This window comes from Halobacteriovorax sp. RT-2-3 (assembly GCF_047085075.1).
Taxonomy (GTDB): Bacteria; Bdellovibrionota; Bacteriovoracia; order Bacteriovoracales; family Bacteriovoracaceae; genus Halobacteriovorax_A.
On sequence record NZ_JBKIYF010000002.1, the window covers coordinates 123110 to 180780 of the forward strand.

Annotated in this window: 55 protein-coding genes (1 of these 55 cut by a window edge); 20 read left to right on the plus strand and 35 right to left on the minus strand. The window is 37.0% G+C overall.

Going from position 1 to position 57671, the window contains the following annotated elements; all coding sequences use genetic code 11:
• Positions 1-240 precede the first annotated feature (240 nt).
• Positions 241-783, minus strand: a complete 543-nt coding sequence (locus ACMAYX_RS06420; RefSeq protein WP_392992500.1) for a hypothetical protein — start codon at positions 781-783, stop codon at positions 241-243.
• Positions 784-1008: 225 nt separating this feature from the next.
• Between ACMAYX_RS06420 and ACMAYX_RS06425 the strand changes: the two genes are divergently transcribed.
• Both ACMAYX_RS06425 and ACMAYX_RS06430 read left to right on the plus strand, forming a co-directional pair.
• Positions 1009-2208, plus strand: a complete 1200-nt coding sequence (locus ACMAYX_RS06425; RefSeq protein WP_412471897.1) for a lytic murein transglycosylase — start codon at positions 1009-1011, stop codon at positions 2206-2208.
• An 84-nt stretch (positions 2209-2292) separates the two neighbouring features.
• Positions 2293-3060 carry an STAS/SEC14 domain-containing protein gene (locus tag ACMAYX_RS06430; RefSeq protein WP_103218050.1) on the plus strand — a complete coding sequence of 256 codons (768 nt, stop codon included), beginning with the start codon at positions 2293-2295 and terminating at the stop codon, positions 3058-3060.
• Between the two features lie 47 nt (positions 3061-3107).
• Here ACMAYX_RS06430 and ACMAYX_RS06435 read toward each other — a convergent pair whose 3' ends face one another.
• Positions 3108-5333: an NADP-dependent isocitrate dehydrogenase gene (locus tag ACMAYX_RS06435; RefSeq protein WP_412470120.1), complete on the minus strand. Its 2226-nt coding sequence runs from the start codon at positions 5331-5333 to the stop codon at positions 3108-3110.
• A 195-nt stretch (positions 5334-5528) separates the two neighbouring features.
• Here ACMAYX_RS06435 and ACMAYX_RS06440 point away from each other — a divergent pair, with 195 nt between their 5' ends.
• Together ACMAYX_RS06440 and ACMAYX_RS06445 are read left to right on the plus strand one after the other, a co-directional pair.
• Entirely contained in the window at positions 5529-6434 is a 906-nt protein-coding gene (locus tag ACMAYX_RS06440) for a DUF6607 family protein (RefSeq protein ID WP_412471896.1), read from the plus strand.
• Between the two features lie 94 nt (positions 6435-6528).
• Positions 6529-7650, plus strand: a complete 1122-nt coding sequence (locus ACMAYX_RS06445) for a hypothetical protein (RefSeq protein WP_412463167.1) — start codon at positions 6529-6531, stop codon at positions 7648-7650.
• Here ACMAYX_RS06445 and ACMAYX_RS06450 read toward each other — a convergent pair.
• The 4 genes from ACMAYX_RS06450 to msrA form a co-directional block, all read right to left on the minus strand.
• Positions 7647-8747, minus strand: coding sequence for a hypothetical protein (locus ACMAYX_RS06450; RefSeq protein WP_103218054.1), 1101 nt, complete (start codon positions 8745-8747; stop codon positions 7647-7649). The two genes, ACMAYX_RS06445 and ACMAYX_RS06450, sit on opposite strands and share 4 nt — an antisense overlap.
• Positions 8740-9087, minus strand: coding sequence for a hypothetical protein (locus ACMAYX_RS06455; RefSeq protein WP_412470122.1), 348 nt, complete (start codon positions 9085-9087; stop codon positions 8740-8742). The genes ACMAYX_RS06450 and ACMAYX_RS06455 overlap by 8 nt, the downstream gene beginning before the upstream one ends.
• A 2-nt stretch (positions 9088-9089) precedes the next feature.
• On the minus strand, positions 9090-10592 hold the full coding sequence (locus tag ACMAYX_RS06460; RefSeq protein WP_412471895.1) for a hypothetical protein: 1503 nt from the start codon (positions 10590-10592) through the stop codon (positions 9090-9092).
• 74 nt (positions 10593-10666) lie between these two features.
• Positions 10667-11734 (minus strand): peptide-methionine (S)-S-oxide reductase MsrA, encoded by a 1068-nt coding sequence (gene msrA / locus ACMAYX_RS06465; RefSeq protein ID WP_412463170.1) that lies wholly within the window; start codon positions 11732-11734, stop codon positions 10667-10669.
• Between the two features lie 145 nt (positions 11735-11879).
• On the opposite strand from msrA, the gene ACMAYX_RS06470 reads away from it, so the two are divergent.
• The 4 genes from ACMAYX_RS06470 (at position 11880) to ACMAYX_RS06485 (ending at position 20999) form a co-directional block, all read left to right on the plus strand.
• A complete protein-coding gene (locus ACMAYX_RS06470) occupies positions 11880-15002 on the plus strand; it encodes an efflux RND transporter permease subunit (RefSeq protein ID WP_412471894.1) in 3123 nt (1040 codons plus the stop codon).
• 143 nt (positions 15003-15145) lie between these two features.
• Complete coding sequence (locus tag ACMAYX_RS06475) at positions 15146-17434, plus strand: outer membrane protein assembly factor (protein ID WP_412471893.1); 2289 nt, start codon at positions 15146-15148, stop codon at positions 17432-17434.
• Positions 17435-17445: 11 nt separating this feature from the next.
• Positions 17446-19188: a phosphatase PAP2 family protein gene (locus ACMAYX_RS06480; protein ID WP_412471892.1), complete on the plus strand. Its 1743-nt coding sequence runs from the start codon at positions 17446-17448 to the stop codon at positions 19186-19188.
• Between the two features lie 8 nt (positions 19189-19196).
• Positions 19197-20999: a hypothetical protein gene (locus tag ACMAYX_RS06485; protein ID WP_412470127.1), complete on the plus strand. Its 1803-nt coding sequence runs from the start codon at positions 19197-19199 to the stop codon at positions 20997-20999.
• Between the two features lie 5 nt (positions 21000-21004).
• Here ACMAYX_RS06485 and ACMAYX_RS06490 read toward each other — a convergent pair whose 3' ends face one another.
• On the minus strand, positions 21005-21583 hold the full coding sequence (locus ACMAYX_RS06490) for a DNA-3-methyladenine glycosylase I (protein WP_412471891.1): 579 nt from the start codon (positions 21581-21583) through the stop codon (positions 21005-21007).
• 78 nt (positions 21584-21661) lie between these two features.
• On the opposite strand from ACMAYX_RS06490, the gene ACMAYX_RS06495 reads away from it, so the two are divergent.
• Entirely contained in the window at positions 21662-22933 is a 1272-nt protein-coding gene (locus tag ACMAYX_RS06495) for a dicarboxylate/amino acid:cation symporter (RefSeq protein WP_103218062.1), read from the plus strand.
• 55 nt (positions 22934-22988) lie between these two features.
• On the opposite strand, the gene ACMAYX_RS06500 is transcribed toward ACMAYX_RS06495, so the two are convergent.
• A complete protein-coding gene (locus ACMAYX_RS06500; RefSeq protein WP_103218063.1) occupies positions 22989-23528 on the minus strand; it encodes a YceI family protein in 540 nt (179 codons plus the stop codon).
• 104 nt (positions 23529-23632) lie between these two features.
• On the opposite strand from ACMAYX_RS06500, the gene ACMAYX_RS06505 reads away from it, so the two are divergent.
• From ACMAYX_RS06505 to ACMAYX_RS06520, 4 genes are all read left to right on the plus strand, one after another.
• Complete coding sequence (locus ACMAYX_RS06505) at positions 23633-24499, plus strand: LysR family transcriptional regulator (protein ID WP_412471890.1); 867 nt, start codon at positions 23633-23635, stop codon at positions 24497-24499.
• 99 nt (positions 24500-24598) lie between these two features.
• On the plus strand, positions 24599-24982 hold the full coding sequence (locus tag ACMAYX_RS06510) for an RNA recognition motif domain-containing protein (protein WP_412471889.1): 384 nt from the start codon (positions 24599-24601) through the stop codon (positions 24980-24982).
• A complete protein-coding gene (locus ACMAYX_RS06515) occupies positions 24982-25335 on the plus strand; it encodes a DUF1456 family protein (RefSeq protein ID WP_103218066.1) in 354 nt (117 codons plus the stop codon). The genes ACMAYX_RS06510 and ACMAYX_RS06515 overlap by 1 nt, the downstream gene beginning before the upstream one ends.
• Positions 25283-26119, plus strand: a complete 837-nt coding sequence (locus ACMAYX_RS06520; protein ID WP_103218067.1) for a S1 RNA-binding domain-containing protein — start codon at positions 25283-25285, stop codon at positions 26117-26119. Before ACMAYX_RS06515 ends, ACMAYX_RS06520 begins: the two co-directional genes overlap by 53 nt.
• A gap of 64 nt (positions 26120-26183) precedes the next feature.
• On the opposite strand, the gene ACMAYX_RS06525 is transcribed toward ACMAYX_RS06520, so the two are convergent.
• The 5 genes from ACMAYX_RS06525 to ACMAYX_RS06545 all read right to left on the minus strand — a co-directional run bounded on the left by ACMAYX_RS06525 (position 26184) and on the right by ACMAYX_RS06545 (position 29663).
• Positions 26184-26381 (minus strand): cold-shock protein, encoded by a 198-nt coding sequence (locus ACMAYX_RS06525; protein WP_021267754.1) that lies wholly within the window; start codon positions 26379-26381, stop codon positions 26184-26186.
• A gap of 103 nt (positions 26382-26484) precedes the next feature.
• A complete protein-coding gene (locus ACMAYX_RS06530; RefSeq protein WP_392992520.1) occupies positions 26485-26898 on the minus strand; it encodes an HIT domain-containing protein in 414 nt (137 codons plus the stop codon).
• Positions 26891-28123, minus strand: a complete 1233-nt coding sequence (locus ACMAYX_RS06535) for a TIGR03862 family flavoprotein (protein ID WP_412471888.1) — start codon at positions 28121-28123, stop codon at positions 26891-26893. The genes ACMAYX_RS06530 and ACMAYX_RS06535 overlap by 8 nt, the downstream gene beginning before the upstream one ends.
• Before the next feature lie 37 nt (positions 28124-28160).
• Entirely contained in the window at positions 28161-28622 is a 462-nt protein-coding gene (locus tag ACMAYX_RS06540; RefSeq protein ID WP_158246872.1) for a BLUF domain-containing protein, read from the minus strand.
• A gap of 96 nt (positions 28623-28718) precedes the next feature.
• Complete coding sequence (locus tag ACMAYX_RS06545; protein WP_412463175.1) at positions 28719-29663, minus strand: alpha/beta hydrolase family esterase; 945 nt, start codon at positions 29661-29663, stop codon at positions 28719-28721.
• Positions 29664-29842: 179 nt separating this feature from the next.
• Between ACMAYX_RS06545 and ACMAYX_RS06550 the strand changes: the two genes are divergently transcribed.
• Positions 29843-31438: an ABC-F family ATP-binding cassette domain-containing protein gene (locus ACMAYX_RS06550; protein ID WP_103218072.1), complete on the plus strand. Its 1596-nt coding sequence runs from the start codon at positions 29843-29845 to the stop codon at positions 31436-31438.
• Between the two features lie 219 nt (positions 31439-31657).
• Positions 31658-32305: a hypothetical protein gene (locus ACMAYX_RS06555; RefSeq protein WP_412470131.1), complete on the plus strand. Its 648-nt coding sequence runs from the start codon at positions 31658-31660 to the stop codon at positions 32303-32305.
• A gap of 39 nt (positions 32306-32344) precedes the next feature.
• Here ACMAYX_RS06555 and ACMAYX_RS06560 read toward each other — a convergent pair whose 3' ends face one another.
• From ACMAYX_RS06560 to ACMAYX_RS06570, 3 genes are read right to left on the minus strand one after another with little or no spacing between them, the layout of a single operon-like run.
• Positions 32345-34834 (minus strand): ABC transporter permease, encoded by a 2490-nt coding sequence (locus ACMAYX_RS06560; RefSeq protein ID WP_412471887.1) that lies wholly within the window; start codon positions 34832-34834, stop codon positions 32345-32347.
• Entirely contained in the window at positions 34824-35501 is a 678-nt protein-coding gene (locus ACMAYX_RS06565) for an ABC transporter ATP-binding protein (RefSeq protein WP_103218076.1), read from the minus strand. The genes ACMAYX_RS06560 and ACMAYX_RS06565 overlap by 11 nt, the downstream gene beginning before the upstream one ends.
• On the minus strand, positions 35501-36091 hold the full coding sequence (locus ACMAYX_RS06570) for an arylesterase (RefSeq protein ID WP_412471886.1): 591 nt from the start codon (positions 36089-36091) through the stop codon (positions 35501-35503). Before ACMAYX_RS06570 ends, ACMAYX_RS06565 begins: the two co-directional genes overlap by 1 nt.
• A 130-nt stretch (positions 36092-36221) precedes the next feature.
• Between ACMAYX_RS06570 and recQ the strand changes: the two genes are divergently transcribed.
• Positions 36222-38105, plus strand: coding sequence for a DNA helicase RecQ (gene recQ, locus ACMAYX_RS06575; protein ID WP_412471885.1), 1884 nt, complete (start codon positions 36222-36224; stop codon positions 38103-38105).
• A 91-nt stretch (positions 38106-38196) separates the two neighbouring features.
• Positions 38197-38841 carry a hypothetical protein gene (locus ACMAYX_RS06580; RefSeq protein WP_412471884.1) on the plus strand — a complete coding sequence of 215 codons (645 nt, stop codon included), beginning with the start codon at positions 38197-38199 and terminating at the stop codon, positions 38839-38841.
• Between the two features lie 97 nt (positions 38842-38938).
• Here ACMAYX_RS06580 and ACMAYX_RS06585 read toward each other — a convergent pair whose 3' ends face one another.
• The 13 genes from ACMAYX_RS06585 to ACMAYX_RS06645 form a co-directional block, all read right to left on the minus strand.
• Complete coding sequence (locus ACMAYX_RS06585) at positions 38939-39676, minus strand: hypothetical protein (protein WP_412471883.1); 738 nt, start codon at positions 39674-39676, stop codon at positions 38939-38941.
• A gap of 204 nt (positions 39677-39880) precedes the next feature.
• The gene (locus ACMAYX_RS06590) at positions 39881-40600 is read right to left on the minus strand and encodes a transposase (RefSeq protein ID WP_412463182.1); all 720 of its coding nucleotides are present in this window, start codon (positions 40598-40600) and stop codon (positions 39881-39883) included.
• Between the two features lie 157 nt (positions 40601-40757).
• Complete coding sequence (locus ACMAYX_RS06595; RefSeq protein WP_412471882.1) at positions 40758-41084, minus strand: hypothetical protein; 327 nt, start codon at positions 41082-41084, stop codon at positions 40758-40760.
• Entirely contained in the window at positions 41044-41841 is a 798-nt protein-coding gene (locus ACMAYX_RS06600; RefSeq protein ID WP_412463180.1) for a hypothetical protein, read from the minus strand. Before ACMAYX_RS06600 ends, ACMAYX_RS06595 begins: the two co-directional genes overlap by 41 nt.
• A gap of 277 nt (positions 41842-42118) precedes the next feature.
• Positions 42119-42634 (minus strand): hypothetical protein, encoded by a 516-nt coding sequence (locus ACMAYX_RS06605; RefSeq protein ID WP_412463184.1) that lies wholly within the window; start codon positions 42632-42634, stop codon positions 42119-42121.
• A gap of 33 nt (positions 42635-42667) precedes the next feature.
• Positions 42668-43780 (minus strand): hypothetical protein, encoded by a 1113-nt coding sequence (locus tag ACMAYX_RS06610; RefSeq protein ID WP_412471881.1) that lies wholly within the window; start codon positions 43778-43780, stop codon positions 42668-42670.
• A 120-nt stretch (positions 43781-43900) separates the two neighbouring features.
• Positions 43901-44683, minus strand: coding sequence for a hypothetical protein (locus ACMAYX_RS06615; protein ID WP_392992538.1), 783 nt, complete (start codon positions 44681-44683; stop codon positions 43901-43903).
• Between the two features lie 173 nt (positions 44684-44856).
• The gene (locus ACMAYX_RS06620; RefSeq protein WP_412472271.1) at positions 44857-47976 is read right to left on the minus strand and encodes an efflux RND transporter permease subunit; all 3120 of its coding nucleotides are present in this window, start codon (positions 47974-47976) and stop codon (positions 44857-44859) included.
• Between the two features lie 17 nt (positions 47977-47993).
• A complete protein-coding gene (locus tag ACMAYX_RS06625; RefSeq protein WP_412471879.1) occupies positions 47994-48470 on the minus strand; it encodes a hypothetical protein in 477 nt (158 codons plus the stop codon).
• A complete protein-coding gene (locus ACMAYX_RS06630; protein WP_412471878.1) occupies positions 48467-49690 on the minus strand; it encodes a TolC family protein in 1224 nt (407 codons plus the stop codon). Before ACMAYX_RS06630 ends, ACMAYX_RS06625 begins: the two co-directional genes overlap by 4 nt.
• 49 nt (positions 49691-49739) lie before the next feature.
• Positions 49740-50072 (minus strand): hypothetical protein, encoded by a 333-nt coding sequence (locus tag ACMAYX_RS06635; RefSeq protein ID WP_146037857.1) that lies wholly within the window; start codon positions 50070-50072, stop codon positions 49740-49742.
• A 33-nt stretch (positions 50073-50105) separates the two neighbouring features.
• Positions 50106-50435, minus strand: coding sequence for a hypothetical protein (locus tag ACMAYX_RS06640; protein WP_103218091.1), 330 nt, complete (start codon positions 50433-50435; stop codon positions 50106-50108).
• Between the two features lie 14 nt (positions 50436-50449).
• On the minus strand, positions 50450-50986 hold the full coding sequence (locus ACMAYX_RS06645; RefSeq protein WP_412470141.1) for a DUF924 family protein: 537 nt from the start codon (positions 50984-50986) through the stop codon (positions 50450-50452).
• 70 nt (positions 50987-51056) lie between these two features.
• Here ACMAYX_RS06645 and ACMAYX_RS06650 point away from each other — a divergent pair, with 70 nt between their 5' ends.
• The 3 genes from ACMAYX_RS06650 to ACMAYX_RS06660 all read left to right on the plus strand — a co-directional run bounded on the left by ACMAYX_RS06650 (position 51057) and on the right by ACMAYX_RS06660 (position 53760).
• Positions 51057-51824 carry a hypothetical protein gene (locus ACMAYX_RS06650; RefSeq protein WP_412471877.1) on the plus strand — a complete coding sequence of 256 codons (768 nt, stop codon included), beginning with the start codon at positions 51057-51059 and terminating at the stop codon, positions 51822-51824.
• An 83-nt stretch (positions 51825-51907) separates the two neighbouring features.
• Entirely contained in the window at positions 51908-52513 is a 606-nt protein-coding gene (locus ACMAYX_RS06655; protein WP_412463190.1) for an FKBP-type peptidyl-prolyl cis-trans isomerase, read from the plus strand.
• Positions 52514-52638: 125 nt separating this feature from the next.
• On the plus strand, positions 52639-53760 hold the full coding sequence (locus ACMAYX_RS06660) for a lipocalin family protein (RefSeq protein ID WP_158246875.1): 1122 nt from the start codon (positions 52639-52641) through the stop codon (positions 53758-53760).
• A gap of 30 nt (positions 53761-53790) precedes the next feature.
• Here the strand turns inward: ACMAYX_RS06660 and ACMAYX_RS06665 are convergent, their stop codons facing one another.
• The 6 genes from ACMAYX_RS06665 to acs all read right to left on the minus strand — a co-directional run.
• A complete protein-coding gene (locus ACMAYX_RS06665; protein ID WP_412471876.1) occupies positions 53791-54195 on the minus strand; it encodes a hypothetical protein in 405 nt (134 codons plus the stop codon).
• A 125-nt stretch (positions 54196-54320) separates the two neighbouring features.
• Positions 54321-54500, minus strand: a complete 180-nt coding sequence (locus tag ACMAYX_RS06670) for a hypothetical protein (RefSeq protein WP_103218097.1) — start codon at positions 54498-54500, stop codon at positions 54321-54323.
• Between the two features lie 56 nt (positions 54501-54556).
• Positions 54557-54880, minus strand: a complete 324-nt coding sequence (locus tag ACMAYX_RS06675; RefSeq protein ID WP_146037858.1) for a hypothetical protein — start codon at positions 54878-54880, stop codon at positions 54557-54559.
• Positions 54870-55421 carry a hypothetical protein gene (locus ACMAYX_RS06680; RefSeq protein ID WP_392992550.1) on the minus strand — a complete coding sequence of 184 codons (552 nt, stop codon included), beginning with the start codon at positions 55419-55421 and terminating at the stop codon, positions 54870-54872. Before ACMAYX_RS06680 ends, ACMAYX_RS06675 begins: the two co-directional genes overlap by 11 nt.
• A gap of 25 nt (positions 55422-55446) precedes the next feature.
• The gene (locus tag ACMAYX_RS06685; RefSeq protein ID WP_412471875.1) at positions 55447-56481 is read right to left on the minus strand and encodes a fatty acid desaturase family protein; all 1035 of its coding nucleotides are present in this window, start codon (positions 56479-56481) and stop codon (positions 55447-55449) included.
• Positions 56482-56549: 68 nt separating this feature from the next.
• Positions 56550-57671: the 3' portion of an acetate--CoA ligase gene (gene acs, locus ACMAYX_RS06690; protein ID WP_412470144.1), read on the minus strand. It continues 786 nt past the right edge of the window; 1122 of the gene's 1908 nt are visible here — the last part of the coding sequence; the start codon falls outside the window, past its right edge; the stop codon is at positions 56550-56552.

Genomic DNA, 57671 nt, shown 5'->3' on the forward strand with positions numbered 1-57671 from the left:
AAGGGCAGTTTTGAAGCACAGATGAATGTGACTCAAGGAAGCTAAAACGAGCGTAGCGAGTTTGCGGCTTTCGGTTATTTGGTAAATCTGAAAAGCGGCAAAAGTGCCCCAAAGGGCAGTTTTGAAGCACAGATGAATGTGACTCAAGGAAGCTAAAACGAGCGTAGCGAGTTTGCGGCTTTCGGTTATATGGTAAATCTGAAAAGCGGCAAAAGTGCCCCAAAGGGCAGTTTTGAAGCACTAAAACTTTCGACCAAAATTACACTCAACATAAGTCGAGTCTTCCGGACTATGACTCTCATTACTCCAAGCATGGTGAACACTTTTTGCTACACCACAACCAAAGTACATTGTCTTATCAGAATTATACTTAATAAGTGAAAACATATTTTCTTTTTCAAGAAGGCCATCATCATTACCAAAGTCAGCGACTTCCTCTCTTTGATACTCTAAGTAAAGACTTCGAGAATTATCTAAAGCAACGCGAACTCTTGCCCCATAAGGAATATGTAACGATTTATCATGAGCAGAGATATAACGGATAGCACGTACACCAGCATAGGCTTCAACTTCAATTAACTCATTCTCAGTGCGATACCCTACCGCCCCAGTAATATCACTTGGTATAATAGGAACACTTAATCTTACGTCGTAATATAGTCCCGACTCATCATATCTTTCTTCTACATTTTGAATCGCTTGTGCCTCTAGGTTAAGGTCAAGTTCATTTGCAAATGAAGAAAATGAGCAGATAAGTGCAGTGGCCAACATAAGTTTTTTCATCTTTCGTCTCCCTAGGGTGTCTGTGTTTTTGTCAGATTGAATTACAAATAAGGTAGCACTTATGAGCTTTACTCTAGATTAAATTGAAAATGTTTCTATGAGTTCTAAAGTTTAGACACTTAACTAGAATAAGATTTTAGACACTTAGAATGCTAATTCATAAAAAAACTGACAATAGACTACCTGCGTCTTCAAATAGAGAACCCCAGCGTGTACCTTCATCCAATGAAGAAACTAATCACAATAACGCTTATGGCAATTAATATTTTTGCCACTTCCACTACTCCTACAACTGAGTTCAATGATTGGCTTAATGAGCTTAAGATTGAACTTAACCAAGAGCATGGCTTTTCGTATGCCTTACTAGATGATGCCTTTGATGGTGTTACTTTTAATGAAGATGTTATCAAATATGATCGCAGACAACCTGAGTTTGTCATGAGTGTTGGCCGATACTTAGATATCGTTATTAATGAGACAAGAATCGAGAAAGGCCAAAGATATCAGGCCGAGCTTGAAGATATTTTTATCGATATTGAAAACGATTTTAATTTTCAAGATCGCTTCCTCTTATCATTCTGGGCCCTTGAAACAAACTTTTCTTCGATTACAGGCAAGCTCGATATTATCCGCTCTCTTGCGACTCTTTCATATGATGGTCGCCGCTCAGCATTTTTCAAGAGAGAATTAGTTAATGCTCTTACAATGCTGCAAAAGGGAATTTACTCATACCCTAGTGAACGTATGCAGGGATCATGGGCAGGAGCGATGGGCTCGACTCAATTCATGCCTTCAACAATGCTAGCTTATGCCATTGACTACGATAAAGATGGCCAAATAAATATGTGGGAAAACCAACGTGACTTCTTAGGTTCATCAGCAAACTTCCTATCAAAAGTTGGCTGGAATGGTGATGAAAGCTGGGGACATGAAATTGATCTACCAAGCGACTTTGACTACTTTCATAGTGGATTAAAATATAAAGAAGATCTGCAGTATTGGATAGATCGCGGAATCACATTAAGAGGTGGAACTCAACTGCCTTACACAAGTGGGAAAACTGCAATCTACCTTCCACAAGGAGCAAATGGGCCAGCATTTATTGTTTACCCTAACTTCTTTACTATCTTTAAATGGAATAATTCAGAAAAGTACGCTCTAGGGATTGGAATTCTTTCTGATCTTATTGCAAAACGTGGTGATTATTTTAGTAAGTTTAATTTAGATGAAGAGTCATTTATGTCATTTGAAATGGCAAAGAAAATTCAAGCAAAATTAAACGAGTTAGGTCACGATGCTGGGCCAGTTGATGGGATTCCAGGAAAACAAACGACAGCAGCAATCCAAAGATTTCAAGTATCAGAAGATATCATTCCAGACGGCTATTTAACTAAAGATTTGGCCGATCAAATTCTTGCAAAATAAATAAAATCTTAAGTCAAAACATCAATCCCCTTTCCGATGAAGTAGTCACTATCTAAGTAAACACTTCACCGGAAAGGAGAATATATGTTGAAAGTAATGAAAGGATTACAAAAGGGTATCGTCGGTATCGAGGGATCAGGACGTATTACAAAAGACGACTATATTAATGTGCTTGAACCGATTTTAGATGAGGCCCTAAAAAAAGAAGAAAAAGTTGGTGTACTCTTCTACTTAAATGAAACATACGAAGGATACACTCCAGGGGCAGTATTTGAAGATACGGCCATGGGCCTAAAATATTTTAATGTTATGAAAAGGTGTGCAGTAGTTACAGATAGTGCACTAATAACAGGGGCCGTAAAATTATTTGCTCCAATCATTCCAATTGATTTTAAGTCATATAAAATCAATGAACTCGATGAGGCCAAAGACTGGCTTATGCGTGAAGTAGAGTCCGATATCGAATTTCACTTCGATAAGAATGACAACATTCTTACGCTAACTTCTTACCATCCATTGCGAGTCAATGATTTTGAAAAGATTCAAAACTTACTTAATCAAGTTTATAAAGAAACAAAAGTAATTTCAGGAATTATTCTAAACTCAGAACAATTTCCAGGTTGGGATGACTTAAGATCTCTCCTAAGACACTTTGAGTTTCTTAAAGATAATCGACAGCACATTGAGAAGGTTGGAATTTGCACAAGTAATGAGTTGATTAGAAACTCTGCCTCAGTTGTAAGTGATCATTTAGAAAGTGTTGATGTAGCAGTCTTTGAGTACGGTGCGATTAACGACGCAAGGAATTGGCTGAGAAATATTGAATCGAAAGATACAATGCGTGCCGTATGAAAGAAGGCCCTCTTTTTAGAGGGCCTTTTTATTTGTCACTGTATGAATTAAAGTGAATCAATTACTGAATTGAAAGTAGCTGATGGTCTCATTGCCTTTGCAACAAGCTCTAAATTTGGATGATAGTAACCACCCATATCAACGGCTCCACCTTGTGCGCTATTTAACTCTTCAACAATCTTTGCTTCGTTTTCAACAAGGTTTGAAGCAACAGGAGTAAAGATTTCTTTAAGCTCAGCATCTTCATTTTGATCAGCAAGTGCTTTTGCCCAGTACTGAGCTAAGAAGTAGTGAGAACCTCTATTATCAAGCTCACCTACTTTTCTTGATGGAGACTTATCATTCTTTAGAAATGCAGTATTTGCTTCATCTAGAGTTTTTGCAAGAACAGTTGCCTTTGCATTACCTGTTTTGATTGCAAGATCTTCAAGAGAAACACCTAGTGCTAAGAACTCTCCTAGAGAGTCCCATCTTAAGTGATTTTCACCAGTAAATTGTTGTACGTGCTTAGGAGCTGATCCACCGGCACCAGTTTCAAATAATCCACCACCTGCAAGAAGAGGTACAATTGAAAGCATCTTTGCAGAAGTTCCAAGTTCAAGAATTGGGAAAAGATCTGTTAGGTAGTCACGAAGAACGTTACCTGTCACAGAAATAGTATCTTCACCTTTAATGATTCTCTCCATTGAGTAACGGATTGCTTTAACAGGATCTAGGATTTTAATTTCAAGTCCTGCTGTATCGTGATCTTTTAAGTACTCATTTACTTTCTTAATTAGGTTAGCGTCGTGGCCACGGTTTTCATCAAGCCAGAATACTGCCGGAGTATTAGTAAGACGAGCACGAGTTACACCAAGCTTAACCCAGTCACGTACTGCAACGTCTTTAGTTTGACACATTCTCCAGATATCACCCTCTTCAACAGAGTGAGTAAATACTGTGTTACCTTCTGAATCAGTAACCTCTACAACACCGGCCGCAGGGATTTTAAATGTCTTATCGTGTGAACCATATTCTTCAGCTTTCTTTGCCATAAGACCAACGTTTGGTACTGTTCCCATTGTCTTAGGATCAAATGCTCCGTTCTCTTTACAGAACGAAATTACTTCTTGGTACATTTGAGCGTAGCTTCTATCTGGAATACAGAATTTAGTATCTTCTTGCTTATTATCTTTATTCCACATTTGCCCAGAAGTTCTAATTGCCGCAGGCATTGAAGCATCGATAATAACATCAGATGGAACGTGTAGGTTTGTGATTCCTTTATCAGAATCAACCATTGCTAGACGTGGCCCATTCTCGATTGCTAGATCAAGTGCACCTTCGATCTCAGCTTTCTTTTCAGCAGGAAGGCCAGAAAGCTTAGAGTAAACAGAACCAAGTCCGTTAGCAGAATTTACACCAAGCTCTTTGAACTCAGCTGCATATTTTTCAAATACGTCTTTGAAGTAAACTTCAACACAGTGACCAAACATAATAGGATCACTTACCTTCATCATTGTTGCTTTTAGGTGAACAGAAAAAAGAATATCTTTTTCTTTCGCATCTTGAATATTCTTAGCGAAGAATTCTCTAAGTGCTTTTGCACTCATTACACCTGCATCGATGATTTCGTCTTGAAGAAGAGATACTTTTTCTTTTAGAACTACTTCAGATCCATCATTTTGCTTAAGAGTGATTTTTACATCAGTTGCTTTAGGCATGATTGCTGATTTTTCAGAACCATAAAAGTCATTTGCATCCATGTGTGCAACGTGTGACTTAGAGTCTTTTGACCAAGCTCCCATTCTGTGTGGATTAGCTTTTGCATATTCTTTAACTGGCCCAGCAACACGACGGTCAGAGTTCCCCTCACGAAGAACTGGGTTTACTGCTGAACCAAGAACTTTCGCATAACGAGAAGCAATGTCTTTTTCTTCATCAGTCGATGGTGCATCTGGGTAATTAGGAACTTTAAATCCATGATCTTGAAGTTCTTTAATTGCAGCTGAAAGCTGAGGAATTGATGCAGAAATATTTGGAAGCTTAATGATATTAGCTTCTGCTTGTTTTGCTAACTCACCTAGGTAAGCTAGATCATCTGATTGCTTTTGCTCTTCAGAAAGAAATTCTGGAAAGTGAGCAAGAATTCTTCCTGCAAGAGAGATATCGCGAGTTTCAACATTGATACCTGCATGCTTCGTAAAAGCTTTTACGATTGGAAGAAGTGACTGAGTCGCTAGCGCTGGCGCTTCGTCAGTAATTGTGTAAATGATTTTTGATCCATTAGACATTTTACATCCCGTGTTATTTGTTATGAACTGATAATAAAACGTCTTATCCTATAATAAAACCAACTACTTCGTCCATTGGCTGCGCATCACGGAAAAGTAATCCTTATTATTTACCCCAAATAAGTTTGACAACTCATACACAAGTTTCAATAATCAACCTCGATACCACATGTAACCAATTACGAGGGAGAAAATATGAAATTTCTAGTGCTTCTTGCGCTTGCACTTCCAGCACTTGCAGGACTAACAATTGATAAGAATAAAGACATCCAAGAAATTAAAAAAATGACAGGATGCTATGCCATTAAGTTTCAATCGTCTGAAACTTTCGCCTATAGCAACGATTATGATTTCTACGATCGCTATGCCTCAGGGGCCCTTGAGTGGATCTTTGTCGATTCAGAAAATGAAGACATGGTTAATATTCAACATATTCTAGTTACTCCACATGCCATTGTTAAGCACTGGAGACAGCAATGGGACTGGGAAGCAGCGAATGCTCTCGATTACAGAGGCTTTAGTAATTGGAATAACAAGGCCGTAAAAAACCCACAAGGAAATTGGGTACAAAGAGTCTATCAAGTAGATGACTCTCCAAGATATGAATGTTCTGCACCATGGATTCACACAGATACAAACTCATATTGGGAATGTACAGCTAATGCTCCTCTACCAAGACGTGAATTCTCAATCAGATCTGACTATAACGTTTTAAGAAGAACAAATCGCCATGAACAGACTTCATATGGCCACGTTCACGACCAAGATAATATCAAAGTTAATATGCTTGAAAATGGAATGGAGCTTAAACTTGCAATGGAGAAGAGCTACAATACTTACCAGAAAGTTGATGATAGCCGTTGTCAACCGGCGATTGAATGGTGGAAGACTCATAAGTATTTCTGGCGTGACGTCGTTAATGTATGGAACAAAGAGCTTTACTCTGAAGATTCAGTGAAAATTGATTTTAAGAAAACAGGTGCTCCTCTATGGGCAAGACTATTTGAACTAGATGATCAAATGAGCACAAGACCTGCTTACGACTCAAAAGAATCAACTCATAAAATCAAAACAATTATTCAAAACCATATCCTTAGATAGAAAAAACAGGGCCTCTCCTAGCGGGGCCCTTTTTGGCATTCCAATTGCTTTTAAATAGGTAGATATAATTTGAACTAAACAATTATGGGCACTTATGAAAAAGCATCTGTTCTTTTTATTTACACTTTGTACACTTTCTACACAGGCAAAGCTTTACTACGCACCAGATGGCACTCAATACGAGCTGGGTGAATGTCAAAATGAATGTATGGATAAGCTTGCCCAAGAAACGCCATCACGTGTTCTTCAAATCGTAGAAGGTTCTCGTTACAAAGACTTTCTAATAAGAGAGACCCTGACAAAATACCTTGAAAATGAAAGTATCGAAAATTTTGATAAACTATACAAAGACTCATCATATGATAATTTTTGGATCCTTAATAAGCGACACGCTACAGAAATGAATATCAGCATAAAGAATGTTAGCGACGAACAAAAGCTTACGGCCGCTATCGAGTACATAAAGAATAATCCAGACAAAGTTAAAGAGAACTACCCCCTTATTAACGAATTAGGGCAACTCGTTGCTGCCAAAAATAAATCAGACAATGGTATCTCAAGTGCAGAGAAAGAACTTCTTAATGAACTAGATAGACAGAAGAAGATAAATCTTGGTGATCTTATCCAAGACCTCACTTACTACGACAATACAAAAATGACGGGCCTCTATGACCTACTTGCATTTGATAAAAGGCAAGACATTGTCTGCCAGCATATTGATGAAGAAGTAGCACACTTTGATGAGTACATGACAGAGGATTGTAGAGAATATGAAGATTGTGTCCAGTTAGCAGAATCAACAATTACTTCAATGAAGGATACGTTTAAAGATTACCTAACATACACTTGTAATGGAAGCTCCCTAAGCGACAATATTGATAATATTAGAGAGCATGCAAAAGACACACTTTCTTATATGTTTCCGGATATTGTTGCAAAACTCAACTACAAAACGATGATGGATGAGTGCTATGACTGTGGCGTGACCAAAACTGAAGACTATATTGTCGATACGCGTATTGTTCAAGAAGCAAATAAGTTTTTTAAAGTAACAAAAAAATGGACACAGGGCTGTGACGAATTAGTCATAGAGAGCTCATTTTATAATATGGAAAGAAGAGCTTTAAAGAAATTAAGAAAGTACCCAAATCTTAAAATTAATGACGTTCAAACAAAGAGTTCGACATGTAAAGTAAGACTAGATGCTACTAATTAATCTTCAGTATAAGTAACAAGTTGATTACCTAAGTCTTTATAGGCCTTAAATAAGGAGTCTTCATTTACCCATCCGCTATCATTGAAGACATCAAAGTTCTTTCCCCAGCTATTGTGGACACGGTACTGATTTCGACAATTCTTACCATTGTCACAAATCTGGCGAAAACCACTTAATAAGTAAGCATGTCCTCCACAGTAGCGCTGCCTCTGCTCTTTTGGACACATCTCCATATACTTAACTGAAGGGTCATCACAATAACGAGTCCAAGTACAACTAGAAATTGCAGCGGATTTATCCTTTTCAAAAAGATCGATCATTTTTTCTCTAAACTTATCAACTTCTGTGATTCGCTCTTGCTTAAATCCCATAGGAGCAAGCTTAATCTGAGTCTTATCCTCTTTGCATTTTTGAGGGATTAAAACTTCATTTAAAAATTCCTCGAAGGCATTAATTGAAGTAATCTTTGTTGCCGCACGAGAGAGGCTATCTAACATCTCAGAACTAAAAGGAAAGAAGTCTTTAAAAAAGTCTTCAGTACACTTATTACAAACACCATCCTTTAAAGAGTTATCTTTGACCTGATGGTAGATCTCATTAATAGCGAGAAGCTGAGGATAGTCCACAATACGAAAGTCATTATCTGGGTTGTTGTAATTTTCAATTTGTTGATAAGGAGCACATTCTTCTTTGGCAAATTTTAAGCTAACCTTCTCACCTTTTGTTAAAGCATCAATAACCTGTGTTAGATTACCACCATTAAGCCCTAGAAACTCACTTTGAGTTCCTGATTTTAACTGTGTCTTACCTAGAACATCTAAAACAGAAATTTGATCGTCTTTAGTACAATTGCCACTTTTTAGGCATGATTGATCCATTAGAGAAGTCATGGCAAATAAATAACATGTTCCAAATCCATCCTGATCACGAACGATTGGATTCGTCTTCACATCAATTTGTTTAACAACTTTCTCACTCCCCATTGGAGGAAGATATTGATAGGCAGCATGCTCATACTCTTTCCAGCGCATGTCTTCAGTAATTTCAAATGCAAGAACAGGAAGAGTAAGAAGTAGAATAATAAATTTTCTAATCATGGATTAAGCTCCATGCACTCTTTAAGCTTCCATCAGAAAAAAGGCAAAAGCCGTACTGATTATTATCCTTATCTTTTAAAATTTTATACTGACTATTTCTAAATTCTTTGCAGGCCTTAGAACCTGGGTGGCCAGTGAGACCTGTGCCCTTCTTTGGTGTAGTTTTAGCATTTTGACAAACTTTAGAAGTTTGGCACTCTTTATTCATGAGAGAGTTGTTCTTCCCCTTATAGATTTTGACTTCTCTAAACTGGCCTTTCTTATAAATTTTCATGATTTGAAAATCTTTTTCTACTGCCAAGGAGATAAATGGCAAGAGCATGAGTATTAACAATTTCATGACTAACCTTCTGCTCTAAAGAAGGATTCAATGCGACTAAAGAATCTTTCAATCCAGCTTCTTTCAATTGAAGAAGGATTTCGTTGCGTCTCTTGTACTTCGGCCATAACTTCAGCGACTTCCTCAAGTGCAAGGTCCATCTCATCACCGTGCTCAATTGTAACTTCTGGACTAGATTCTTCAGACTTTGAATCTATTTCCTCACCGTTCTCATCAACTTCAGTAACTGTTGCTCTCTCTTCTAATTTTGACCTCTGATAGAGGTAAATAGGAGTTGAAGCTGGAACAAATTGAATAAGTTGACCAATTAGGCTTCTTTTATGGGTAATACTGATATCACCACGAGCAATTGCCTTCTCTTCCGCGGCCATCATACGCTCATAAAATTTTGGGTCTGCTGTTTTGGCATGTTCTTTTAATATCTTCCACTTCTTAACAGCAAGTGCATCAACCATTCTTGCAAAAGTAACAAGAATTTCATCTTTTGGAACAGATGTATTTACATTCTTTAAATGAGAATAACTCTTTTCCACATCATTCTTAAAACTCTTAACAATACTATTGATTTTTGGAAAATGAATCGTTCTTGCTTGTGCATTATAGAAAGCTTGAAAGATACGAACAGCACGATACTTTCCTATTCTTTTTGATTTATAAACCAGCCCCATAATCGAATCAATGATTTCTGGTTGAAGCATTAAAGAGATAAGCCAGTTTACAACCTCAGCGTTTCTCTCCTTCTTAAGCTTTGTTAATAAGGCAACAGGGTTTTCGTGAACAACCTTATTTAATTCCTCTAAGTCTGGTCTTTCCACCCCTTTAAAAAATACAGGTAAGCTTCGCTGTTCCTTTTCACTCTCTACCCCTAGATTAGCAAGAAGTGTTTTTAGCTGGGCCTCACATTCACTATTACAAAGATCACTCCCGTTTAAATCCCTTAAGTGTTCTCTCACAAGTCTATACTCGTAGTAGTGATTACCAATATGAAGCAGATTACTTTGAATCTCTTTATCTAATTGAATTTTGAATATTTCAGCATTAGGTGAATTTTCAAACTTAGAAAGAATAAAATCTTGAAACTCACTCGCATAACCCTTTGAGACGATGTAGCTTTTTAACTTTGCTTTTGTAATCTCTGTCGACTCAAACTTTTTATTAATATCTGAAAGCCTTTGAAATGAAATGAAATTCATCTCAAAGTCGCGAAAGAAGACTTCCCAGTCTCTTACGTTAACAGAATAGTGTTTTGTAAAAATATTATTATCAAGCCTTTCAATCTTTTTCCAAATGGCCAACGTTGTTGCTGGCTCTTGGTGCTCACTTGAGTTTCTTAAACGATTATTTAAGATCTCAAGCTTATTGATCTTCTGCTTAAGTGCATACTCAGGAGTATCGTAGAAAGAGCTCTTTCTCATTCCAAGAAATGACTTAAGAACACCACCACATGATGCAAATGAATTAAACGTGAAATTGAATACAATTAAATAGGTAAATAATCTTCTCATAGGCCCTCGTCGTCTTATCGGTGACTTGGGCCTAATCTTTAAAGAAATCAGCTTAAATCAGCATGTAATTTCAGTTACTTAAATAATGAAAGGTACTGGCCATAGCCTTCTTTTTCTAGATCGGCCTTTGGGATAAAGCGCATGGCCGCAGAATTTATGCAATAGCGCTTTCCATCTGGGCCTGGGCCATCATCAAAGACATGACCAAGATGAGAGTCCCCACTTGATGAGCGCACCTCAGTTCTTGTCATAAATAGCTTAGTATCTTCTTTCATACTTACCACTTTTTGATCAATAGGCTTTGTGAATGCAGGCCATCCCGAACCAGAGTCATACTTATCAAGAGAGCTAAAAAGGGGCTCACCTGTTGCAACATCAACGTAAATCCCCTCTTCTTTATTGTCCCAGTACTTATTAGCAAAAGGTCTCTCTGTAGCATCATTTTGAGTCACTTCAAATTCAAGAGGCGTTAGTTTTTCTTTTAATTCTTTGAGATCAGGTTTCTTGTACATAACTTTATCCTTATTTTCTTTTGCTTGTTTTATTTCTTTCTTTTCACACTTTAAAGGTCTTGAAGCGACATCGCGAATATAGCCACCACGTCCAGATAATTCTTTATAGGTATTATAGCGTATCGGATTCTTTTTATAATAATCTTGATGATAATCTTCTGCTGGAAAAAATTTATGTGCCATCTCAATAGCAGTCACAATTGGTTTGTCATACTTCTTACAGGCTTCAAGATTATTTTTCGAATTTAGAGCTATTTGCTTTTGTTTCTCATTGGTGACAAAAATCACAGTGCGGTACTGACTACCACGGTCAGCGAATTGACCTCCACTATCAGTCGGATCAATATTTTGCCAATAAATTTCAAGGAGATCTTCATAACTGACAAGTGAGTTGTCGTATGTCACTTGTACAACCTCAACATGTCCACTACTACCACTTGAAACTTCCTGATAACTTGGACTCTCTTTTGTTCCTCCCATATAGCCAGAGACAACGGAGCTTACACCTTTAAGTTTTTCAAATGGAGCTTCCATACACCAGAAGCAGCCTCCGCCAAATACCGCAGTTTCTTTAGCTGCATGAATACAGGTACTTAACGCAATCAATATAGTTAAGAGAACAAACTTCATTTTACCTCCGTGAAACTTTCTTCTACTTCCTTCGTATAAGTATTCGTAGCGCAAAACTAAATTGTTACATCCTAATCTTAACACAAGGAACTATGGCCGACTGAAAGAGTTTGACCTCGTGATTTTGGCTACTTAAAATTAGAATATGAAAAAATTTATACAATACTTTATCGATAATCTTCTAATCTCTAACGTTTTATTCTTCAGTGTCTTTGTCATCGCAATCTTTGCGTGGACTAAAATTCCAAAGGAAGAAATGCCAGACTTTGAATCACCTTATGTTCGAATCATGACTGTTTTTCCAGGGGCAAGTGCAGAGGATGTGGAATTTTTTATTACAAAGCCCATTGAAGAAGAGTTAAAGAACGTTGCAGGTATCGAAGAAGTGCGCTCAGTTTCTTCAACAGGTTCAAGTTCTGTTACAGTTGTGATGCTTGAGAACTACCCGAACCCGAGAGAAGTTTACCTCGACATACAAGATGCGGCACTTCGTGCAGATCTTCCTAATGAAGCCGAACTCCCAACTTTTCATCAATTTAAATCTTCTGAAAAAGCATATATTGATATTGGATTCTATCTTGAGGGTAAAAGAGACCTATCAGTTAAAGACCGTGATCGCCTTCAACAATTAGTTAGAAATTTTGAAACTCAAGTAAAGACACTACCTTCAGTATCAGGTGTTGATCGCAGTGGTTATCTTGATCCAGAAAATCATATCCTACTTAGTCCTACTAAGATAAAGGAAAATAAAATATCAATCCACAAAGTTGTTTCAAGCTTAAGAGAAAGTCACATTCGAGCTCCTATCGGAGTTTTAGAAGATACACAGCAATCTAAAGTAACTTCAATTAATGAACTTATTGATGAAAGTGATTTTAAAGACCTTCTTGTTACAGGTAACTACGATGGTGAAGGTGTTACTCTTGATCAAATAGCAACTTTTAGAAAATCTTTTGAAAAAACTAATAGCATCTATAAAATTAATGGCCATGAAGGAATCATGCTCAACTTAAAGAAGAGTCACAATGTTGATATTCTTGAAGCAAATAAAGCGACCGTTGCCTTCATTGAAAAATACAAGAAAGGACAGCTCGATGATTTGAAAATCGTAACACTTGATGATGAGTCATACGATGTAAAAAATAGACTTGCCATTGTCGCCAGTAACGGACTACTTGGTTTTGCTCTTATTGTTCTCGTTCTCTTTTTATTCCTCGATTTTAAATCAGGAATATGGGTCAGTATGGGGATCCCATTCACACTATGCTTCACCCTTATTTGTATGCTCATTTTTGATTACACAATCAATAATATGACTCTTGCTGCAATCATCATTGTAATGGGAATTGTCGTAGATGATGCCATTATTGTAGCTGAGAATATAGGCCGAATTACAGAAGATCACAAAGGGACTTTAAAAGAGTTAATGGATAAGGTAACAGCAAATGCTGCGAGTCTTCTAATGCCTATCACAAGTGCAATTGCGACAACTTGTGTGGCCTTTCTGCCTCTCTTATTCTTTGGTGGATGGTTTGGAAAATTCGTCTACGTTCTTCCCTTTATTATTACGATGATGCTCGTTGCCTCATTACTTGAATCCTTCACAGTACTTCCAGCACACGTTTTCCAGAGAAAACCTAAGAAGAAACATGAAGTAAGTTGGTTTAGAAAATATGAAGCAATTTATGCAAATACCTTAGAGAAGGCCTTAAATTATCGCGCCCTAATTGTTGTGATCTTCATCGCATCCACTGCCCTTTCGGGATATCTTTTCAAAACAAAACTTAAATTTGTGATGTTTCCAAGAGAAGAAAGTAAGGAATTGAGTTTAAGTGTTTACACTAAAAAAGGAACTTCAAAAGATGAAATGAATGAGTATCTTAAACCAATTGAAGATATTCTACTTGCCTCGACTAAGGAATTAAGTATTGTTGGTTTCCGTTCAAATGTAGGTCAATCAAGACGTGGTGGTGCAGTTAATTACAATCGTGCAAATATCAATGTTGAAATTTTACCTGCAGATGAAAGAGAACTTTCTGCAAATCAAATCATTGATATTTTAAAAGAAAGAATGAAAGACACTCCAAATATTGAAGAAGTGCGCTTCTTTAAATCTCGCTGGGGAAGTGGTTCTGGTTCAACGATTGAAATTCAAATTCAAGAAAATGATGACAAGATTAGAGCTGAGATTGCAAATATACTTGCAGAAAATCAAAAGGCCAATAAAACTCTTAAAAACGTTGAGATTGAAAGACCTATTAATACTAAAGAGTATAACTTTAAAATTAATCAAAATGAAATTTTAAGATTTGGCCTTACTCCAAGTGACGTTACCACTTCCCTACGTACATTTGTCCAAGGAACAGTTCTTTATACTCTTAAAAGTACTGATGAAGAGGTTGAAGTAAGACTTACTGTCGCTAAGAATTACAAAGTTGATATCGAAAGATTAAAGCAACTAAGAATTGATAACGGCACGGGTGGCTATGTTCCTATCTCACGTTTTATAACAATTGAAGAAGTTGTAAAACCTTCTAATATTGAGCGTGTTGACTTTAAAAGAACGACAATGGTCTACTCTGATATTGAAGAAAGCTCAGGTGTTACTCCTTTAGAAGTAGCAGATTACTATGAGAATGAAGTTTTTCCAGAAATTCTTAAAAAGTATCCATCTTCAATTATTAACTTTGTTGGTGAAATTGAGGAAACGAGGGAGTCTACAGGAGACTTTATGATGGCAGGTTTTCTTGTCATTGCTTTAATTTATATGATCTTAACGATACAGTTTAAATCACTCTCGGCCCCACTAATCATTATGACGATTATTCCAATTGGGGTATCCGGAGTTATTTATATTCTTATGGCACACAGTATGGAAATTTTTGGATTCTTTGCGGTCATCGGTGCACTAGGAATGGTTGGGGTTGTAGTCAATGATTCAATTGTCCTCATTGATAAGTTAATCAATGATACTAAGTTTACGACAGATAAGAAGGATCTTTACAAGCAGATTGGTGAGATCTCTTCAACAAGACTTAGAGCAATTATCCTGACAACACTAACTACTGTTATTGGGGTACTTCCTACGGCTTACGGTTTTGCGGGATACGATTCAATGTTATCAGAGATGATGCTTACAATGGGCTGGGGTCTAGCTATCTCGACAGTCATTACATTATTTCTAACACCGGCGATCTTCTCATATTTATCGAGGTTTTTAGTGACTCAAGATATACTAGAAGAAGAAGCCTTTCTAAGCGAGAAATAGATTATTAAGTACCTGATATTATGTCCTAATGGCCGTTAATATCAGGTATCTATTCAATAAAAAATCTTGTCCATTTTATTTACGGCCCTTTTCGTTTTTTCAAAACACTAATTCCTGTGACTAAATAATGATAATTTCTTCATATGAGCAAATTCAATATTTTGAAGAAATTTCTTATCCTGATGCTAGGTACTTACCTTTTATGTACTCCTACGAGCTTTGGCCAGGATACGACGACAGAACTTCAACTTAAAATTGAACAGCTATTAATTCACAATGATCTAGGTGAAGATGTCGCAGAGAAACTAATCTTTGGTATAAATGATATTGAGTCTCGTGAAGGTGAAAATCTTGATATCGAAAAAATCACCAATGATTTGGAAAAACTAAAAGAAGAGAATGATGATCTCTATGAAAATGTAGAGCTAGAAGTTCTTCCTCTTAACGAAGCTAGCGTTTCGATAAAATTTGAAATGCAAAAAAAGAGACTCATAAAAAGAGTTATTATTAGAGTTTTTGATAATCAAAACCTAGAAAATGATATTGAAAGTGATCTTAGATCAAAGCTTGCACTTCGTCGTGGAGCTTTCTTCAAGTCAAAACAAATGCTTGAAGATTTAAATACAATTAGTGAGTTCTATAAGTCAAAAGGCCATGCGCTTACTAAAGTTGATAAGAAGTTAAAGCTTGATAAGGAAGATGAAATTAGTATCTTCTTCGATATTTATCTTAACTCAGAACAAATTAAAATTAACGATATCAAATTCGACGGTAATAATACTTTTACCTCAAGACAATTAAGAGAGTTGATTTCTTCGAAAGAGTCTCACCTCTTTTCTAAAAACCTATTCATTGAAAGCACATTTCTTGAAGACGTCGAAAGAATCAAAAGACATTACATGGAGCAAGGCTTCATCAATATTGAAGTTACACCATCATTTAAAATCGAAAAAACAAAGGCAAATCTACTTTTTACTATTAAAGAAAATGATCAACTAAAATTAGATCAATTATCGATTAGTGGTAATGAAGTATTTTCTAACGAAGAAATTCTAAAAACTTTAAATATTAAATTACCATCAGTTTTTTCTATAAAAAAACAGAGAGAAGCTATTCAAAAGCTAAGAGAAGTCTATGGTGAAAAAGGATATGTATTTGCTCATATCACAATGAATTATGATCAAAATAAAAGAAGCGCATCCGTAAATATAGAAGAAGGTGTTGTCCAAAAAATTATAAAGATGGAAATTATCGGTAATACAAAAACAACGCCAGAAACGATTTACGAGCTGATCTCAATTTATAATGGAGAAATCGTCAATACGAACAAAATCAATGAATCAATACTCGCTCTATATAAAAGTGGTTTCTTTAGAGATGTTAAAATTGACTATACCCCGATGACTAAGAGTGCGGGTAAGATAATAATTCAGGTACAGGAAGAGAGTACTCAAACTATTCAATTCTCTCTTGGATCCGTTTATGGAGGTGCAGGCTTTGGTGTTTCATTAAGTGATGGAAACCTATTTGGGACGGGAAGTTCATTGGCCCTAACGACAATGATTTCAAAAGAGATCAATCGTATTGGGCTGGTTTATAATGACCAACATCTTTTCGGTTCAAATATTAGTTTAAATATAGCGGCCAATCACGACACTGAAAGAAGCTTTCATTATAACGAAAATAAATCAGCTATTCGCATTCTCTTTGAGAAACAGTTAACAAAGAATATTAAAGTTGGCCTAGGTACTAGGCTTGAGTATATTTCTGTTAATAGTATGTCACAACAATATGCTTCTGAAATTGATCTATCTGATACTAAAGACGTTGTTAGTGGTCTTATCGGCTCATTTGCATATCGATTTGAAGATGCAAATGATAAGGGATTAAAAACAAACGGTACTATTTCTATTCACCTACTGCCTTCATTTAATAAGCAAGATTTGTTTTTTAAAAGTATTGTAAATGCTCAGACATCCCGTGAACTCTACCGCAATCAAGATGGAGGAGCTCACCGTATTTCGGGAAGAATCACTCTTGGTTATGCCTCCGAACAAACTCCATTTTACGAGCGTCTTCAAGGTGGAGGAAATGGAACAATACGTGGATTTGAATACGGGTCAATTAGTAAGGATGGGCAGCTAGGATCTAATTCAATGATCTCGGCCAACCTTACATATAGTATGCCTATTTATAAAGATGTCTTTAGTGGAGTTCTATTTCTTGATGCATTCACTCCAGGAGATAGCTCATTAGCAATGGATGACTTTAGACTTGTTGGTGGACTAGGCCTAAGGGCAAAAATGGATGCTGGCTTTGTTTCAGAAACATTTGAAGCAGGACTAACGATACCACTTCTAAGTAAAGATGGAGATATAACAAAACCATTCTACTTTATTATCGGGGAATATGACCCTGCTTATAACTTATAAGGAGATTAAATATGAATTTTAATCGATTACCTCAACTTATTACTGCATTGGCCTTACTAGGTACTGTGGGTGTAAAAGCAAAGAATCTCGAAGTTTGTGATCGTCTTCAAAAAGACATCAAGATCGAGGAAGTAGATTTTCAAACAGCTTTAAATGACGCTCAAGATTTATCTGACTCTGCAAAACACTGTAAAGCGGCCAGAAGTTATCAACTGGCACTCGTAAAAGATCAAAAGCTGGCCTTAGATCAAGGAGTTGATATCAAGTTATTAAACGAGCTATATGAAGGGAATTATTTAAATGACTATGCGAACTTTTCTCTTTCATTAAAGAAGCTAGTTAAAAATCATCCTAGCTCTGAGACAATTCATTACCAACTTGCTGACCTCTATAATCAGAACCTACCTACTGATATTAAAAATATGCCTATTGGTAATTTTGTTAAAGCTGATGGAAGCGCAAATGATATCGTCAATGAGGCCATTATGGTTCAAGAGGATTTTTTGAAAAGCTTTCCTAATTCAATGATGGTAACAGATATTCAAAATAAATTAGGTAGTTCAAAAGCCAAGCGCTTAGAGAAAACTCTTTCTGATTTTAAATATGAAATTTGGCTTAATAAGAAAACAAAAGATAAAGATATTTATGAATATCAAGCGGCTCTACTCATGCAAGAAGTTTCTTCTAATGAAGATAGTCGTATTAAGTCACAGGCCCTTCTTGAGCTCTTTGAATTATATAATGACCATCAATCAAAGCTAAGTGATGCAAAAGAAAGAATGGGACAAGTAGCATTTCTTCTAAGTGAAAGCAGTAATGTTAAGGATCGCGAAGTTAGAAGTGTCTTAAAAGATCTCAAGAAAGCAAAAATTGAAGTCACAGCAACTGATGAAAGTGAGTTAAATCAAGCGATCCAAGATAGTAGTGAGATAAAAAAATCACTTCTTAGTGATGCAGATTTAAAAGAGTTACTAAAAAATAAAAAAGGGCGAGATCGCTCAATCTTTATGCCAATTGAATTCTCTGATTCAGAGAAATCAATAATGCTTAGAACTCTTGGTGTTGTGGGCGTTATGATGGCATTTGATCGCCCTCTCATGGATTTCGTACAGGATAATAAGAACGACACTCTAACGACAATTACTGACTTCACAAATAATTATGGTGAAGCGGCCGGACTTGTGCCACTAGTTGGAGCATCAATGGCCATTGGTCTTGTTTTTAAAAACGATCAATTTAAACGTGCAGCAGTAAGAAGTGTTGGCGCAGTGTTAATTGGGCAATTGGCCACTCAACTACTTAAGTCATTGAGTTCACGTGCAAGACCTCGTGAGGGGAAAGGCCCATATCACTTTGATGGAGTGAACTTTGGTCGAAATAATACGTCTTTCTCTTCAGGTCACTCTGCAGGTGCTTGGTCAGTTATGACAGTTTTCGCCACAGAATTTAAAGACACTAAAATCGTTCCAATAGCAGCTTATTCATTAGCAGCACTAACAAGTTTTGCTCGCGTGTATAAGAATGCTCATTGGTTCTCAGATGTTACTCTAGGGGCGCTTATTGGATGGATTTCCGGTAAGTTAATGTACAAATTATTTGATAAAAAACAAGACGGCCCAGTAACATTTACTCCAGTAACTGGTGACCTAAACGGTGGTGCTGTAACATACAAGGTAGAAGGTCAAAAAGATCTTAGGGCCTGGCCAATTGACTACTACAAATTAGTATTCTCACCTACTGATAACGAGAACTAGGAAGTAAATTGAAGATTGTTTTTACTCTGATATTATCAATAATCATTGCTCTAGGTACTAGCTCTAGTACCTGGGCATTTGATTTTGTGTTAGATGAAAACCATGCTGTTTTAAAAGATATTGAGAAGCTAGTTAATAAGAATTGGAAGAATCTTAAGGAGCTTCAAGAGAATGAAGAGTGGCTTGAAGGACAACTAAAACTTCAATATTTTGGAACAATCTATCAAAAAGGATGGCATGGGCCCAAGGTTCAAAGAAATATCTATCCTGCAATTAATGGTCAATTCCTCGTTGTGGACTCTGTCACACTTAATGCTCCTGTTCTGGAGCAGATGGCATATATCGGTGCGAACTTTCTATTTAAAACGCTTGTTCCCGTTTTACAGGGAGCTCCAATTGAAGAGCGTAAGTTTTCAAAAGTGACGACGGTTGATTCATACGAACAAGCAATAACTCTTAATCATATGAAGGTTAACGAACTTCCAATGACAAGAGCGAAACTTAATCAACTCAAAGATGGAGAACAAGTTAATACTATACTCATGACTGGCTTTGCTTCACGCATGAATTTAATCTGGTTAGAATTCCTTGATGTAGTCATTCCTGTTCTTGATCGCTTCGGCCCAAAAGCTAAGTTTAAAGTAATGAAGGCCTTAGATATTACCATCGAAAAAGCTGCGCAGGATATAGCGCTCATCACAATTAAAAACTTAAATGAGAGATCAAAAGGCCTAGGTTTGGGACTAAGTGTTTTCTTAGATGAAGTAATTGATCTCCCTATATCTATCGGTATCAATGGATCAGCAGGTTACTCTCCTATCGTTTTTAACTACAAGAATAAAGAAAGTAAGATCAACGAACTTGTTTACAAGGTGGATCTTAGTACAAAAGAAGGACTTGATGCTTACCTAAGCTTTCTAGCTCAAGATTTTTCTAAGCTACAAGACCTTGAAGAAAAAAGAAATCAAAGCGTTGATCTCTATATTCAAAAAGAAGGCGATATCAAAAATAGCGAGTTCAATTGGGGTTTAAATCTTCTTCTTTGGAAATCAGGTGCTCGCTATATAAAAGAAGATGGCAAGTATACAACGACATTTAATAATGGCGATGCTTACCATTACGACATTATCGAACATAAGAAAATTACTGATCATAAAGGATTTTCAGGAAAAGAAAATAGAAGCTTTGAAGTAAAAGCGATCGTTCCTACAAATGAAGATGCTATCTCTAGCTTTAGTTTAGAGCTTAGTTACACATATTCTGATGAAATTGCCACAGGCCGTGAACTAAATAATGAGGCGCAATTTCTCTTTGAACGATACCTTGATAATGGAATGAGAATTGATTTCGATAAAAAGAAGAAGTATGGCAAGGTACAAATTCACTCTTCTCTTATGTTTTCAACAAAGGCGATTTCAGAGATTATGAATGTTGATGATTTTGATTTATGGGAATCAATCGCCTTAGCTTTTGATTATACAAATTCTCTTATTTGGATTGATGGAGCTAAAAGACGTCAATTTGAAAGAGAGAATTATGTATACAACGACTCCCATAGTGGACAACAGAATCGCCTCTCACAAAGTGAAAAAAGAAAGCTAAAGCAGCTTGAAAACTTAAAGCTTGCAAAGAAGATTTATAATATTTTACATAAAATGCGTGTTAACGGTCTTACTAAGGAAAAGGCTGCTCTCTTAGTTGAAAGTCTTCGAAAGTCGAAACTAGGACCAAAGCTTCAAAGAGCTATGGTCAATATCATTGGACTTAATGATCTCATGGGACAAGGATATATTAGAGGTAATCTCTACTAATATCTTTAAACCAGTTTTTTTAGCTTCTTTCCATGCAAGTAACAGCTTTGACTATGATCCTGAACAATTCCACAGGCCTGTAAGAAAGCATAAACGATGGTGCTTCCGACAAATCGAAATCCCCTCTTCTTTAAATCTTTTGAAATTTTATCGCTTAACTCAGTCTTAGATGGATAATCCTTAAGACTGGCAAAAGTATTATAGATTGTCTTTCCATTAGTGAATGACCAAATATACTTATCAAAGCTTCCAAACTCCTTTTGAACTTCGATAAAGTACTTAGCATTTGAAACTGTTGACTCAACTTTTAGGCGATTTCTAATAATCCCCGGATCGAGTAAGAGTTTTTCAATCTTTGCTGGAGTGATTTTTGAAACTTTCTTCACATCGAAATTATAGAAAACCTTACGATAATGCTCTCTTTTATTTAATACAGTCTCCCAACTTAGACCGGCCTGAGCACCTTCTAAAATGAGGAATTCGAATAGAGTTCGATCATCGTGAACAGGTCTTCCCCACTCTTTATCGTGATAATCGACATATTGTTTATTTGATAATTTTAACCACGGGCATCTTTCTTTCATAAGAGTCATTATAAACCTTTTTTAAATTATAAATAAGGATTAAAATAAACCTTCATGTACTTTCAGAAAGGATAATAAATGAGTAAAGTAGTCAAAAACTTAAGCTTCTGGGTACTCGTCGCAGGTGTACTTGGATATATTTTAGGATCAATTTTTGGTGATCCACTTTGGGCAACGTCAAAAAACCCTCCCGATATTTATCAAATAATCGTTATGATTAAGGATGTCTTCATCAGCTCACTTAAGATGATGATTGCTCCGATGATTTTCTTCTCACTAATTGGTGGGATAATCAGCATAGGTGAAATCACAAAACTTAAGTCCATGGGAATGGTGACGATCACTTACTATATCTCAACAACAATCATCGCAATCTTTATTGGTCTAACAGCAGTCTTCTTCATTCATCCATGGAAAGACTCTGGAGTAACAATTAAGACTAAGGATTCAATCCAACAGCAAAAGCCTGCTAAGTTCATTGCAGAGGGTTCTAACTCAATACCACTTGTCATTAAGAACGTTTTTACAACTGCGCTTGTAAATCCATTTCATGCCCTTGCAAATAATAATATTCTTGGAATTGTTACGGCAGCTCTTCTTCTAGGCTTATCGTTACTAATAGTTCATCACACCTCGAGCCCCCTTTATCAAATCGTTAAGGATCTCAATATAGTCATTAATCGGGTACTCCACTGGATTATCAATCTGAGTCCAATTGGTATTTTTGCTATCGTTTTTGATTTTAAGGTTAAGGTATCGGGAGATATTTTCTCTGAGCTTCTCTCTTTTGCCCTCTTAGTATTTGGGGCAACAATGGTACACGGGCTTCTCGTTCTTCCATCAATTGCATGGTTCTTTGGAGGACTAAACCCAATCAAACTATTTAAGAAAACGGCAAGGCCTCTACTACTTGCCCTTTCGACTGCCTCAAGTTCAGCAACACTTCCTGTAACAATGCAAACTTGTGAAGAAGAACTAGGCGTTTCTAAAGGTGTTAGTGGTTTTGTCTTTCCACTTGGTGCAACAATGAATATGGATGGGACGGCACTATTTGAAGGGATTGCAGCTATCTTTTTGGCTAACCTTTATGGAATCGAGCTTTCAGGTGTTGCCATGTTCTCTATCTTCTTTATGGCAATGCTCTCTTCAGTAGGAGCACCAGGTATGCCTTCAGGCTCGATGTCAGGGATGCAGATGGTTCTTCTGGCCGCGGGAATTCCACTTGAAGCAATTGGTATTCTTTTAGTAATCGAGAGACCACTTGATACTTTTAGGACGGCCGTAAATGTCGAGGGTGATATTATTGGAGCAGTTGTTACACAAAGATACTTAGATAAGAAATTAACATAAAAAAACAAAAGGCCGCTTTAAGCGGCCTTTTTTATTGGAGTCTAAGAAAGTTTAATTATTTTACAACAACATCAAATGCTAAACTAACTTTATCATCAATCGCTTTGTCACCAAGGCTTTTGAAGAAAGAAGCAGAACCATACTTAAGACCAAAGTCTGTACGATTAAACTCTAGTGAACCAACAAAATTCTTACCATTTTGTGCCGCTAGAAACTTAACTTCTTTTGTCTTTCCTAAAATTGTAAGGTCAGCAGTTACTGTAAAACCTTCAACTTTTTTAATATCTAGAGTAGCTGTTGGGTACTTTGAAACATGAAAGAAGTCTTCATTTTTAAGGTGACCATTTAACTTATCTAACCACTCACCTTGAAGGTCTGTCGCAGTAAAAGAGTTCATATCTACAACAACTTTTCCTGATACTAGTTGACCTTTTTCAAGCTTAACATCACCTGATTTAATTTTAACTGTACCGAAGTGACGACCAGTTACTTTAGTACCTTGCCAGAAAACAGTAGATTTTGAAGTATCAATTTTTTCAGCATAAGTTGCAAATACAGTAAATACCGCAAGGGCCATAACCATAAGTTTATTCATAATATTCCTCCATTTGAATTATGATATAATTTTTAAAATATCTTAACAAAATATAGAAGAAAATAAAGATCATTATTAAGGACATCTTGTGCTATAATTAGTCCATGATTTGGATAACAATTGAACAAATTAAATGCCTACAGGCGTTAGAAAAGGCCGGAAGCTTTACTAAAGCAGCCTCAGAGCTAGCGAAGGCAAAGTCTGCGGTAATTTACTCTATTAACAATCTTGAGGAACAAGTAGGCTTCGAACTCGTCGATCGTTCATCTTATAGGCCACAGATAACAACAAAAGGTCAGGAGTTTCTAATTGAGGCCTCAAAGCTTACAAAGCAATATGATGAATTGATTCACAAGACTCAGCAAATTTCATCAAATGTTGAAACCAGATTATCCATTTCAGTGTCTGGAATTTATGGCCTTGAAAAACTATATCCAATTATCAAGAAGGCCATGGCCCGTTACCCATCCACAGAAATTATTCTTGAGCGTGAAATCCTAAGTGGAGAAAAAATGCTATTGAACGATAGAGTCGATTTAGCAATTTTTGAAGACCTCTCAAGTATCAAGAATTTTGACTATAAAATTATTGGTAAAGTTGATATGTATCTTGTGGTTGCAAAGGATCATCCTTTTCTTGATCTACCTAAATACCAACAAAACTTTAAAGGCCTGGCACAATTTCCACAAATAATTCAACGAAGTACAATTCCAGATGACACAACAAATATTGGCGTGATTGAGGACTCTCTAAAGTGGAGGGTTACAGATACGCCGTCGAAAAAAGAGATTATTCTAAATGGCTTTGGTTGGGGAAGACTTCCCTATCCACTAATTGAGAAAGATCTAAAGGCCGGGCGACTAGTACACTTGAAGCATCTTGAGAGTAAAGTCCCAGTCACCTTTTGCTTAGGACACAAAAAAGAGCACCATTTAGGAGAAGTGGCCCAATATATCTGGGATTCCTTCTAAAATAGCGCAAATAAATTACCTGATTCTAGCATTTTTTCCCATTTCTTAAGCATTTAGTGCTAAGTTGCCCCCATTAACACTATAAACTTAAGGTAAAAAATGAAAACTGTTTATATCGGTAATCTCAACTACAAGATCACTGCTGAGCAATTAAAAGGTATCTTTTCACGCTTTGGCCGTGTTCAAGACGTGAACCTACTAACAATTCCGGGAACTCAAAAGAGTAAAGGTATTGCATTTGTCAAGATGCAAAAAGAGCAAAGCGCACAAGATGCGATCAAGGGCCTTGATGGGACAACTCTAGACGGAAGAACTGTTAAGGTATCGATTGCTAAAGATAATTTTGAAGAGCAGAAGAAGTACAAGAAAGAGACTAAAGCAAAGGTTGAAAAAGAAGAGGCACAAGAGCTAATTATTGAAAAAAAGAAAGCTCGTCGCCGTCGTGGCCTAAATGAATTATTCGATCACCTAGGTAAGAAATAATGACGAATAATGATATTTTAAAAAAGCTTAGAATCGCATTATCTCTTAAGGATTTTGAAATTATCGAAATCTTAAAGCTAGTTGATTTTGAACTTACAAAATCTGAATTATCTGCAATTTTTAGAAAAGATGACCATCCAAATTATAAAGAATGTGGTGATCAACTTCTTAGAAAATTTCTTAATGGCCTAATCATTAAGAATCGCGGAACACGTGAAGAAAGAGAGGCCAAGGCACAAGCTTATAAGTCACAGGCCAAACCAGTAGCAAAAGCACCAATCAAGAAAAAGGCAAAATCTGATGCTCCATATAGGAAAAAACAATACACTAAAAGTTCTAAAAAAACTTCATAATGGATATACGCTAGTAGACGAAGAAAATATCCAGCAGGTATTTCTTCCAGAAAACTTTGCGCCTCTAAAAATAGAAGTGGGCTCAAAAGTTAAGGCCTTTATTTACCCAGATACTCAAGGAGAACTTGTTGCAACAACAGAGCTTCCTCTTGCAGTTGTTGGTGAGTATGCCCTATTAGATGCAATTGAAATCCAAGAATTTGGTGCATTCTTTGACTTGGGAACTTCTAAAGACCTACTTGTTCCAGGTAATGAGCAAAAAATAAAAGTTAGAAAATACGAATCTCATATTGTTCGAATTTGTAAAGAAGAAGGTACTGGTCGAATCTTTGGGACGACAAAACTTGGAAAGTATATTGAGTCTTCAGACTTCGATATTAATGTTGGAGATGAAGTAGATATTTTTATCGCTCAAGAAAGTGATTTAGGTTTCAGAGTTATCGTAAATAAGAAATTCATTGGAATGATTTATAAAAATGAAATCTTTCAACGTGTCTCTTGCGGAAAATACTTTAAAGCATTCGTTAAAAAGCTACGTGAAGATGGGCTTGTCGATGTTGCTCTACAAGAGCAAGGGATTAAAAACCTTGTCGACTCAAAAGACATTATTATCGACTTTCTAGAAAGAAATGGAGGCTCTAGCTTCTTAAATGATAAAAGTTCTCCGGAAGACATTAAGAACTTTCTAAATATGAGTAAGAAGACGTTTAAGAAAACAATTGGAATGCTCTATAAAGACAAGAAAATTACAATCTCAGATAACGGAATAAAATTAAATCAATAACAATAAGAAAGGCCCACAAAATGTGGGCCTTCTTTTTTAAGTACTCAATTTATATAATTAAAAATTAACCTTGAACTACTTTTACATTTACGGCACATGGACCTTTAGGACCTTCACCTAATTCGTATTCTACGCTATCACCGTCATTTGGCTCTCCACCTTGAACTGATGAAATGTGGAAGAAAAGATCTCCACCGTCATCTTTTGTGATAAATCCAAAACCTTTCGCTGAATTGTAGAATTTAACTTTACCTGTACTCATTTAATTAACCTCGTAATAAAATTATTCGTTAGATACGATTTTACCCTACTGTTTGCATAATTCCTAAGAAAAAAGGAAAAAAAATTTATTTTGCTGATCCTTGTCACTTTGACAGACGCGACGCTTCAAAATGTGCTCGAAATGTACTTTCTAAGTCACTGATATTATGGGTTTCTTTAGTTGCCTTCGTTCCCCATATTGCTCCAGGCCAAGAACGATCGTTTTCATAACGACAGATTATATGGACGTGAAGCTGAGAGACCATATTTCCAAGGGCCCCAATATTTAACTTTTTAGGGTGATAGTTATCGCTTAGAAAGCGACTTACTTCATTGATTTCCTCAAGAAGCGTCACCTGATCATCCCACGAGAGTTCATGAATTTCACGAATCTCTTCTCTTTTTGGAACTAAGACTGCCCAAGGATTTTCTTGATCAGGTAAAAGCATAAGCTTTGAAAGTTTCATATCAGTAATTTCTATTAAATCTTTTTTTAAAACTTCATGTAGTTTAAACATTGATACCTTCTTTTTCCTTTATCGATTTCACAACTCGATATGCAGTAGAAAAACATCCCTGTAAGAGATAGCCACCAGTTGGTGCTTCAAAGTCTAGCATCTCTCCTACAAAGTAATATTGATTATTTTTAATTGCTGACAAGTCATCATTCAATGATTCAATACAAACACCACCAGAAGTAGAAATGGCCTCATCCATTGGTCTGGCCCTTAATACTTCTATCTCACAATCCTTAACCATCGCTGCCAAGTAATTAACATCTTCCTGTGCTTTTGAGCGATCAAGAACTTCATAAAGTAATGAAGTTGCAATCTTATCGAAATTTAAGTTCTTTCTTAGACGATTAGTTAATGAGTCCTTATTTCTACGAGACAATTTCTCAATAACATCTTGCCTCTTTAAGTCTGGTTTGAAGTCGATGTGGAGTTTAGTCGATACTGATTTCTCTAATTCATCTCTAAGTCCGTTGGAAATAGCGTAGACAGCTCCCCCCTCAACACCGTAAGGAGTCAACATGATCTCACCTCTGGCATTCTGGGATTCATTAGAAACAACTATATTTTTAACGAAGCCACGATCAACTTTATCCTGAAAGTGTTTAGACCAATTGATTTCAAAACCACAATTCATGGCCTTTAGTGGTGCAGTCTTCACACCGAGAGCTTCAATATACTCCATCCAAACACCGTCACTACCAGTCTTAGACCAGCTTCCTCCACCCATGGCCAAAATATAGTAATCAGCTTTTTGCGTCTTATTGCTATGATCGTGCTTAAAGATTAAATCACCATCAGCTGTTATATTAGTAAGACTATGTTTTAAATGAAGATGAAAATTTTCATGAGACTTTAGTGAATTCATCCATTGATGTAAGATATCTGCGGCCTTCATTTTCTTTGGAAATACTCTGCCACTAGTACCAATAAATGTCTCAGTACCAAGAGTATTTGCCCATTCGATTAAATCATTAGCATTGAAGTCTTTTAATAAAGAACGAAAGCGTGCTTCATCCTTAAAGTATTTTTTAGCAAACTCTTCTTGCTTCTCACTATGAGTGAGATTGAGACCACTATTTCCAGCGACTAAGAATTTCTTCCCGACACCACCAGTCTGTTCATACAGGTGAACCTCAATTCCCTCAATTTTAGAATTCAATAATTCATAAGCACAGAAGAGGCCTGCGGGGCCTCCTCCAACAATGGCAACGACAACTTGATTTGACATGATAGAATACTATCACGCAAGCAAGTTGGAGAAAAGTCTAAGCAGCTTTTGACGAGATTGTATCCATATCAATTTTGTAGCGCAATGCTTCGATCAAGCGATCCACTTTCTCCTGAGATATTGGCTCATTTCGACGGGAATCATTGATTAAATCATTCCAAGCAATCACATGATCAATAACATCTAAGTCCATGTCATTCAGTTTAACAAGGGCCAATGGCCAATTTTCAAAGCTTCTATTTTCGATCTCACGATCAGTCAATAAATTCACATTTTGATGGCGTGGATCCAAAATAATTTTATTATATGTATAAATCACATCATCTTTCTTTCCTTCAATAACCTGAAAAAAGAAGCCACTATTATACATCAGTACACCTGTCACATCTCTTGCATTATTATTTCGAAATGACGAAGAGACAATCTTATCCAAGTCCTGCTCAGGCTTAAAATCGCCTGTTTTTTCGCTGATATAAATGATTTGATATTCTTTGCTCATAGAGACCACCTTGCTGCACATTTGCTTTTATTATAGATGTTTCAAAAGGCAAATGAAGACAAGAATACTTAAATTGCAGCTTAATAATGAATCATTTCATTGCACATCTACATTGCTAAATTTCAGAAAAAACTTAAGCATTTTTCGATAAAAATAGAGTCTTAAAAACTCCTTATGCTGTCCCTTCTTCACCACAGCAAACTTAATTACTGCATCATCTTCACAGTCACCGTATGTTTTAATTGTCGTCTCCTTACCACGAACAAACCATGTTGCATTAGTGCGACTTTCATCAGATTGGTTATTACATCGATTGTGATAGATCCACTTATCAACGGCCTCCTGGGCCCCGATATGCCCAAAAGGATGTTCAGGGTAATAGTCCTTACCCGCAAAAGGAATGGTTTTATCTTTTGTGCCGTGGATATGAAATATTGGCACGGCCTTTACATTAGGGCATGGATCCTGTTCAATGATGACCTCACCATTTTCATCTCTAAGATCAAGGGTTGCACCCAAAACTCCAACTGCTGTCACATAATTAGGATAAGTACAGGCCATCTTGTAAGAAAAGAATCCACCATTAGAATGTCCAAAGAAATAGATTCGACTCATATCAACTCGATTGAATCGAGGATCGTTTGCTATATAGTCGATAAGGTTTTTTATATAGAGAGTGTCATCGACACCGGATTTATAAAAGTCACAACAAAAATTTCCACCGTTCCAATAATGCTCACCTTCAATATCCTTACGCCCTTCTGGAGTGAGAATCATGAAGCCAAGAACGTCCTTGTAGAATGAAAGACGAGTAAACATATACTGCATAAAAATTGAGCTTGTGTAGCCATGAACATTTACGATGAGTGGCCATTTCTCTTTTTGATAATAGCGCCGAGGCAACTCTAATAGTGCCGCAGGATGCCCTTGTTGTGACACATTTAATTTATAAGTTGTTCGAAAATGAGGGTGGCCAGCATAAACAAGAGTGGCCTTAAATAAAAAGAAGATTATCACCACGAGCGTGGCCCAGAATTTCATCACTAGCTCCTTGTAATATCAGTATCATACTGTTCCGCCATGGCCACTTCTAGTAAAAATAGAAGGGCTAAAGCGAAAATAATATTCCTTTAACACTCCCGTAAATCCGTGGACTAATCGCATTAAATAGATTAAGCTATGGGCCGTTAATACATCTAAAATTTAAATAAGGACGATTTATGATTTCCACATCCAATGTCAGCTTAAGCTTTGGTGGCAAGAAGCTATTTGAAGACGTTAATATCAAATTTACTCCGGGTAACTGCTACGGTTTAATTGGTGCCAACGGTGCTGGTAAGTCTACATTCATCAAGGTTCTTTCTGGTGAAGTTGAGCCAAATACTGGTTCAATCAATATCACTCCAGGTGAGCGCCTTTCAATTCTAAAGCAGGATCACTTTGCGTACGAAGAAGAACAAGTTCTTCAAGCAGTTCTTATGGGTAACGAAAAACTTTTCTCAATCATGAAAGAGAAAGACGCAATCTATATGAAAGAAGATTTCAGTGATGAAGATGGAATGAAAGCAGCTGAGCTTGAAAGTGAGTTCGCTGAAATGAATGGTTACGAAGCCGAGTCTGAAGCAGGTATTCTTCTTTCTGGTCTTGGAATTGGAACTGAATACCACTACAAATATATGAAAGAGCTTACAGGGCCCGAGAAAGTTAAGGTTCTTCTTGCTCAAGCACTTTTTGGATCTCCAGATATTCTTCTTCTGGATGAGCCGACAAACAACCTTGATATCAAAGCGATTCAGTGGCTAGAAAACTTTCTTCTTAACTATGAAAAGACTGTAATTGTTGTTTCCCACGACCGTCACTTCCTAAACAAGGTTTGTACACATATTGCAGATATCGACTTTGGTAAGATCACTACTTACGCTGGTAACTACGACTTCTGGAGAAAATCTTCAGAACTTGCTCAGAGACTTCGTGCAGACCAAAATAAGAAAGCTGAAGATAAGGCCAAAGAACTTAAGGCCTTCATCCAAAGATTCTCTGCCAACGCTTCAAAGTCTTCTCAGGCAACTTCAAGACAAAAGCAACTTGAAAAGCTTGAGCTGACAGACCTTCCACAATCGACGAGAAAATACCCATTCGTACAATTCGATCCTAAGCGTGAAGCAGGAAAAGAAATTCTACGAGTAGAAGGAATCTCTAAAACGATTGATGGTGTTAAGCTACTTGATAATGTTACTTTCATGCTTAACAAAGACGATAAGATCGTTCTTCTTGGTGAAAATGACGTTGCAAAATCAACTCTTATGAAAATCCTTATGGGAGAAATGGAGCCAGATGCTGGAACTGTAGAATGGGGTGTAACAATCACGAATTCATACTTTCCAAAAGATAACTCAAGCTATTTCATGGATGGTAAGAACGACCTTGTAAACTGGCTAAGACAATACTCTGAAAACAAAGACGAAACATTTATTCGTGGCTTCCTTGGTAAGATGCTTTTCTCAGGAGAGGAAGCTCTTAAGAAGACAAATGTTCTTTCAGGGGGAGAGAAAGTTCGTTGTATGATGTCAAAGCTTATGCTTTCAGGTGCAAACGTACTTCTAGTTGACGGTCCAACAGACCACCTAGACCTAGAAAGTATTACATCAGTGAACGAAGGTTTCGAAAGATTTAAAGGTAACCTAATCTTTACTTCACATGACCACGAGTTCATTCAAACAGTAGCAAACCGTATTATCGACCTTGACCACACAACTGGAAAAGTTATTGAAGATAAGTACGTTAGTTACGATGATTACTTAGCATCAAAATCATAATTGCTATTATAAATACTAAAGGCCTCTTCTTGAGGCCTTTTTGTCACTTTTACCTTATTACAAGGTGAATTCCTGTAAGAAAGTTCTCTAAGTCTACTAAATCCCGTAAAAAATGATGTAAGAAAGTAAATTTCTTTAGCTAAACAAAATTTTAATTTCAAAAAAGTCATCCCCCACGTTAGAACTGGCCAAATTCAATTAAAACTCAGAGGGAGATTTATGAAAAAATTGGTTCTACTATTAGTGCTTACGGCCCTGACAGCAACGACTTTTGCGGCCCCAGGTAGAGGAAGAAGAAATAACAACGATGACGAATTAAGAAATCGTCGCTCACGTGATGCTAGATATGATAGAGACTCACGTCAAAATAGACAGCGTGACAGAAGATATGATGATCGTCGCAATGACAGACGTTATGATGACAGACGTTATGACGACAGAAGATACGACGACCGTCGTACAACAAGACCTGATCCGACACGTGCTTACCGCCGCTACCGTCACACACCAAACCGTGACTATGTAAGACACGACCGTCGATGGACATCTGCACGAGACTACCACAGAACGATTAGACCTATTTACGTTTATAATAACCGCTGGTTAAGAGTAAGTGTTTCATATGTTGATGGTTACTACTGGGATTACGACTATCCATACTTTATCTACAATGGTTACCGCCATCGCTACAGTGCTTACGATACTTGTAACTATGAACTTGTTGATAGCTGGAGTGATACAGTCGAAAGAACTTTCTACACGTATTCTTGTTCAACTGGATATGACCTTTGTGCAGATTTACGTGATGAATTAAATGACTACGAATACAATTACCGTTATTTCTGTGCCGAAAGATATAACTGGTAGATTCAATACTTATATGGGGCCACATTATGTGGCCCTTTTTTATTTTCGAATGAATCGATTAAATGAAGAAAAAGAAATAAGAATTGAAAGAACAATAATTAAAATGGCAAAGCCAATAATTTCAGTAGAACTAAAAATATAATTTAAATCAAATTGAAATTTAGCAACAGCAAAAGTAACAAGTTGACCTAACGTAATTCCTACTACAACAGCACTTACTGACATAAGCGCCATCTCCTTCATAATTGATTTTCTAATCTCGCTAAAACGAATCCCAATAATATTAATAAGAGAGATATCATCTCTTCGAGACTCTAACTGATGAGCTATCAGAGAATAAATCACAAGCAGCCCCACAAGAAAGACGATGAAGCTCATCGTAACAAGAATCTTTGTGATACTCTCCATAATTGTTGCCACTCTTTTAAGAGAGCTTTGAATATCAATTAAAGACACGTTTTGAAACTTGGCCGCAAAGTCAGATTGAAGCTGATCATTAACATCCCCCTCACCTTTGCCAATGGCCGCAATAAAAGTCTTTGGTGCATCTTCAAGAATACCTGGGCCAAATGAAATAAAGAAATTTGGTAAGAAGCTCGTCCAACGAATCGAGCGAAAGCCTACAACTTTAGCAAGAATCGGCATTCCTAGTATATTATACTCTAGCTCATCTCCAAGATTAATACCTAGTCGACTCGCATAGCGCTGCTCAAGAGATACTTCTGCAACCTCATCTGTTTCAAAATCAAAACGCTTAGGCATACGTCCTTCGACAATCTCCTCACCCCTTACAAGATGATCGCGGTAGCTTAAGTTTGCACTTCGGTTACGACTTCGCTGCTCCCTTTGCTCCTCTCGTGTTAAATCCCCAAGTTTTTCAGGATCGTAACCTTCACCGTTAATTTTTACCAGACGTCCACGTACCATCGGACTAATATTTAGAAGATCTAGCTTTTTATCTGTGACAAAAGTCTTCAACTCTTCAACTTGCTCAGGCTGAATATCAAAGAGGAAATAAACAGGACGCTCCTCTGCAGGCATCGAAAGTTCCGCGCCGATAATATTTTTCACCGAAGGGATAAGTGTCATAAGACTTGTAGAAATGAACAGACATAAGAAGATAAACAAAGTTGAAATCTTATGTCGAGTTACATACTTAAAGGCCATATTAGAAGATAGACTTAGTTTAGGATTAAGTTTTCCAAGCCATGAAAGCACAAGACTTCCTACAGGAAAGAAAACTCCTATAATAACTAAGAAGACTACAATAAAAGCACTTCCAATAATTAAGCTCTCTGACAAGTAAATGGCCATCACCCAATAGAAAAGTACAATTGGGATAAATAGCAGGTAATCGGAAATATTATTAGATAAGCTTGTATCGTGATCAAAGAGTGCTTTTTGATCAACTCTTAAATAAGGAATAATTAAGGCCGGAGCTAATACAATAGTTGAAGCAACCCCAACGGCCATCGTGACAAAGAAAGTCGCTAGACTAAATTGTAACTCAATATCAATTCCTAAATTCTTACTGACCATGGTTTGAATAACTGGACTGAAGGCCGAACCAATAGCAATTCCAAGAAGTGATCCAAATAAACCCAAAAAGAAAAGTTTAAGCGTATAGATCTTAAAGATATCCTTCTTTTTCATCCCAATGAAGCCAAGAATTGCAAGATCCTTTCTTCGCTTTAAAAGAAACCCTCTAAAAAGATAGATAAGGCCAAGCCCCGCAAGAAATAGTCCACATAATGAAACAAGACCTAAGAAATCACTTAGATAATCCATTGAGCGCCCTACTCTTTCAGAGTTAGATTGAGGAGAGCGAATACGAATTGAAGAATCGATTATTTTAGACTTTAGATTTTTCTCTGTTTTAACTAGTTCTTTGTCACTTAGTTCTTTGGCCATCTTAAAATGAAGACCTGTCCAAATTGTACTTCCAGGCTTGATAAGATCAGTTGAATCGAGAACTTCATTTTTCAAATAAAGTCTTGGTGCTAGTTGTCCCATAGAAAAGCCTGCAGAGCCATCTTCTTCGACGATTCCTGCCACTTTAAACGTTTGTGATCCAATCTTTATCTCCTTGCCTACATCAAGTCCAAGTTGACCAACAAGTTCAGGATAAATAAAGACTTCATTCTCTTTTAAATCGCGAAAGCTCTTGCCACTCTTTGATCGGATATCACCATAGAAAGGAAACCCTTGACCAAGTCCTCTTATATTGACCAGTCGACTCTTTTCACCGTTAAAGAGCATCGAATATAAAGAGCGATTGCGAGTCATTTCACTATAATCGAGATTAGACTTTGCAATCTCTAAAGTATCCTTAGTAATGGCAATTCGTGAACTAACCGATATATCAGAGCCTAGAAGTGATTTTGATTTCGCTGTTAGAGCACTATCAAATGAAGACTTAAAAACTTCAATAGTTGAAAGTCCAACCATTCCAATTGAGAGATTTAGAATAAAAATAATAAAGAACATTGGAGAGCTTCTAAGCTCTCGCATAACCATTTTAAGCTTCAAGACTTAGCACTCCATTTTCTAAGTGATAAATCTTCTCACACCTCTTTGCTAAATCCTTATCGTGCGTCACAAGGACAAGGCTCATCTTTTCATCTCGAACAATATCAAAGATTAGATTCATGACTTCATCACCAGTATTCTCATCAAGACTTCCACTTGGCTCATCTGCCAGAAGAACACCTGGGTGAGTAACGAGAGCGCGAGCAATGGCAATTCGCTGCTTCTCTCCACCACTTAATTGATTTGGGAAATGCGTCTTTCGGTGACTCATCCCTACTTTTTCAAGAAAGTAATCCACACGATCTTTCTGATGGCCATTGCCATTTACCTCGAGTGGCAAGAGAACATTCTCATATGCATTTAGATGTTCTAATAAATGAAATTGTTGAAAGACCACACCAATATGCTTTGCTCTAAGATCTGTGATCTCTTCGCTATTTAGATCTTTGAGTGAATTATTGCGATATGAAATATCACCACTGGTGGCATCATCAATTCCACATAAGAGTGATAAGAGAGTTGATTTTCCACTACCAGATTTACCTAGGATTGCGATGGTCTCCCCTTCGCTAACTCCAAGCTCAACACCTTTTAAAACATTGAGGATTTCTTCTCCTTGAGAAAAATCCTTTCTAACTTCTTTGAGTGATAATACTAATTCAGTCATTATAAAGCTTTCCTTATAAACGGTGCTACCGTCTTTGCAATAATCTTGTGTCCTTCCTCATTTGGGTGGATGCCATCGTCAATATTATACTGACGCTGTCCTGCTACATCCTTAAGTAAGAATGGAAGCAGTGTAACTCCCTCTTCTTTCTTTAAATCAGGAAACATTTTTTGAAATTCTTTTGTGTATTCAGGCCCATAATTTGGTGGAATCTGCATTCCTGCCAAAATAACTTTTACACCCTTACTCTTTGCAAGCTTGATAGCATTTTTTAAATTCTCTTTTGTACTCACAAGTTTAATTCCACGAAGTCCATCATTTGCCCCAAGAGCAAGTAGCATAACATCAGGTTTTCCTCTTAAAGACCACTTAAGGCGAGAAACAGCAGAAGCTGAAGTTGAACCGCTAACGCTTGCATTCATGACTTCAATTTCAATGCCTTCTTTTTTTAAGATATCTTTCACAAGATTTGGATAGGCCTTCTCTGGATCAATTCCATAACCGGCAGTAAGAGAGTCTCCGAGAAAAAGAACTTTTGGCGCAGCAAACGTTGAGAGACTAATTAATAGAACTAGTAAAAATTTATTCATAACAACTCCAATCATCTTATTTTAGGGCATCACAGCAAAAATAGCGAAGTTCATTTCGCTTTTTTACAAAGATTTAACAAAGCCTTTATTAATGCTTTGCTGGCCCTCTTTCATCAGTTAAACTAGATAAGTGAGTCAAGGAATCGAGATACTTCAAAAAATATTTGGTTATAGTGCCTTTCGCGGCAATCAAGAAAAGATTGTGGAAAGTGTCATTGCAGGAAATAACGCACTGGTCCTCATGCCAACAGGTGGTGGAAAGTCCTTGTGCTATCAAATTCCAGCACTTGCCCGCTTTGGGACGGCCATTGTTATCTCTCCCCTCATCGCTCTTATGAAAGACCAAGTTGACGCCCTTATTGAAAAAGGCGTCGAAGCGGCTTACTTAAATTCTTCAATTTCTCATAGTGAACAGGATGATATTGTGGGAAATCTTCTCAACGGAAATATTAAGATCCTCTACGTCTCGCCAGAGCGTATGATGAATGAATACTTTCAGAGAATTTTGGAGCGCATTGAGATTTCTCTCTTTGCCATTGATGAGGCCCACTGTGTTTCTCAATGGGGCCATGACTTTAGACCTGAGTATATGCAGCTTGGCATGATCACAAAGAAATTTCCCGACATCCCTCGCATTGCTCTTACCGCAACTGCCGGAGAAGCAACTCGTGGTGAGATCATTCGCTGTCTAAACCTCCATGGCTCAAGTCTCTTTATCAGCTCTTTTGATCGACCAAATATTACATACGAAGTTCAAAAGAAGACAACGAAAGAAAAAGACTTCTATCGTCTCACGCAATTTGTTCAAGATAATCTTGATGGCCAATCAGGAATCGTCTACTGCCTTTCACGCAAGGGTGTTGAAGAATGTGCCGACAAATTAGTTAAAGCGGGCTTTAAGGCCTATGCCTACCACGCGGGAATGAGTGCCAGTTACCGCGAAAAAGTTCAAGAGAAATTTATCACTCAAAAAAACGTCATCGTTGTAGCAACCATTGCATTTGGAATGGGAATTGATAAGGCCGACGTACGCTTTGTTGCCCATATGGATATGCCAAAGTGTCTTGAGTCCTACTATCAAGAAACGGGACGAGCAGGACGAGATGGCCTCCCTTCTCAGGTTCTTATGTTCTATGGACTAAGAGATCTTGTTCTTTTAAAAAGAATTGCTAATAAAGGCGTTGGCGCAGCAGCTCGTCGCCGCGTAAATGAAGAAAAGCTTGATGCCATTCTTGGTTTTTGCGAGGCCACAACTTGTCGCCGTGAAGTTCTTCTTAATTACTTTAATGACCCCTATCAAGGACCATGTGGTAATTGTGATATCTGCTTAAGTGAACAGACTAAGCAAAAGCTTATTAATGCAACTGAAATTGCCAAGGCCGTTCTCACTTGTGTTTATGAAACTGACCAGCGCTACAACGTCCACTATATCGTCGATGTTCTCAAAGGAAATATTTCTGGCGTCATTCAAAAAAATGGCCACCACCATATCACAAGCTTTGGTTATGCAAGTAAAGAAGACGAAGGCTTCCTCTATTCTCTTTGTCGCCAACTAATTGCCCAAGGCCATCTTAAGATGATTATGGATGGAAGCTCAGAGATTAAACTTACTCAATCGGCCATCGATGTTATCGAAGATCGCAAGGAAGTCATGATTCGTGCAGACTTTAAAAAAGGTGCACCTGCTTCGAAGTCGACTGCGACTAAAACAAAAGCGACAAAGAAGAAAGCAGTTCGCAAGAAGGCCACCACAAGAAAAAAAGCTGTCGCCACATATAGGCCAAATGATGGAACTGATAAAACAATGTATGAGAATTTAAAAGTTCTACGATCAAAGCTTGCCAAACAAAAACGCACACAGGCCTTTAAGATTTTTCCAGACAAGACTCTTATGGAGATGGCCGCCCAACGCCCACAAACTCTCGACGATCTCGAAAGCATCTATGGGGTTGGACCTAAGAAGCTTCAGCGCTTTGGGAAGATTTTCCTTGAGGCGTTAAATGGGGATACTTAAGCTACTTCTTACGCGAATATAACGACTATACTCATCTTCGGATTCCTCTAAATTTAATTTATGTGGTAAAATTACATATAGAGGAGACTGAATGAAAAAAATATTACTTCAATGCCTAATTTTACTACTAGTAAGTACAACATTTGCGGAAGACTATGGTATTGCAAGATACAATACTCTAGATAAAGTCACAGGTAGTGGAGGCATACTAATTTTTTTCCCTGACAATGATGATGGAAGAAACCTCCTTAGATATGGACCAGGTACGCTTTTTCATAAGCAAACTAAAGAGTGTGCATCAATCAACTTACTAGATACAGACAAACAACCACTAAAAAAGATAGGCTGTCCAAAGCATGTCTTAGAAAAACTCGAATTAGACAAAAAAGTGCGAAAACATCACGATTGGGCCTCTTTTAAAAATGACTTAAAGAACTGCCTACTAAAAGAAGACCTTGTTTGTCTGCGCGGCTTGATTTCTCCAAATGTTGAAATTTCACCAAATGTACCAGGCTTCTTCTTGAAAAAGGAAAAGTTATTAAGAAATGAGCTTGAGAAAAAAGATTTTAAATTTCTCGCAGAAAGACTAGATAGCATAAGGAAAGTAAATACAAGAATAGGAACTTACTACATTTATAAAGATGAAAACTTTAAGATACTAATCGATGCTCTTGTAACTGAAACACATCAAGAGAGATATTTAATAATAAAAAGTTTTACTACTAGTTCCGATTAAGACTCCTGTCAAAAAAATAGAAAGAACATCCTTCAATGTAACTTGATAAATTCATTGAATTGAATCCGTATAAGTATAATTATCCTTAAACGTTTATTTAATCAGCAGTATCATTTGGAGAAATATTGATACCTTCAATAATCCATTTATTATTATAACTCTTTGACTTAGTAAATCCTACACCATAGTGTTCGTCGTCTACAACAAATCTTAAGTATGCAACTCCTTCATTTTTATCTATTTCTAATTGTCCAAGTCTATCGATAATATTTTTCAAACGTTTCTTAGTTAGAATATATTCTTTCAAATAAAGCCTACTATGAATTACACTAGAAATTTGTCTTTCATATTTATATGAAGGGTTTATAAAATAATGAACACACTCCTTAGCCTTCTCACTTAATGCACATCTTTTAAATTCTTTTAGAATCTCTTCAAGTGAATCATATCCTTTAACATAAAATAGTTCTTTAGAAACCCTTTCCGGGCATGAAACAACATTATAAGACTTTAAAGAAATTCCCTCTTGCTCTACTCTGATACAATCTCCTGTCTTGTATCGATAAAAGTATCCTGATAAATTTAAACTACTTTCACGCCTATGAGCATCAGTAAAGAGCTCCTTTTTAATTTCGGGGAAACTATCAGGAATGAAGGCGTAAGATATTAAAACAGGAACATTCATATTAATGTTCCAAAAAAACGATCTAGTATCTTTTTTATAACTATCGAAGAATTCTGGCTCGAGGCCTTTATCTTTACTAGTGTCAGAGTTACTTCCAAAGACTAACGAAATCCAAAAAATACATAATATAGTTTTTATTAAAATTTTCATATAACCCTCGTTTTATTTAAAACAGTTTTTCAACGTTCGGTTCCAGGTGCTTTTTCATTGACTCTGCGTTGCTCAAATTAAATTCACTCATAAGTACTTATCGATATTTATATGCTTAAATTTAATAGAATCACTAGCTTAAGAATTAAACTAGAATTGAGTTCTATATGGTTAATTTTAATATAAGATATTTGGATACCTTATTTAAAATAAAGATATTTGGTTACTGTCTTTTTCTTCGCTTGGAATTAGCGTTTTCCACATTTGATCGTACTTAGTGTAACGTGGATGAATAACCTCCGGTTCAACAGTTTTATTCCTAGAGTCTTTTCCATACCTAAACTCTGGCCGTAATAGTCCTTGCGAAATACTCTTATCTTCATCAGGAGAGAATTTATTATTTAACCAATCTAGAACATCATCTTTTTTTAAAAGATCAAAAGAAAACAAGTCTACTAATTCAAAAATCGAAAATGGTGAATCACTACTAAAATATGAACTTAAAGAATATGGATAAGCTTCAACTTTAATAACCATATTTGCTTTCACAGGATTTTGAAGAATGTACTTATATGCATTTGCTCTATAATTCGCCTGAGTAAGTAATGATGATTTATAACGGCCGCCATAAATTGAATTAATAACACCTGATTGTTGCTGTACTTCTAATGTTGATAATTTCATAATCCAATACATTACTTCGTCTATATTCGACATAGGTGTATCAATCATTAAGTGAAAATGATTATTCATTAAAGTAAAAGCGTAAACCCTTACTTTATAATCTTTTACAACTTTATCGATTACTTTAAGGTATATTGGCCACATCTCACTTATTGGTAGTGGAAACCAAAGCTTATTATGTGATCTAGCGACAACATGATACGGATACTTATTAGTTCTTAATGTTTTTCTTCTTCCCATACATTCCTCTAAGTAAAATGTGCAAGTTCTAAGAATCAACACTATAAATTAAGTATTGAAAATTTATATTCAATTGAGCATCACGAAGAAGAAAGTTACTTTAGAATGTCTAAATAATTAGAATATGCTACGCACAAAGAAAAAGCACCTGGAACGCCTATATTCTTCCTTCAAATGGCAAATCAAAAAAGAGATCTATCTTTTGCAGCAAAGCCTCCAATAAATCTTTTTCAATTCCCTCTGTCTGATTGAAATATCCACTTTCACCACTGTAAAATATAAAATTGTCATATGGAGGCTTTGTGTTTTTATACTTATCATTAACAACCTTTAATGCAATCCAATTTTTTTTGTATGATTCAATCGTAGTATTTATCCCGTTAACATAGTAAACATGAATATCATTCTTTGGATAACAGGTATATTCAAACTCAGCCCTTACACTACTTAACAGTATTATTAAGATTATTGTAAAAGTCTTCATAAACCTCTCCTCTTGATAGTATCTTATCTTTATAGTAATCAAAATCTATATTATCTTCATAAAGCCTAGGCTTTTCATTAAAGAACTTTGTAGATAAATTTTTCTCAATTCGAATTTCACCATTAACATCAGTCAAACTTCTTTTTTGCAATAGAAACATTTCATTTTTACTAAGACCAAGTTCAACACAAGCGTATTTTAAATTAATGATATCTTGAGTAGATATAGAGAATTGATAAAAAAACCAATTTTCATCCAAAATGCCTTTTCTCTGAGCTGTATTAAAACTTAGCTTAAACACCTGTGCGTGGATCTTTTTTATTGAAGTATCTACAAAACTATTTGTTATTCTTTTATTTTTGTGTAGTAAATACCAACAGGACTGTGTATTTATATAATCAATTTTTTTATCATTATCGATATGCGCTTTATTCTCCATCACAACATATAAGTTTTTGAGCCAATTATAATATGCTTTAAGAACGAGAGGATCCCAATCTTTGTATGCTTCTTCTCCAAAGCGCTCTAGGTCATCCCTCATCCCATTGCCATTTGCATCTATTCCAGCAAGCGTCTCACTTTTGTCTTCATAATCTATGTCATATGTACGTCGATACTCATTAGTAAACCATATTAATGCCATTCCAAAAAGAAACGGTATAGCGGTAATCAATGGGATAAAATACTTAATGTGCGCTAAGATAAATGGTAGCGAAAACCACGCCAACATAGCTTTAACAACTTCTTTAAATTTCAATTTTATACTCCTTCACAATCAAAACTCCCATTTTCATAATCTTCTTGATAGATGTATTTAATTGTATAGTAGAACTCTAGTCTTTTCTTTGCAAAGAAAAAGCACCTGGAACGCCTATATTGGGAGAAGCTGACGAGGGCGGCCAATTTTGCGGGTGGCCTTGAGGCGAACCGCTCGGGCTTGGACCCTCGCTCTCGACACTAATCTCTAGCTGAAGAGTAAGGGGCCTAGCACCGCAAACAATAGCCCGCCTTAGGGCGGCCAATTTTGCGGGTGCTTAATAGCGATCTTTAAAACGTATAATCAAAGATTGATTGATATGAAGGTTGCCGCGACGGTAGTCGATGAATTTTGCACGCATTAAGTTTTTTAATGAGTGAGAGAAGTCCACATCGGCCATGGCAAATTCCTTGTAAGGATAGCCGGCCCAAAGATTTTTAAGTTCAGCATGAAGATCTTTTTCTCTTTTTCTGAATTTACCTTGGTCTTTTAGATGGTAAATGATGAAAAGCTCTTCGTCTTCAAGCTCGATTCCTAGGCCATAGCAGATGGCGCTTAGTGCATGAACTGCAGCAATGTATTTCTTATCCTTACCGAATTCGTTTTGAAAATTAACAAAGCCTTTAAAGAATGCATCTAATTTGAAAACCATATTTTCATAGATTGCATATGTACTTTTTGATGAGTCATTAGAGACGTGGATACATTTATGAAGAAGTTCTTCAAATTGATCCATTTTCTTAAATTCTACTCTTTCTAATATTTCTTCTAATGTTTCTTGTAATTGTTCCATAGTCGTCTTTCTATCACATAATTCCTAAGCTGCCTATTGAGTAATACCGCGAATCTGATACTCTCTTGACGGCTTACGACGGCGATCGTATTCCTTTTGTCCAGGAGAGCGAGAGTCATTATAAATATCCTCCGCTCCATAATAATTACTGATCATACATACATTCAAAGCTGCAATACGATCACATTTTGATTTTACAATTCTCTTATAATTGGCCACGGCCTTTTGGTTGCGGGCTTCTCTTTCTGGTGTTAAGCGGTAGTATTCAACAAAGAGATTTCTATCCGCTGGATTAATTTCATCCTTGTACACATTGTAAACGAGCTTCTCGCAAGAAACATCCTTAAGCTCACCTTCAATAGCAGGAAAGTGATTCTTTAAAGTTGATGCTGATTGAGAACGGAAACCACCTTGATCATCGTCCCCTGCAAAGAATGAAAGGTTTGAATAAATATCTTCAATCTTGGCTGTTTCGTTTTCACAAGAATTAAGCATTTGATCGACTCTTGTTAAAAGTCTCTCTAGATTCTTTTTAGTCACCTCTGCATTTTCATCATCACAAGAAATACACCACTCTCTTTCTGCGAAGTCAGAATTCACATAGAGCATGGTTGCTAAGAGAGTATTTTCAAGTCCACTCATGGCATCAGCATGGGCCGTCGGAATTAATAAATCAAGGACAGTAAACCTACGAGTGGCCTTAACTTTATCCGTTAACTCATTAAACGCCTTATTAAAGTCGAGCTTCTGAAGGTCGATAGGACGCTCATTTAAGAGGAACTGGTTTTTAACTAGGGTTTGAATCGAATATTGTAATTTATAATTTCCAACCCTAATGGTAGCTATACCATTACTAATAGTTGCTGGTGGAAGTTCACCAATTTTGTTCTTCTTTAACCAGCGAAAGTACTTATGCTGTTCTTTGATATTTTTAAAGGATTGCGCATAAGACTCTGGATCCTTGCGCCTCTGATTGTAACTATCTGTGATATTCACAAACCTTCGGTAAAAATTCTTTAAAGCGAAGTCTTCAACGATTGCTTCTCCAGAATATTCTTCTTTCTCCACAATCATTTTTGCATGAGATTGGGACACTGTCGCCAAAAGGCCAACAAGTACCAAGAACTTAATAACTGAATTCCTCATAATTATCTCCCATACGCTTAACGGAGTAATTATATCAATTATTAAATATTTATGTCAGAGATCTAAAGATATCAGTAAGATAGCAAGGCCATCGACATGGCCTCGCCCTAGTTATGCCAATTAAAATTGTGCTGATAATTGAAAGATAAAAGATGAGCCACACTCGAATTCATCGAGCTGATTGACTCCACAATCCATTGCTGAAACAGAGTAGTCCATTGTGAAAGACCCTTTTTCCGTATTCAATTTGAAGCCCTCTGCTAAATCAAGGCCTTGGGCCGTAAGAGCTGGAGCGATTGCTCTTTCTAAGTTCTCTGCACTAATTGAGATTTGTTTTAGCTTACCAAATAAAGTCTTCTTAACCACTGCTGGTACCACAATATCAATTTCATGCTCTTCAAAGATAATTTGAACTGCTTTTTTAGAGACAACGTTTAATTTCATTTTATTAAGTATTTGCTTAGTAGGAACTCCTTGCGAGATTTCATTACGTGAGCCTTCAACACTAATAACCATGTCGAAGTCACCTTCAATTGTCGACTTTGTTCCAGTAAGAGCATCTCCCTTAACCTCATAGAAGTCCTTACCACGAAGCTCGATCGTAATTTCCATTCCATTTTCAAGGTGATTGAAATTTGTGTTAACAGTCTTAGCTAATTCATTATAACTTACACCCTTTGCAAGAGCTTCTGTCATGGCCGTCGAACATGATTCAACCTGACCAAGGTCTCCTCTCTTTAAAAGAGCTGCCGCCTTAGTAGAGCCGTCTAAGGCACGGGCATAATTTATTGCGGCCTCATTATTTGAAAAGCGACAACTTGATAATCCATCATTAACAGATAATGATGCAAATGCTTGAGTGCTTAATAAAGTGATTGCTGTGGCAATAATAAATTTATTCAATTCAGGCTCCCTGCTACCTTCTTAAAAGATTGGCAATAAAATAGCACATCCAGCAAATCTATCGAGTAATTTGAAAATTTACCAATGGATGTCTTAGATTTAGACGCCTATTTTAAACAAGGAAAAATGGTCTTGAAACTTAAGAATATTCTTAAATTTCAAGACCTTAGAGCTTATTCTGTCTTCATTTGCTCAATAAATAATCGATATAATGAAGGTAAAACGACAAGAGTCAGAAGAGTTGCTGAAATAATCCCTCCAACGACTACTGTCGCTAGCGGTTTTTGAACCTCTGCCCCTAGCCCAGTTGAAAAAATCATCGGTAGGAAACCAAAGATATCCGTTAAGGCCGTCATAAGAACTGGACGAAGTCTAACCATTGTCCCCTCCCTCACAACGTCATCTGGTGATTTTCCATCTGCTAAGAGTCGATTAAAGTAAGTCACAAGAACAACACCATTTAGAATACTAATCCCACACAGAGCGATAAATCCAACACCAGCAGAAATACTAAATGGTAATCCTAAAATCTTTAGTGATAGAACTCCACCGATGAGTGCCATTGGTGCGCATAGAAAAATCAATAAGACTTGGGCGTAGTTTTTAAAGGCCGCATAGAGCATCACTAAAATGAGAAGCAGGGCCAATGGAACCAGAATACTTAGTCTTTCTTTAGCAGAAATAAGATTCTTAAAACTTCCACCCCATTCGATATAATAACCTTCAGGAAGAGTTACTTCTTTCTCAACAATCTCTTTTGCTACCTTAACAAAGTTTTCAATATCACGAGTTTGTGGATTAATTAAAATGGCCAATCTTCGAGTTGAATTCTCACGATTAATCGATGAGTATGTCTCAGAAAGTTCAATATCTGCGACATCTTTTATTTTAACAGTGTACCCTTCAGAAATCCCCACCGGAAGATTTGAAATGGTTTCCACATCAGATCTCTCATTAGCAGATAAGCGAGTCATGATTGGATACTTCTTAACACCATCATAAATATCACCAACCTTGCTACCACCAATGGCCGTTGAGATAACATCAAGAACAGGTTTGCTACTAACGCCTAACTTTGCGAGCTCCTCAAGCTTTGGCGTGTATTGAATCATTGGAGAAAGCCCCTTTGATTCAACTTCAACCTCACCTGCTCCAGGTGTTTTTGCAATGGCTTCAGAAACCTTATTGGCAATCTCTTCTATGACTTTTAAATCTTCCCCGAAAACTTTCGCTGAAACAGATGCCCTTGTTCCTTCAAGTAACTCGTTAAAACGTAGTTCTACTGGTTGAGAAAACATTGCCACTTGAGCTGGTATATTTAAAGCGAGGGCCTTCTTCACTTCCTCCATTAGATCATTCTTATTTTGAATAAGATCACTTTTTGGCCATTCATCAACTGGCTTAAGCATGACATATGAATCCGAAATATTAACACCCATAGGGTCAGTACTAATCTCACCTGCTCCAGTTCTCCCAAAAACTGTTTTGACTTGTGGAAATTCTTTGATGACATCTTCACTTAATCTTTGAAGATGGATGGAATTTTCAATGTTGATATTTGCTGGGCGAATAAACTGAACCGCAAAGTCCCCCTCATCTAATTGAGGAATAAACTCAGATCCTAGGCCCATAAAAAGAACTCCCCCCAGAGCAATAGCAGATACGCCAAAGCCAAGGACAATCTTTTTAAACTTAAGGGCCAATTCTAAAATTGGAGCAAAAGCTTGCTTGGCAAGAAGCATGATCTTAGGTTCACGATCTTTAGTATTTGAATTTAAGAATGTTGCGGCCAATGCTGGTACTAAAGTAAAAGATAGAACGAGGGCCGAACCAAGGGCCATAATGAAAGTTGTCGCCATTGGACCAAACATCTTCCCTTCAACTCCAGTTAGGGCAAATAGAGGGATGAAAACAGTAATGACAATGATCTCACCGAAGCCTGCGGCAGAACGAATTTCTATTGCACTTTCTACAACAAGATCTTTGATTTCAGCGCGTGTTAAGGCGCGCCCAATTTCCTTTGTTCTCTTTTGTAAGCGGTGGACACAATTTTCAATAACAATAACGGCACCGTCAACAATGATCCCAAAATCTAGAGCACCAAGACTCATTAAATTTCCTGAAACATTTTGCCAGCGCATTAGAATGAAAGTAATTAAAAGAGATATTGGAATGGTAGCAGCAACAATAATTGCGGCCCTAATATTTCCCACAAGAAGCATGAGAAAAGCCATCACAAGTCCGGCACCTACAATTAAGTTATGCTCAACTGTACTTAAGGTAGCATTAACCATATTCGAACGATTATAAACGATTTCGAGATTTACCCATGAAGGAAGATCCTTTTTAATCTCGTTAATACGCTCTTCAAGCCTAGTTGAGACTGCACGCGAGTTTTCCCCAAGAAGCATGAAGGCCGTGCCTATGACAACTTCTTTTCCATTATGAGTCGCCGCTCCTGTGCGAATCTCTTTATCAAACTTAACAACGGCCACATCCTTTACACGGATGATATCAAGAGAACCAAGTCGTTTGATAACAATATTTTCGATATCAGAGATATTCTTTAAAAGACCAACACCGCGAACAAGTAGCTGCTCTCCTGTTTGAGGAATATAGCCTCCCCCAACATTCTGGTTCGTACTCTCAATGGCGTTTTCAATATCATCAAAGTGAATTCCAAATCGGGCCATTTTATTAATATCTGGTTGGATGAAATATTGCTTCTCATAACCACCAATTGTATTAACTTCTGTCACACCTTTAACAGTTAGAAGTCTTGGCTTGATCAACCAGTCTTGGATTGAGCGAAGCTCCATAAGCTTCAGCATCTCCTCTTCTTCAGTTTTTACCTCTCCCTTAAAACTTAAGGAGTAGTGAAAGATCTCTCCAAGGCCCGTACTGATTGGCCCCATCTCTGGTTTCATTCCTATAGGAAGATCGATATTAACAAGTTTTTCAGAAGTAAGTTGTCTGGCGCGATAGATATCCACATCATCACTAAAGATGACAGTAACCTGAGAGATTCCGTATTTAGAAACTGAGCGGGTTTGCTCAACACCAGGCATTCCCGTTAAAGCTGACTCAATTGGAAACGTTACCATTCTTTCAATTTCTTCAGGAGTTAGCCCTTCAACAGGAGTATTAACCTGCACCTGGGTATTTGTGATATCTGGAACAGCATCAATTGATAATTTATCAAATGAGTAGATACCTCCAATGATTAGAATGGCCGTCGCAATAAAAACAAAGAGACGGTTATGAACACTAAATTCAATTATTTTATTCATCATGATTCTTGCCCCCGTCCTTAATGTGCGTGGCCATATTCAGACTCATCTGTTGAGAAGATATCTGAAACGCGAAGAAGACCAATTCCGCTAACAACAATTTCATCCCCTTTAGTAAATGCTCCAGTCAGCTCATGCTCGTCTATTAACTTAAAGAAGCCAGCTCTTTTACGATAAAGCGCACGCTCTTTACCAACCACAACGTAGGCACTATCTGGGATATTTACAAATCCCTTTGTGTACGTAGTTGTTTTAATAGCAAGTCTCTTCTGCGCTTCATTAGACAACTGAAAACCGTGCCTTTCATCAACTTTCGTGATGGCCTTGCCTTCACCAGTTTTCTCTTCCCCGTGTCCATGATGATCGTCGTGGTCGCCGTGTTCTTCATGGTCATCGTGCTTATCATGATCAGAATGTTCTTCATGCTTATGTTCGTCATGATGAGATTCACAGCCAACTAAACCGATCAGTAATATTAGTAAAAATATATTTTTCATATTTGTTCCTCTAGAATTGTTCCTCTTAGTAAATAGATATTCCATAAAGCTTCGACTGCTCCCATTTCGTAGTCGTTTCGCCTAATGGAAAAGTCCACCATTTGTCTGTGGGCCTCAATAATCAGCGATGTTGAAATCACACCGCGATCAAAGAGCTTTTCTATTCTCTTATGCTTCTTTTCTAAGACGGCCTGAGAAACCATTTTCTTATATACTGATTGATAGCGTTGATATTTTTGAATCCAATTCCTAAGATCGATTTGAAGATCAAGTTCATCGTAGCGAATTTGGTACTCACCCTTTTTAACTGCGGCCATCCCCTTGGCCTTTGCTCCATCATTTGTATTAAATACTGGCAAGTCAAAAGTAAGGCTTAGACCAAAGGCATGCTCTTTCTCATCATCAACTTTGGAGTATTCATACATCGGGCCAATTCTGAGATCACTATAAGCATTAGACTTGGCGACATCGTACTCAGCTTTTGCAACAGCAAGTTGTGCGAGTCCTTTCTTATAGTCAGTGCTATCTTTTAACTCTAATGACTTAAGGTTTATCTTCTTAAATTGGAACAACTCAGGAAGAGCACTTTTTGTGACGACACAATTCTTTCCCGCATTCAATTTCAGATGAACTTGGAGTTTAGACTTTTCAGCATGTAATTCAGATAGCCTGATATAGTAATCATCCATGGCAAAAGAAAGTGTTTCATACTCAACCTCTTGGCTTGGCGAAAGCGCTTTCCTAATCTTGCTCTTCTTATCAAGAACTTTCTTTAGAGAATCGTATGACTCTTGATAGACAGGTATAAGTTCTTGAACTTGTCTAAGGCGATACATATTTAGAATATTTTCTAAAACGGCCTTTTCTTTCTCCCCTTTAAATTCAAGGCTACCAAGCTCTTTCATTCTCTGGGCCCACGTCTTACGCGATCCCCTCTTGCCCCCTAACTCAAAAGTTTGAGTGACTTTAATCATCGAGGAAATCTCATTTTTTCCAGGCGTGACAATTTCTGTTTCAACCTCAGGGTTATAAACCTGATTGGCCGAATTGATTTCACCATCAAGCATCTCCTCATTGGCCTTTGCCAAGAGATTCACTTGATGATTCGATTTAATTTGCTTCAAAAATTCATTGGCATCTGTGATACGACAACTCTGTCCATAGGTATTTATGCCCATGCACAAAGCGAGAATCACGATGCTACTTCGACTAGTATTCATCGCATTAATCCTTTAAAAATAAGAATGTTAAAACTTTAAATTTGTAATGTTACGATAAAGAAGGTGGCTTCTTTGCCGGGTCGAGGTATGGGGATTTGAAGAAATCCAATCTTGGTGTTTGTGTGATATTTATTTCAATTAGAGGTAATTTAATTTCGACAGTATGTTCGAGATTGGCCAAGAAGTGAAGACCTGTACAATGAATATGACAGTGATCAGAACCGCTGTCGTGATCGTCGCAATGATCTGGATGGTCCAATTTAGATTTTTCGACTTTGGTACTCTCCATATTATTTACAGACAATTTAATTTCATGGGCCTCATGAGTGAAGCTCACAAAAATCATAAAGACTGTGAATAGTGAAAGTAGAATTCGCATCATGAGTAAAATACTAACATGCTCAGATATTGGAGTCTAGCCTCCAATCTGTTTCCACTTTAAATTATTTTTATCGAAGTGCGCCTTAACTTGATCAAGCTTTTCACCGTGAACTTCAATATAGTCGTTCTTAAAAGCGCCACCAACCCCTAGAGACTTCTTTAAATCTTTCGCAAGTTTCTGACACCACTTCTTATTTGCTGGAAGATCACTTATTTCAACGATTGCTCTTCCTTTTCCAGAAGTAAGCCTTCTAATTTTAAGAACAAGTTCAGACTCGTTAACTTCTTCATTAGAATTATTTTTACTATTTTTTTTTCTTAAATCACCGGCCTCATCAGACCATACTAACTTTGCATCTTTCATTCTTTAATCATAACTTAGAAACTAGAATTTGGCATTTTCAAAAATTCAATCTCTTCTGGTGTTGACTCTCGACCAAGAACTCCATTGCGATGTGGATAGCGGCCAAAACGCTCAATGATGGCCATATGCTGATGCATATATTGAAGGGCCATGTCGTTATCTAATTTTTCAAATAGTCTCAATCCCTCTTTTTGAATGGTAAGAGATTCACTGTGCATATAGGGCATGTAGAGAAAGTGTTTCTTTCTAGTCGTAAAACCTTCATCGGCTTTTTGGAGGATTGCCTCTTGGGCCAAGACCAAGGCCATATCATCACTTGCAAAGGAGCGTGCATCACCACGATAGATATTACGAGAAAATTGATCGAGGATAATAATTTCGGCCAAACGACCCAGATGCTCCTCCCTCCATTCAAATAACTCTCCTTTTGCTGCCTTTGTATGAAGTCTGCCAAAGCGCTCTTCAATCTCGCGATCAATTCGAGCATCTTTCATCCACTTTTGCTCTTCAGTAAGCTCATCAAACCAAAAATCAAGTACTTCGTGATACATAAACTCTCCTACTTAATGAAAAATTACCCGATATCTTGTTCAAAATTTGAAATCTAGGTAGAACCTTGTCATGAAACAATTAATCCTTCTAGCGTGTTTATTTACATTAACAAAATCAGTCTTTGCGGCCGTTAGCAAGGATGAGTATGAGCAAGTAAAAACTGCTCTTTACCAAGCTTATAGTGAACTTGCCCCGTCACAAAATGAAGTTTTACAAATTAACTTACCAATTGCAGGTTTACCTGATTCGTATTGGTGGGATATTGATATGATCCATGCCTCATATGTTCAGGCCACAAATCAAGAAGATCAAATTGAACACCGTATTTACTTAATGGGTGGCTTTGGTCGACTTGCTGGAATGACTCCTGACGGGCTGGCCCTAACGGCATGTCACGAGATCGGACACGGTATCGGTGGAGCTCCAAAGAAAGATGATCCAATGAATATGGGCTATCACTCTTCAATGGAAGGTCAATCTGATTACTTTGCAACAAAAGACTGCTTGGCGATCGTCTTTAAATACCTTCCAGAATTACGTGAAGTAAAAGAGAAATCAATCTACAAAGATCTATGCTCAAAACAAGATAAGCATGAGTACTTTACTTGTCTAAGACTTCTAACTGCTATGGAAGCAGATCAGGCCTTCTTTAAAAGCAATGGTGATGAAGTAAGTTTTGCGACATACTCTTCAAATGTAGCGACTGAGCTAAATACTGCCCCGTCATTTTATCCTAGTACCCAATGTCGTTTTGATACGATGATTAACGGAATCTTAGACCTAGAGCGTCCAGAATGTTGGTACCCAGGTGGCGAGAAAAACGGAACATTGCGCTAAATACCTCCTATTTTTCGACATGTTCTCTATTAAATGCTAAGGTGCCCACTATTAGTAGAATTTAACCAAACAAAGGGTATTTAATGGAAACTCATATGGAAAAAGTAAGCTACATTATCGGTCGCCAAATTGGATCTGATTTTGTTGCACAAGGAATGGAAATCAATGCTGAAATTTTCGCAAATGCTGTAGCATCTGCAATGAAAGGTGAAGCAAGCCAACTATCACCAGAAGAAACTCAAAAAACAATGACTGAGTTCCAAGAGCACATGGCAAGACAACTTGCTGAAGCAGCGAACAAGCTAGCTGAAGAAGGTCGTGCATACCTTGAAACTAATAAAGCAGCCGAAGGTGTATCAACAACAGCTTCAGGTCTACAATATAAAGTTCTAGAAGCAGGTTCAGGAGCAACTCCAACTGCAGAGTCTACTGTAGAAGTTCACTACGAAGGTAAACTAATTGATGGAACTGTTTTTGATTCTTCATACCAAAGAGGACAAACAATTCAATTCCCTGTTGGTGGTGTAATTAAGGGTTGGACAGAAGCTCTTCAACTGATGAAAGAGGGAGACTCTTGGGAACTAACAATCCCATCTGAGCTTGCTTACGGTGAGCACGGTGCAGGAGCAAAGATTCCTCCACACTCAACTCTTATTTTCAAAGTACAACTTATCAAAGCAAACGTATAAGTTTCATAGGGGCCAAGTCATTGGCCCTTTTTTCTTAACTCTCTCATAACCTTTCTTAACCAAACTTAAACTTCTAAATTGTTAATAAAAAGCTACATTTCCATCCATAACTTATGGGAGGATTCATGAAAAAAGTATTAATCTTTTTGGCAACACTACCATTTTTCTTTAATACTGCTCTTGCAGAAAGAAAAAGCGGAGAAGAAGTAAAATTATCAACAACAGAGACAGTCGGTGCAATGAAGCACACAAAACGTTTTAGAAATTTCTTAAGCGCGGCCAAAATTGCAGGCCTTGATGATATCGTAACAATCGATCACCCGATCACTATCTTTGCACCGAATGATGCAGCATTTGCTAAGTTACCACCTGAAACAGTTGAGTACCTTCTAGCAAATCCACTTGAGCTAAGAAAGCTTTTACTTTATCACATTGGATATGGCCGCCATGAAAAAAGCGATCTTAGACAAAAGAAAGAAGTTAAGACATTCCACGGAAGAGTTATTCTTGTGGATCAAGACAGCGAAGAGTTTATCCTAAACTCAAGTACACTACGTCTTGGAACATTAAAGAAACACGATAGAAATATCATTGTTCATGAAATCAATGAAGTATTACTTCCTTCTGAAGAGCTTCCTGCAAACAACTTCCAAACAGTTGAGTATGTTGACCTATCTCGCTACCTTGGTACTTGGTACCAACAAGGTGCATATGACGCCTTCTTTAACCTAAGATGTCAGGGAACAAAAGCAGAGTATAAGCTTAAGCACAACCGCATTAGAGTTAAAAACTCATGTCAGCTAGTTAATGGTGAAGAAAAAGTTGATAAAGCTTATGCAAAAGTAGTGGATAAGATTTCAAATGCAAAACTTAAGGTTAGCTTTGTTCCTCTACTTGGATACTTTGGTGTTGGCGCTGGCGACTACCAAATCATCCACCTCGATGAAGAATATACTGAAGCTATCGTAGCTGATAGAAATAGAAATACGCTCTTCATTTTGACTCGTGACAGAGAAATTGCTGAGTCAAAATATGAAGAATTAGTACAAATTGCTGTAAATCAAGGTTTTAGACCGGAGTATATTAAGAGAACTCCTGTATATGAAGTTGTTGAGCCTGCTGAGCCAACTGAACCGACAGTAGAACCAACTGAGCCTAATGATCATACAGATGGTGACAATCATGACGGTGATCATGATGGGGATATTGTAATTACAGATCCAGTTGAGACTGAAGTAATATTTTAGAAGAAAGAAGGGCCAGATTCTGGCCCTTTTTTATTGAACTCTTACAAGATTTTTACAAACGATGATATTTCTCTCTTTCTTTGGGAAATGGGGAAAGAGATTATATTTTGAATCAAGAGAATCAACCATGAATTTACCATTCTTTTGTTTCTCTAAAACAAGATCATTAAAGCCTGTGAATTCGTCATCATGAAACCAACGAGTCTCAATCCCTGTATACTGACGATAGAGTCTAAACTCATCTGACTTATCTGTTTCTAGCTCGCCTTCAAGCACAAGAGACTTATCTCCTTTTTCAACAGTTGCATGACAGTATCCATCTTCACATTCAATACTAACGGTACAGCCACTAGAGCTCTCATAATTGCCTTCTAATTTTGCGGAAAAAGAATTAAGTGAAACTAGCGCAAGTAATGTTACTAAAGTAATTTTCATTGTGAACCTCATAATTTTTTTTTGAATCTAACAGAAATCAAATTCAAATCATATGAAGTGAGTAAGAAATATTATGGTGATTAGATTTTAAACAAGGGGGCAACGCCCCCCTTAAGTAACTGTAATTATAGGGAATACATTTGAACAATGATTACCGCAAAAAAGATTGCTAGAAAAAGGCCCACACAGAAATAGAATCCCCAGACACTTCCCTGCTCTTCATCATTATTATAGTGTTGTTTAACCTTACCTTCATAATCGTATTTCTTTACTTCGACAGAAGTATCTACTGATGTGTTTTCCATACATCCTCCATTGGATTTAAATCAAAAAAATAAAAAATAAAAAGTTATAAATTGATCTAAGACAATGGTGGACTGAGTCCAGAATGAATTCCTTGATAGAATTTTGAATCGAGATTGATATAAGGTAATGAAAAGTGACCAAAGACAGAAATAACTAAATCACTTTCATCATTTTTTAAATGAGAATAATCATCAGGAAAGTCTTCCAAAGACTTGAGCTCTGGCGCCCTTGTTCGATTTTCGATAGAAGAGCTAGTCTCATGATTAAAGTCTAAGAATATTTTTGCACTATCCTCAACATCAATTTGAGTTGAAGATGCACTTGCGATACTTCCAAGAAAGAAGATCCAGCTAAATAGAAGTATTTGCTTAATTTTCAAAGCGCCATAGTCCTCTAACATTTGTTACGCCATTTACGCGCCACTTATCTTTCTTCATTAAGCTGAAAATAACTTCAACTGGCTTAAGCTCATATTGGCCTTCATTGATATTTTTCAAAATAATTGCATTTGTTTCCGCACGATTGGAAACAAGTGGTGGCCTAGTTAATTTCAATAAGGCAATTTGCATATCAAATTTATTATCAAACTCTGGAACAATAATGACAGTTCTTACTGTCGCTCGATTTCCTTCAACTTTGACATCAACCACTTTGAAAGACAGTAAACCTTGAATAGCAGAAAGAACCTCTTTCTTTGTCTTCTTGATATTCTTTTCCCAAGCAACGACATCATTTACGAAACCGCGATAGTCTGCGATCTGCTGCTGACTACCAAAACCAGGGTCGTAGTAATTAAAAGTTTCTTCAAAATTCGCTGAAAAAGTTTCTCTAATAACAGTTTCAACTGTTTGTTCAGGAGTAGGCTTAGAGCAGCTTACGAGTGAAGAAATTAAAATTAGTAGAATTACAAATCGTTTCATTCTAACAGTATACACGCTGGCCTAATTATGGCCTAATCATTTCTTTGTCAAATCTTTGTATTGAGAGAGAAGTCACTAAAACATGGAAAATACTAGAATAAGTATTACTTTTATAAATATGATCCGCAGGAAGTTTCTCCATTAACTCTTTATGAGCAGCAGCTAAATTCGTATACGGCAGCTCTGGAAAGAGGTGGTGAATAGCATGATAATTAAGTCCATTAACAAAGATAAAAAATGAACTTAATCCAGACTCAATTGTCACCGTATCAAGTAAATGCTCCTCCCATGTCATCGGAACAAGACTCTCGTTCGTATAGAGATGATTAAAGAGTGCTCGATACATATTCAGCGTCGAAGAAATCACAACGATTGAAAACCAAATCCATATCGTCTGCACAGGAAGAACTTCCAGGAAAATCAATAGTCCAATTGCAACTTTATAAAGTACACACATAAGATCATTTCTCACCATGCGAGCAATATCTTTTTTTTCATTTCTTATTGGCCTTTTATAGTCCATCGAAAATGCAAGAGTTGAAATATTCTGATAGACCCATTTCTTTTGTTCTGTATTTAAAAAGATATATGTCAGAGGGAGAATTCCAAAACGAATGACTTGAATGATAGGTAAAGCAACTGAAGCTAAGAACGGCCTTGTTAAGGTTAGGAATCGAAACTCAGAAATATACTTATATTCAGGGTCTCTTTCAGTGCCATAAGTTTTTTTACCATGGTGAAACAGATGGGCATCTCCAAGATAGACAGGATAAGCATTAGGCCATCCAAACAGGATATTAAAGGCTGTACGATAGCCTTTTACCTTCTTTGCAATATGACTTACTTCATGGACTAAGATGGTTCCACGATAGATAAAGAAGATAGCAAGAATGAATGTGAAGATATTAAAGTGAAAACAAGTATAAAAGAAAGCACTCCATCCAATTAGAGCATTAGAAAGAAGGTCAAACCAAATTCTACCTTTTTTTAAGGCATGATGGTTCTTTAAGATCTCCTTCATTAACTGAATGTCATCTCTATTGATAGTTGTCTCTCTCATTATACTTTTCTAGCACATAAGAGAGACATACATAATATAAGAATTGAAAACTTAACTTAAATTAAGTGCTACTTCACACCATTTTTAATTTCTTCAACCACTGATGGATCAAGAAGTGTTGAAGTATCGCCAAAGTTATTGAAGTCATGGGCCGCAATCTTTCTAAGAATACGACGCATAATTTTTCCAGAGCGAGTTTTTGGAAGTCCTGGAACAATTTGAATTTTATCTGGGCGAGCAACAGCACCGATTTCTTTTACAACAGTTGCGTTAATAAGCTTTGTTACCTCGGCCTCGTCAGTAAGATTAGTTACAACGTATGCGTAGATCCCCTCACCTTTAACGTCATGTGGAAAACCGACAACAGCACTTTCAGCGATGGCATGATTCTTACCAATAGCATTTTCAATTTCGGCCGTTCCAAAGCGGTGTCCCGAAACATTGATAACATCGTCAACACGTCCAGTGATTCTAAAATATCCTTCAACATCACGTTTTGCGCCATCACCTGAAAAGTAATAGCCTTTGTACGTTCTGAGATAAGCATTCATAAAACGCTCATGATTCTTGTAAACCGTACGTAGCATTCCTGGCCACGGGTACTTAATACAAAGCTTTCCTTCGGCCATTGTTTCACCAATTTCATGCCCATTATCATCAACTAACACTGGAACGATTCCTGGAAGAGGAAGAGTTGCCTTACATGGTTTTGTTTTCGTAAGCCCTGCAAGTGGAGAGATTAAAATCCCACCAGTTTCAGTCTGCCACCAAGTATCAACAATTGGGCATTTCTTCTTTCCAATAAATTCATTATACCAATGCCAAGCTTCCGCATTAATTGGCTCACCAACTGAACCTAGAACCTTAAGAGTTGAAAGATCATACTTAGCAGGTACATCATCTCCCGCGGCCATAAGGGCACGAACCGCAGTTGGTGCTGTATAGAAATGTGTTACCTTATTCTTTTCAACAATGTCCCAAAAACGTCCCGCATCTGGATATGTTGGAACACCTTCAAACATCATTGTTGTGGCGCCGTTTAGAAGTGGCCCATAAGTAATATAAGTGTGACCAGTGATCCAACCAATATCGGCCGTACACCAATACATATCTTTACTCGACTCTCCTGGGTCAACTTGGAAAACGTTTGCAAAAGTATATGCTGCCCAAACCATATACCCAGCTTGAGT

Excerpts from the sequence above, each read along its gene's own strand:
- ACMAYX_RS06555 (WP_412470131.1), top strand. The coding sequence starts at position 31,658 with ATGAAAAAATTGGTTCTACTATTAGTGCTTACGGCCCTGACAGCAACG.
- ACMAYX_RS06635 (WP_146037857.1), bottom strand. The coding sequence starts at position 50,072 with ATGATGCGAATTCTACTTTCACTATTCACAGTCTTTATGATTTTTGTG.
- ACMAYX_RS06650 (WP_412471877.1), top strand. The coding sequence starts at position 51,057 with ATGAAACAATTAATCCTTCTAGCGTGTTTATTTACATTAACAAAATCA.
- ACMAYX_RS06440 (WP_412471896.1), top strand. The coding sequence starts at position 5,529 with ATGAAATTTCTAGTGCTTCTTGCGCTTGCACTTCCAGCACTTGCAGGA.
- ACMAYX_RS06670 (WP_103218097.1), bottom strand. The coding sequence starts at position 54,500 with ATGGAAAACACATCAGTAGATACTTCTGTCGAAGTAAAGAAATACGAT.
- ACMAYX_RS06495 (WP_103218062.1), top strand. The coding sequence starts at position 21,662 with ATGAGTAAAGTAGTCAAAAACTTAAGCTTCTGGGTACTCGTCGCAGGT.
- ACMAYX_RS06505 (WP_412471890.1), top strand. The coding sequence starts at position 23,633 with ATGATTTGGATAACAATTGAACAAATTAAATGCCTACAGGCGTTAGAA.
- ACMAYX_RS06515 (WP_103218066.1), top strand. The coding sequence starts at position 24,982 with ATGACGAATAATGATATTTTAAAAAAGCTTAGAATCGCATTATCTCTT.
- ACMAYX_RS06480 (WP_412471892.1), top strand. The coding sequence starts at position 17,446 with ATGAATTTTAATCGATTACCTCAACTTATTACTGCATTGGCCTTACTA.
- ACMAYX_RS06610 (WP_412471881.1), bottom strand. The coding sequence starts at position 43,780 with ATGAGGAATTCAGTTATTAAGTTCTTGGTACTTGTTGGCCTTTTGGCG.
- ACMAYX_RS06430 (WP_103218050.1), top strand. The coding sequence starts at position 2,293 with ATGTTGAAAGTAATGAAAGGATTACAAAAGGGTATCGTCGGTATCGAG.
- ACMAYX_RS06490 (WP_412471891.1), bottom strand. The coding sequence starts at position 21,583 with ATGAAAGAAAGATGCCCGTGGTTAAAATTATCAAATAAACAATATGTC.
- ACMAYX_RS06655 (WP_412463190.1), top strand. The coding sequence starts at position 51,908 with ATGGAAACTCATATGGAAAAAGTAAGCTACATTATCGGTCGCCAAATT.
- ACMAYX_RS06535 (WP_412471888.1), bottom strand. The coding sequence starts at position 28,123 with ATGTCAAATCAAGTTGTCGTTGCCATTGTTGGAGGAGGCCCCGCAGGC.
- ACMAYX_RS06540 (WP_158246872.1), bottom strand. The coding sequence starts at position 28,622 with ATGAGCAAAGAATATCAAATCATTTATATCAGCGAAAAAACAGGCGAT.
- ACMAYX_RS06525 (WP_021267754.1), bottom strand. The coding sequence starts at position 26,381 with ATGAGTACAGGTAAAGTTAAATTCTACAATTCAGCGAAAGGTTTTGGA.
- ACMAYX_RS06460 (WP_412471895.1), bottom strand. The coding sequence starts at position 10,592 with ATGAGAAGATTATTTACCTATTTAATTGTATTCAATTTCACGTTTAAT.
- ACMAYX_RS06475 (WP_412471893.1), top strand. The coding sequence starts at position 15,146 with ATGAGCAAATTCAATATTTTGAAGAAATTTCTTATCCTGATGCTAGGT.
- ACMAYX_RS06545 (WP_412463175.1), bottom strand. The coding sequence starts at position 29,663 with ATGAAATTCTGGGCCACGCTCGTGGTGATAATCTTCTTTTTATTTAAG.
- ACMAYX_RS06580 (WP_412471884.1), top strand. The coding sequence starts at position 38,197 with ATGAAAAAAATATTACTTCAATGCCTAATTTTACTACTAGTAAGTACA.
- ACMAYX_RS06455 (WP_412470122.1), bottom strand. The coding sequence starts at position 9,087 with ATGAAATTGTTAATACTCATGCTCTTGCCATTTATCTCCTTGGCAGTA.
- ACMAYX_RS06665 (WP_412471876.1), bottom strand. The coding sequence starts at position 54,195 with ATGAAAATTACTTTAGTAACATTACTTGCGCTAGTTTCACTTAATTCT.
- ACMAYX_RS06445 (WP_412463167.1), top strand. The coding sequence starts at position 6,529 with ATGAAAAAGCATCTGTTCTTTTTATTTACACTTTGTACACTTTCTACA.
- msrA (WP_412463170.1), bottom strand. The coding sequence starts at position 11,734 with ATGAAGTTTGTTCTCTTAACTATATTGATTGCGTTAAGTACCTGTATT.
- ACMAYX_RS06630 (WP_412471878.1), bottom strand. The coding sequence starts at position 49,690 with ATGAATACTAGTCGAAGTAGCATCGTGATTCTCGCTTTGTGCATGGGC.
- ACMAYX_RS06520 (WP_103218067.1), top strand. The coding sequence starts at position 25,283 with ATGCTCCATATAGGAAAAAACAATACACTAAAAGTTCTAAAAAAACTT.
- ACMAYX_RS06500 (WP_103218063.1), bottom strand. The coding sequence starts at position 23,528 with ATGAATAAACTTATGGTTATGGCCCTTGCGGTATTTACTGTATTTGCA.
- ACMAYX_RS06570 (WP_412471886.1), bottom strand. The coding sequence starts at position 36,091 with ATGAATAAATTTTTACTAGTTCTATTAATTAGTCTCTCAACGTTTGCT.
- ACMAYX_RS06640 (WP_103218091.1), bottom strand. The coding sequence starts at position 50,435 with ATGAAAGATGCAAAGTTAGTATGGTCTGATGAGGCCGGTGATTTAAGA.
- ACMAYX_RS06605 (WP_412463184.1), bottom strand. The coding sequence starts at position 42,634 with ATGGAACAATTACAAGAAACATTAGAAGAAATATTAGAAAGAGTAGAA.
- ACMAYX_RS06585 (WP_412471883.1), bottom strand. The coding sequence starts at position 39,676 with ATGAAAATTTTAATAAAAACTATATTATGTATTTTTTGGATTTCGTTA.
- ACMAYX_RS06420 (WP_392992500.1), bottom strand. The coding sequence starts at position 783 with ATGAAAAAACTTATGTTGGCCACTGCACTTATCTGCTCATTTTCTTCA.
- ACMAYX_RS06685 (WP_412471875.1), bottom strand. The coding sequence starts at position 56,481 with ATGAGAGAGACAACTATCAATAGAGATGACATTCAGTTAATGAAGGAG.
- ACMAYX_RS06510 (WP_412471889.1), top strand. The coding sequence starts at position 24,599 with ATGAAAACTGTTTATATCGGTAATCTCAACTACAAGATCACTGCTGAG.
- ACMAYX_RS06435 (WP_412470120.1), bottom strand. The coding sequence starts at position 5,333 with ATGTCTAATGGATCAAAAATCATTTACACAATTACTGACGAAGCGCCA.
- ACMAYX_RS06645 (WP_412470141.1), bottom strand. The coding sequence starts at position 50,986 with ATGTATCACGAAGTACTTGATTTTTGGTTTGATGAGCTTACTGAAGAG.
- ACMAYX_RS06565 (WP_103218076.1), bottom strand. The coding sequence starts at position 35,501 with ATGACTGAATTAGTATTATCACTCAAAGAAGTTAGAAAGGATTTTTCT.
- ACMAYX_RS06550 (WP_103218072.1), top strand. The coding sequence starts at position 29,843 with ATGATTTCCACATCCAATGTCAGCTTAAGCTTTGGTGGCAAGAAGCTA.
- ACMAYX_RS06425 (WP_412471897.1), top strand. The coding sequence starts at position 1,009 with ATGAAGAAACTAATCACAATAACGCTTATGGCAATTAATATTTTTGCC.
- ACMAYX_RS06620 (WP_412472271.1), bottom strand. The coding sequence starts at position 47,976 with ATGATGAATAAAATAATTGAATTTAGTGTTCATAACCGTCTCTTTGTT.
- ACMAYX_RS06450 (WP_103218054.1), bottom strand. The coding sequence starts at position 8,747 with ATGATTAGAAAATTTATTATTCTACTTCTTACTCTTCCTGTTCTTGCA.
- ACMAYX_RS06530 (WP_392992520.1), bottom strand. The coding sequence starts at position 26,898 with ATGTTTAAACTACATGAAGTTTTAAAAAAAGATTTAATAGAAATTACT.
- ACMAYX_RS06595 (WP_412471882.1), bottom strand. The coding sequence starts at position 41,084 with ATGAAGACTTTTACAATAATCTTAATAATACTGTTAAGTAGTGTAAGG.
- ACMAYX_RS06660 (WP_158246875.1), top strand. The coding sequence starts at position 52,639 with ATGAAAAAAGTATTAATCTTTTTGGCAACACTACCATTTTTCTTTAAT.
- ACMAYX_RS06680 (WP_392992550.1), bottom strand. The coding sequence starts at position 55,421 with ATGAAACGATTTGTAATTCTACTAATTTTAATTTCTTCACTCGTAAGC.
- ACMAYX_RS06625 (WP_412471879.1), bottom strand. The coding sequence starts at position 48,470 with ATGAAAAATATATTTTTACTAATATTACTGATCGGTTTAGTTGGCTGT.
- ACMAYX_RS06470 (WP_412471894.1), top strand. The coding sequence starts at position 11,880 with ATGAAAAAATTTATACAATACTTTATCGATAATCTTCTAATCTCTAAC.
- ACMAYX_RS06590 (WP_412463182.1), bottom strand. The coding sequence starts at position 40,600 with ATGGGAAGAAGAAAAACATTAAGAACTAATAAGTATCCGTATCATGTT.